The organism is Ruegeria sp. AA3 (assembly GCF_056542905.1).
The window spans coordinates 1-55,284 of sequence record NZ_JBQGAQ010000006.1; the positions used below are offsets into that span (position 1 = coordinate 1).

General features: G+C 54.6%; 58 protein-coding genes, 2 tRNA genes and 2 pseudogenes. 32 read left to right on the forward strand and 30 right to left on the reverse strand.

Annotated elements, in window-relative coordinates; genetic code table 11:
• Positions 1-233 precede the first annotated feature (233 nt).
• Positions 234-815, reverse strand: coding sequence for an N-acetyltransferase family protein (locus ACR0JR_RS11705; protein ID WP_480456281.1), 582 nt, complete (start codon positions 813-815; stop codon positions 234-236).
• A 19-nt stretch (positions 816-834) separates the two neighbouring features.
• Complete coding sequence (locus ACR0JR_RS11710; protein ID WP_480456282.1) at positions 835-1,320, reverse strand: GNAT family N-acetyltransferase; 486 nt, start codon at positions 1,318-1,320, stop codon at positions 835-837.
• A gap of 286 nt (positions 1,321-1,606) precedes the next feature.
• Here ACR0JR_RS11710 and ACR0JR_RS11715 point away from each other — a divergent pair, with 286 nt between their 5' ends.
• The gene (locus tag ACR0JR_RS11715) at positions 1,607-2,227 is read left to right on the forward strand and encodes a cysteine hydrolase family protein (protein WP_480456284.1); all 621 of its coding nucleotides are present in this window, start codon (positions 1,607-1,609) and stop codon (positions 2,225-2,227) included.
• A gap of 188 nt (positions 2,228-2,415) precedes the next feature.
• On the opposite strand, the gene ACR0JR_RS11720 is transcribed toward ACR0JR_RS11715, so the two are convergent.
• Positions 2,416-3,399: an adenylate/guanylate cyclase domain-containing protein gene (locus tag ACR0JR_RS11720; RefSeq protein ID WP_480456285.1), complete on the reverse strand. Its 984-nt coding sequence runs from the start codon at positions 3,397-3,399 to the stop codon at positions 2,416-2,418.
• 458 nt (positions 3,400-3,857) lie between these two features.
• Between ACR0JR_RS11720 and ACR0JR_RS11725 the strand changes: the two are divergent.
• From ACR0JR_RS11725 to ACR0JR_RS11735, 3 genes and pseudogenes are all read left to right on the forward strand, one after another.
• Positions 3,858-4,685: pseudogene (locus ACR0JR_RS11725) on the forward strand (sulfotransferase domain-containing protein).
• 266 nt (positions 4,686-4,951) lie between these two features.
• Positions 4,952-5,440: a RidA family protein gene (locus ACR0JR_RS11730; protein ID WP_480456286.1), complete on the forward strand. Its 489-nt coding sequence runs from the start codon at positions 4,952-4,954 to the stop codon at positions 5,438-5,440.
• A gap of 74 nt (positions 5,441-5,514) precedes the next feature.
• Complete coding sequence (locus tag ACR0JR_RS11735) at positions 5,515-6,162, forward strand: Spy/CpxP family protein refolding chaperone (RefSeq protein WP_480456287.1); 648 nt, start codon at positions 5,515-5,517, stop codon at positions 6,160-6,162.
• A 72-nt stretch (positions 6,163-6,234) separates the two neighbouring features.
• Here ACR0JR_RS11735 and ACR0JR_RS11740 read toward each other — a convergent pair whose 3' ends face one another.
• From ACR0JR_RS11740 to ACR0JR_RS11755, 4 genes are all read right to left on the reverse strand, one after another.
• Positions 6,235-6,684 carry a DUF411 domain-containing protein gene (locus ACR0JR_RS11740; RefSeq protein ID WP_480456288.1) on the reverse strand — a complete coding sequence of 150 codons (450 nt, stop codon included), beginning with the start codon at positions 6,682-6,684 and terminating at the stop codon, positions 6,235-6,237.
• A gap of 437 nt (positions 6,685-7,121) precedes the next feature.
• Entirely contained in the window at positions 7,122-7,763 is a 642-nt protein-coding gene (locus tag ACR0JR_RS11745) for an adenylate/guanylate cyclase domain-containing protein (protein WP_480456289.1), read from the reverse strand.
• Positions 7,764-8,606: 843 nt separating this feature from the next.
• Entirely contained in the window at positions 8,607-9,335 is a 729-nt protein-coding gene (locus ACR0JR_RS11750; protein WP_480456290.1) for an adenylate/guanylate cyclase domain-containing protein, read from the reverse strand.
• A 427-nt stretch (positions 9,336-9,762) separates the two neighbouring features.
• Entirely contained in the window at positions 9,763-10,785 is a 1,023-nt protein-coding gene (locus ACR0JR_RS11755) for a permease (RefSeq protein WP_170782196.1), read from the reverse strand.
• Between the two features lie 85 nt (positions 10,786-10,870).
• On the opposite strand from ACR0JR_RS11755, the gene ACR0JR_RS11760 reads away from it, so the two are divergent.
• Positions 10,871-11,728: a LysR substrate-binding domain-containing protein gene (locus tag ACR0JR_RS11760; RefSeq protein ID WP_480456291.1), complete on the forward strand. Its 858-nt coding sequence runs from the start codon at positions 10,871-10,873 to the stop codon at positions 11,726-11,728.
• 89 nt (positions 11,729-11,817) lie between these two features.
• Here the strand turns inward: ACR0JR_RS11760 and ACR0JR_RS11765 are convergent, their stop codons facing one another.
• From ACR0JR_RS11765 to ACR0JR_RS11785, 5 genes are all read right to left on the reverse strand, one after another.
• Complete coding sequence (locus tag ACR0JR_RS11765; RefSeq protein ID WP_170399888.1) at positions 11,818-12,651, reverse strand: CE1 family esterase; 834 nt, start codon at positions 12,649-12,651, stop codon at positions 11,818-11,820.
• A gap of 58 nt (positions 12,652-12,709) precedes the next feature.
• A complete protein-coding gene (locus ACR0JR_RS11770; protein WP_170399886.1) occupies positions 12,710-14,404 on the reverse strand; it encodes an adenylate/guanylate cyclase domain-containing protein in 1,695 nt (564 codons plus the stop codon).
• Positions 14,401-14,880 carry a GFA family protein gene (locus tag ACR0JR_RS11775; RefSeq protein WP_480456292.1) on the reverse strand — a complete coding sequence of 160 codons (480 nt, stop codon included), beginning with the start codon at positions 14,878-14,880 and terminating at the stop codon, positions 14,401-14,403. The genes ACR0JR_RS11770 and ACR0JR_RS11775 overlap by 4 nt, the downstream gene beginning before the upstream one ends.
• Positions 14,881-15,187: 307 nt before the next feature.
• Positions 15,188-16,333: a M24 family metallopeptidase gene (locus tag ACR0JR_RS11780; protein WP_480456293.1), complete on the reverse strand. Its 1,146-nt coding sequence runs from the start codon at positions 16,331-16,333 to the stop codon at positions 15,188-15,190.
• A gap of 229 nt (positions 16,334-16,562) precedes the next feature.
• Positions 16,563-17,480: a homocysteine S-methyltransferase family protein gene (locus tag ACR0JR_RS11785; protein ID WP_254442433.1), complete on the reverse strand. Its 918-nt coding sequence runs from the start codon at positions 17,478-17,480 to the stop codon at positions 16,563-16,565.
• Between the two features lie 379 nt (positions 17,481-17,859).
• On the opposite strand from ACR0JR_RS11785, the gene ACR0JR_RS11790 reads away from it, so the two are divergent.
• The 5 genes from ACR0JR_RS11790 to ACR0JR_RS11810 all read left to right on the forward strand — a co-directional run bounded on the left by ACR0JR_RS11790 (position 17,860) and on the right by ACR0JR_RS11810 (position 20,312).
• Positions 17,860-17,953 (forward strand) — tRNA-OTHER (locus ACR0JR_RS11790).
• A 19-nt stretch (positions 17,954-17,972) separates the two neighbouring features.
• Positions 17,973-18,479, forward strand: coding sequence for a hypothetical protein (locus ACR0JR_RS11795; protein WP_480456294.1), 507 nt, complete (start codon positions 17,973-17,975; stop codon positions 18,477-18,479).
• A 3-nt stretch (positions 18,480-18,482) separates the two neighbouring features.
• On the forward strand, positions 18,483-19,205 hold the full coding sequence (locus tag ACR0JR_RS11800) for a hypothetical protein (protein WP_480456295.1): 723 nt from the start codon (positions 18,483-18,485) through the stop codon (positions 19,203-19,205).
• Positions 19,186-19,395: a hypothetical protein gene (locus ACR0JR_RS11805; RefSeq protein ID WP_480456296.1), complete on the forward strand. Its 210-nt coding sequence runs from the start codon at positions 19,186-19,188 to the stop codon at positions 19,393-19,395. Before ACR0JR_RS11800 ends, ACR0JR_RS11805 begins: the two co-directional genes overlap by 20 nt.
• A complete protein-coding gene (locus ACR0JR_RS11810) occupies positions 19,395-20,312 on the forward strand; it encodes a hypothetical protein (RefSeq protein ID WP_480456297.1) in 918 nt (305 codons plus the stop codon). The genes ACR0JR_RS11805 and ACR0JR_RS11810 overlap by 1 nt, the downstream gene beginning before the upstream one ends.
• 1,837 nt (positions 20,313-22,149) lie before the next feature.
• On the opposite strand, the gene ACR0JR_RS11815 is transcribed toward ACR0JR_RS11810, so the two are convergent.
• Positions 22,150-22,287, reverse strand: a complete 138-nt coding sequence (locus ACR0JR_RS11815; RefSeq protein WP_010443271.1) for an entericidin A/B family lipoprotein — start codon at positions 22,285-22,287, stop codon at positions 22,150-22,152.
• Between the two features lie 188 nt (positions 22,288-22,475).
• Positions 22,476-22,817, reverse strand: a complete 342-nt coding sequence (locus ACR0JR_RS11820) for an ArsR/SmtB family transcription factor (protein WP_480456298.1) — start codon at positions 22,815-22,817, stop codon at positions 22,476-22,478.
• Positions 22,818-23,112: 295 nt separating this feature from the next.
• Here ACR0JR_RS11820 and ACR0JR_RS11825 point away from each other — a divergent pair, with 295 nt between their 5' ends.
• From ACR0JR_RS11825 to ACR0JR_RS11850, 6 genes are all read left to right on the forward strand, one after another.
• Positions 23,113-23,745, forward strand: a complete 633-nt coding sequence (locus tag ACR0JR_RS11825; RefSeq protein WP_170476663.1) for an ATP-dependent Clp protease proteolytic subunit — start codon at positions 23,113-23,115, stop codon at positions 23,743-23,745.
• Positions 23,746-23,880: 135 nt separating this feature from the next.
• Entirely contained in the window at positions 23,881-25,146 is a 1,266-nt protein-coding gene (gene clpX, locus ACR0JR_RS11830; RefSeq protein WP_170775098.1) for an ATP-dependent Clp protease ATP-binding subunit ClpX, read from the forward strand.
• 191 nt (positions 25,147-25,337) lie between these two features.
• Positions 25,338-25,700: a RidA family protein gene (locus tag ACR0JR_RS11835; RefSeq protein ID WP_480456299.1), complete on the forward strand. Its 363-nt coding sequence runs from the start codon at positions 25,338-25,340 to the stop codon at positions 25,698-25,700.
• 79 nt (positions 25,701-25,779) lie between these two features.
• Positions 25,780-26,163 (forward strand): NADH:ubiquinone oxidoreductase subunit NDUFA12, encoded by a 384-nt coding sequence (locus tag ACR0JR_RS11840; protein WP_010443266.1) that lies wholly within the window; start codon positions 25,780-25,782, stop codon positions 26,161-26,163.
• A 3-nt stretch (positions 26,164-26,166) separates the two neighbouring features.
• Positions 26,167-26,619, forward strand: a complete 453-nt coding sequence (gene mlaD / locus ACR0JR_RS11845) for an outer membrane lipid asymmetry maintenance protein MlaD (protein WP_010443265.1) — start codon at positions 26,167-26,169, stop codon at positions 26,617-26,619.
• Positions 26,616-26,975, forward strand: a complete 360-nt coding sequence (locus ACR0JR_RS11850; protein ID WP_480456300.1) for a DUF2155 domain-containing protein — start codon at positions 26,616-26,618, stop codon at positions 26,973-26,975. Before mlaD ends, ACR0JR_RS11850 begins: the two co-directional genes overlap by 4 nt.
• Here ACR0JR_RS11850 and aat read toward each other — a convergent pair.
• From aat to ACR0JR_RS11870, 4 genes are all read right to left on the reverse strand, one after another.
• Complete coding sequence (gene aat, locus ACR0JR_RS11855) at positions 26,939-27,571, reverse strand: leucyl/phenylalanyl-tRNA--protein transferase (RefSeq protein ID WP_480456301.1); 633 nt, start codon at positions 27,569-27,571, stop codon at positions 26,939-26,941. The two genes, ACR0JR_RS11850 and aat, sit on opposite strands and share 37 nt — an antisense overlap.
• 48 nt (positions 27,572-27,619) lie before the next feature.
• The gene (accC, locus tag ACR0JR_RS11860; protein ID WP_039534085.1) at positions 27,620-28,969 is read right to left on the reverse strand and encodes an acetyl-CoA carboxylase biotin carboxylase subunit; all 1,350 of its coding nucleotides are present in this window, start codon (positions 28,967-28,969) and stop codon (positions 27,620-27,622) included.
• Positions 28,970-28,978: 9 nt separating this feature from the next.
• Entirely contained in the window at positions 28,979-29,476 is a 498-nt protein-coding gene (gene accB, locus ACR0JR_RS11865) for an acetyl-CoA carboxylase biotin carboxyl carrier protein (RefSeq protein ID WP_480456302.1), read from the reverse strand.
• Between the two features lie 150 nt (positions 29,477-29,626).
• Positions 29,627-30,163 carry a helix-turn-helix domain-containing protein gene (locus ACR0JR_RS11870; protein WP_010443260.1) on the reverse strand — a complete coding sequence of 179 codons (537 nt, stop codon included), beginning with the start codon at positions 30,161-30,163 and terminating at the stop codon, positions 29,627-29,629.
• Between the two features lie 176 nt (positions 30,164-30,339).
• Here ACR0JR_RS11870 and ACR0JR_RS11875 point away from each other — a divergent pair, with 176 nt between their 5' ends.
• The 5 genes from ACR0JR_RS11875 to ACR0JR_RS11895 all read left to right on the forward strand — a co-directional run bounded on the left by ACR0JR_RS11875 (position 30,340) and on the right by ACR0JR_RS11895 (position 36,252).
• On the forward strand, positions 30,340-31,635 hold the full coding sequence (locus ACR0JR_RS11875) for a helix-turn-helix transcriptional regulator (RefSeq protein ID WP_170775086.1): 1,296 nt from the start codon (positions 30,340-30,342) through the stop codon (positions 31,633-31,635).
• A gap of 78 nt (positions 31,636-31,713) precedes the next feature.
• Positions 31,714-32,094 carry a response regulator transcription factor gene (locus ACR0JR_RS11880; RefSeq protein ID WP_010443258.1) on the forward strand — a complete coding sequence of 127 codons (381 nt, stop codon included), beginning with the start codon at positions 31,714-31,716 and terminating at the stop codon, positions 32,092-32,094.
• Positions 32,091-32,411 (forward strand): hypothetical protein, encoded by a 321-nt coding sequence (locus ACR0JR_RS11885; protein WP_170476649.1) that lies wholly within the window; start codon positions 32,091-32,093, stop codon positions 32,409-32,411. The genes ACR0JR_RS11880 and ACR0JR_RS11885 overlap by 4 nt, the downstream gene beginning before the upstream one ends.
• Positions 32,399-35,080 (forward strand): ATP-binding protein, encoded by a 2,682-nt coding sequence (locus tag ACR0JR_RS11890; protein WP_480456303.1) that lies wholly within the window; start codon positions 32,399-32,401, stop codon positions 35,078-35,080. The genes ACR0JR_RS11885 and ACR0JR_RS11890 overlap by 13 nt, the downstream gene beginning before the upstream one ends.
• A 77-nt stretch (positions 35,081-35,157) precedes the next feature.
• Positions 35,158-36,252, forward strand: a complete 1,095-nt coding sequence (locus tag ACR0JR_RS11895) for a FliM/FliN family flagellar motor C-terminal domain-containing protein (RefSeq protein WP_480456304.1) — start codon at positions 35,158-35,160, stop codon at positions 36,250-36,252.
• 5 nt (positions 36,253-36,257) lie between these two features.
• Here ACR0JR_RS11895 and ACR0JR_RS11900 read toward each other — a convergent pair whose 3' ends face one another.
• The 4 genes from ACR0JR_RS11900 to ACR0JR_RS11915 are packed head-to-tail and all read right to left on the reverse strand — an operon-like array spanning position 36,258 to position 38,446.
• Positions 36,258-36,686 (reverse strand): protein tyrosine phosphatase family protein, encoded by a 429-nt coding sequence (locus ACR0JR_RS11900; RefSeq protein WP_170780637.1) that lies wholly within the window; start codon positions 36,684-36,686, stop codon positions 36,258-36,260.
• Between the two features lie 9 nt (positions 36,687-36,695).
• On the reverse strand, positions 36,696-37,127 hold the full coding sequence (locus ACR0JR_RS11905; RefSeq protein ID WP_010443253.1) for a DUF6691 family protein: 432 nt from the start codon (positions 37,125-37,127) through the stop codon (positions 36,696-36,698).
• Entirely contained in the window at positions 37,127-37,555 is a 429-nt protein-coding gene (locus ACR0JR_RS11910; protein WP_010443252.1) for a YeeE/YedE family protein, read from the reverse strand. The genes ACR0JR_RS11905 and ACR0JR_RS11910 overlap by 1 nt, the downstream gene beginning before the upstream one ends.
• A gap of 27 nt (positions 37,556-37,582) precedes the next feature.
• A complete protein-coding gene (locus tag ACR0JR_RS11915) occupies positions 37,583-38,446 on the reverse strand; it encodes an MBL fold metallo-hydrolase (RefSeq protein WP_010443251.1) in 864 nt (287 codons plus the stop codon).
• A 242-nt stretch (positions 38,447-38,688) separates the two neighbouring features.
• Here ACR0JR_RS11915 and ACR0JR_RS11920 point away from each other — a divergent pair, with 242 nt between their 5' ends.
• Entirely contained in the window at positions 38,689-38,904 is a 216-nt protein-coding gene (locus tag ACR0JR_RS11920) for a hypothetical protein (RefSeq protein ID WP_010443250.1), read from the forward strand.
• 9 nt (positions 38,905-38,913) lie between these two features.
• Here the strand turns inward: ACR0JR_RS11920 and ACR0JR_RS11925 are convergent, their stop codons facing one another.
• On the reverse strand, positions 38,914-39,132 hold the full coding sequence (locus ACR0JR_RS11925; RefSeq protein WP_010443249.1) for a hypothetical protein: 219 nt from the start codon (positions 39,130-39,132) through the stop codon (positions 38,914-38,916).
• 147 nt (positions 39,133-39,279) lie between these two features.
• Between ACR0JR_RS11925 and ACR0JR_RS11930 the strand changes: the two genes are divergently transcribed.
• The gene (locus ACR0JR_RS11930; RefSeq protein WP_010443248.1) at positions 39,280-39,549 is read left to right on the forward strand and encodes a DUF2312 domain-containing protein; all 270 of its coding nucleotides are present in this window, start codon (positions 39,280-39,282) and stop codon (positions 39,547-39,549) included.
• A gap of 480 nt (positions 39,550-40,029) precedes the next feature.
• Here ACR0JR_RS11930 and ACR0JR_RS11935 read toward each other — a convergent pair whose 3' ends face one another.
• Positions 40,030-40,992, reverse strand: coding sequence for a MurR/RpiR family transcriptional regulator (locus ACR0JR_RS11935; protein WP_480456306.1), 963 nt, complete (start codon positions 40,990-40,992; stop codon positions 40,030-40,032).
• Positions 40,993-41,166: 174 nt separating this feature from the next.
• Between ACR0JR_RS11935 and ACR0JR_RS11940 the strand changes: the two genes are divergently transcribed.
• The 8 genes and pseudogenes from ACR0JR_RS11940 to ACR0JR_RS11975 all read left to right on the forward strand — a co-directional run.
• Positions 41,167-41,685 carry a TRAP transporter small permease gene (locus ACR0JR_RS11940; protein WP_480456308.1) on the forward strand — a complete coding sequence of 173 codons (519 nt, stop codon included), beginning with the start codon at positions 41,167-41,169 and terminating at the stop codon, positions 41,683-41,685.
• On the forward strand, positions 41,682-42,965 hold the full coding sequence (locus ACR0JR_RS11945) for a TRAP transporter large permease (protein ID WP_010443244.1): 1,284 nt from the start codon (positions 41,682-41,684) through the stop codon (positions 42,963-42,965). The genes ACR0JR_RS11940 and ACR0JR_RS11945 overlap by 4 nt, the downstream gene beginning before the upstream one ends.
• Before the next feature lie 36 nt (positions 42,966-43,001).
• Positions 43,002-44,042 carry a TRAP transporter substrate-binding protein gene (locus ACR0JR_RS11950; protein WP_480456310.1) on the forward strand — a complete coding sequence of 347 codons (1,041 nt, stop codon included), beginning with the start codon at positions 43,002-43,004 and terminating at the stop codon, positions 44,040-44,042.
• A gap of 88 nt (positions 44,043-44,130) precedes the next feature.
• Positions 44,131-45,597, forward strand: a complete 1,467-nt coding sequence (locus ACR0JR_RS11955) for a M81 family metallopeptidase (protein ID WP_480456312.1) — start codon at positions 44,131-44,133, stop codon at positions 45,595-45,597.
• Positions 45,594-46,649: a D-TA family PLP-dependent enzyme gene (locus ACR0JR_RS11960; protein ID WP_480456314.1), complete on the forward strand. Its 1,056-nt coding sequence runs from the start codon at positions 45,594-45,596 to the stop codon at positions 46,647-46,649. The genes ACR0JR_RS11955 and ACR0JR_RS11960 overlap by 4 nt, the downstream gene beginning before the upstream one ends.
• A 55-nt stretch (positions 46,650-46,704) precedes the next feature.
• Complete coding sequence (locus ACR0JR_RS11965) at positions 46,705-47,619, forward strand: sugar kinase (protein WP_480456316.1); 915 nt, start codon at positions 46,705-46,707, stop codon at positions 47,617-47,619.
• Positions 47,612-48,010, forward strand: a complete 399-nt coding sequence (locus tag ACR0JR_RS11970; RefSeq protein ID WP_480456318.1) for a RidA family protein — start codon at positions 47,612-47,614, stop codon at positions 48,008-48,010. The genes ACR0JR_RS11965 and ACR0JR_RS11970 overlap by 8 nt, the downstream gene beginning before the upstream one ends.
• A gap of 252 nt (positions 48,011-48,262) precedes the next feature.
• Positions 48,263-48,373: pseudogene (locus ACR0JR_RS11975) on the forward strand (GapR family DNA-binding domain-containing protein); the annotation flags it as partial.
• A 10-nt stretch (positions 48,374-48,383) separates the two neighbouring features.
• Here ACR0JR_RS11975 and ACR0JR_RS11980 read toward each other — a convergent pair.
• Positions 48,384-49,259 (reverse strand): hypothetical protein, encoded by an 876-nt coding sequence (locus ACR0JR_RS11980; RefSeq protein ID WP_480456320.1) that lies wholly within the window; start codon positions 49,257-49,259, stop codon positions 48,384-48,386.
• A gap of 179 nt (positions 49,260-49,438) precedes the next feature.
• Between ACR0JR_RS11980 and ACR0JR_RS11985 the strand changes: the two genes are divergently transcribed.
• Positions 49,439-49,514: transfer RNA gene (locus ACR0JR_RS11985), tRNA-Thr, on the forward strand.
• Positions 49,515-49,761: 247 nt separating this feature from the next.
• Here the strand turns inward: ACR0JR_RS11985 and ACR0JR_RS11990 are convergent.
• The 5 genes from ACR0JR_RS11990 to ACR0JR_RS12010 form a co-directional block, all read right to left on the reverse strand.
• Positions 49,762-50,307, reverse strand: coding sequence for a hypothetical protein (locus tag ACR0JR_RS11990; RefSeq protein WP_480456322.1), 546 nt, complete (start codon positions 50,305-50,307; stop codon positions 49,762-49,764).
• A 121-nt stretch (positions 50,308-50,428) separates the two neighbouring features.
• Positions 50,429-50,860 (reverse strand): DUF4177 domain-containing protein, encoded by a 432-nt coding sequence (locus ACR0JR_RS11995; RefSeq protein WP_480456324.1) that lies wholly within the window; start codon positions 50,858-50,860, stop codon positions 50,429-50,431.
• A gap of 98 nt (positions 50,861-50,958) precedes the next feature.
• Entirely contained in the window at positions 50,959-52,197 is a 1,239-nt protein-coding gene (gene pepT / locus ACR0JR_RS12000; protein WP_480456325.1) for a peptidase T, read from the reverse strand.
• A gap of 152 nt (positions 52,198-52,349) precedes the next feature.
• Positions 52,350-53,861 (reverse strand): Asp-tRNA(Asn)/Glu-tRNA(Gln) amidotransferase subunit GatB, encoded by a 1,512-nt coding sequence (gene gatB / locus ACR0JR_RS12005; protein WP_480456326.1) that lies wholly within the window; start codon positions 53,859-53,861, stop codon positions 52,350-52,352.
• A gap of 77 nt (positions 53,862-53,938) precedes the next feature.
• Entirely contained in the window at positions 53,939-55,192 is a 1,254-nt protein-coding gene (locus ACR0JR_RS12010; RefSeq protein WP_480456328.1) for a hypothetical protein, read from the reverse strand.
• Positions 55,193-55,284: the final 92 nt, after the last annotated feature.

Consider the following 55,284-nt stretch of genomic DNA (forward strand, 5'->3'; position numbering starts at 1 on the left):
TGCCTCGGTCCCATCATTGCTAAGTCCTCCACTCTCAAAACGAGTGAATCAGCGCCAGACCAACCAATCAACCGACTTTTTCAACACTATCCGGACATTCCCGACCTTCGTTGCTCTCAGACCAACGGCAGCTCTCGAGGGGCACAGCAAATATGATTGATTGTGAGCGCCAACACCCCTTCAGCCGAAAAGCGAGAGCGGCCTCCGCTTAGAAAGACCGGTTACGCCCGATATCAGGACAGCGACTTGACGAGGAGAACCCAGTTTTCTGTTTCGGTCGCCCAGCCGTCTTTTACGCATGGGGCTTTGTCCAACTCAGTGTATCCCTTTCGCTCGTATAAACGTCTGGCTCCCACGTTTTCATCGGCGACAATAACACTCATAGTGTTGTGTCCAGCGTCGCGGGCTATCTCGTCGGCGACTTCAAGTAATTTTGAACCAAGTCCCTGACCACGGGTCTCTGGGTAGCAAGCCAGAACATTGACATACCAACTGTCCAACGCTTTGTTTTCCAGCTCCTGCAAGGGACGGAACAAGGCTGGGAAGTCATCTCCAATTTCTTCTGGTTCAGGTCCGATCCCATAGCCTGTAAGACCGGCAACCGCCCCGTTGCCAAAGTCAACTACGACCACTTGCCCCTCTCGTGCCTTTTCAGCCTGTCGCGCGCGACCGACCGCCCAGGCATCCTCGCCATCTTGTGCCAACCCAGTCCAGACATGGAGCGGCAGGCCTTCGCCTGCAAAGTTCACCAAGTCCGCAAGTGCATGGGCATCAGCTTCAACGGCTAGTCGCAAAGGCTTTTCAAGTGGTATCACTTCTCTCACTCCAACGAGTTTAAAGTTTCATAGACATCTCATGCCAAGTCATTCCTCCATGGTCGGAAGTCGATGGCTGTAAATAACTGTATCCAAACCCCTCGTAGAGTGGGATGTGATGCTCTTTGCACATGAGGTGGATTGTCGACTTACCCATCCTTTTCATGCGCTCCACGAATTCGACCATCATTGACCGTGACAGACCCTTGCCCTGATGCGCGGGATCAACAACAACGGACATTATTACGACGTTTGGTGCGTCGGGGTCATGTCCGACAAGCTCCTTAAATTCCTCATCAGACATTTCAACTTCATGGGCACATCCGCAATTTATAAAGCCAACAATCTCGCCTTTTTCCTCAAGAACGAGGAAACCATCGGGATAGACCCCGATCCTCCTGAAAATCTTTTCGAAGGTTGCTGCTTCGTCGCCTTCATAGGCAGCAGTTTCGATCTCAAAGCACCGAGCTGCGTCGGAAGGTTTGGCGTTTCGGAATTCGTTCATGCATTTACACTATGAACGATAGGTCAAGTTGTATAGCCGCCGTCGGTTTTGCTCGCACCATTGTTCAATCTGCGCTCGGCGCAGACTTTCTCTGCACATACCCCTCGCGGCAGCATTGCGGACAATGTTGCCCTAGGCGCGAACACATGCTTTTCATTACACAACGACGCCGCGCACCCTTGACCGTAATCACTTGCACATTTAGTCAAGTTTGATCTGCCCGCTGGGACGACCCGGCCAAGCAAGGGCGTTTTTTCAGGACGACCTGGCAAATTAGAGGTCGAACATGACAACTAAAACCAAACAAGCCAGGAAACTGATCGAGGGTAGACCTGCCCTAATCGTAATCGACATTCAAAAGAGCACGTTTATTGATGACAGCGAAGTACGCTCCATCGACAACATGCCGGGCTACAAAGAACGCATGATCGCTGCGCGTGATTTGGTTGATGCCGCACATGATTACAATGTTCCAGTCATTTTCATCCAAGAAGTCCATCGTCCCGATAGGATAGACTTCGGCCGTGAACTGGATGGTGACGAAGACATACACTGTCTCGAAGGTGATCCAAGAACGGAAGTTGCAAAAGATGAGATGGGATATCGCGAAGGTGACTACATCGTACCGAAGCGACGGTATTCTGCATTTTTTGGCACCGATTTCGAAATCCTGCTGCGCGGTTTAAAAGTAGACACACTTTTATTGTGCGGCGGTTTGACGGATGTTTGTGTGCACTGCACATTTGTCGATGGCCACCAATCAGACTACTTCTGCCGCGTTGTAGAGGACTGCGTTGGCGGGTCATCTGTCCAAGCCCATGAAGCTGCTCTCAAAGCAATGGAATATCTACAAACTGGCGCTGTTCAGAGCCGAGAAGTAGTAATCAGTGCGATTACGTCGCTCTAAGTTGCAATCGAAACGTTTGTGCCCGTTGGGGTGCACAGTTTTTTGGGTGCGAAAACGGGCAGAGGTTTTTGTCGCTTGATCGCCTTGGACTTGCCCATTTGATGCAGAAGGTATCGACACTTTCAGTACAAACCTTTGAGTTTGCGACTAAAGCCCTTGAAAACCTCTATTGCATCGCAATCCAGCCGTCAGCGCGAATAGGCTCCAAGGGTGTCAGGGCGCTTGTGAGCAGCACGGTCTATTTCAGCTTGTCGGATACCTGGCGCAATCGAAGCAACGACAGCCTCGGTAATCTGGTCCTGAAGCTCAAAAACATCATCGAGCTTGCCATCGTATCGATCCGCCCAAACATGAGACCCGGTTTCCGCATCAATCAGCTGACCCGTGACACGCAACCGGTCACCAGCGCCGCGAACGGACCCTTCCAATATATAGCGGACACCAAGCTCTCGGCCGATACGACGCACATCAACCGAAAGCCCTTTGTAAGAAAAAGAGGAGTTTCGGGCGACCACGAATATCCAGGGCACTCTGGACAAGCTGGTGATTATATCTTCGGCTATACCTTCTGCAAAGTAATCCTGTTCAGCGTCAGGCGACAGATTGTCAAATGCCAATACGGCCACCGAAGGCTTGTCTGGGCGAGATTGAATTATCGGGGATTCAGTAGCAAATGCTGTTTGTACCGAGTAAGCAGTTACAGGGCGTGTGATATTCTTCAGATATTGCGGCCCCAATTCGGTGAACGATACATCCACCTTACCCACAAGGTCTTCGTAAACCCGACCTGAAACGATGATCCCTCCGGGAGGAGCAAGACTTTCCAGCCGGGCCGCGATGTTGACGCCGTCACCAAGAACATCACCGTCGTCATCAAAAACATCGCCCGCGTGAATTCCCATACGGAATTGCATTTCCGGACTTTGCCCGCGCGCCCCGTTCCGCTCAGCCATCTGACGTTGCATCGTTTCCGCACATGCCAGCGCATCTACAACCGAGGAAAACTCTGCAAGAAAACCGTCACCGGTTCTTTTGAATAGGCGTCCGCCATTCAGGCCGACATGCGGCTCCAGCGCCCTAAAGTGGCCCCTATATGTGTGCAATGCGGCTTCCTCGTTAGCACTGACAAGCGCGCTATAGCCAACAACATCAGCCACGAGTATGGCAGCCAAGTACCGCTCCAAACAAAATCCTCCCGCGTATCCATTGTGAAGGAGTGTCAAAGGGATATTAGGGGTTTCGCGCATAAATCGCGATCAATATTCAATGAACATCAGTGACCGAATAACGACACGCAAGCTTTTTGCTTTTGGGTAAATTAGGCAGAAGCGGACCTCGAAAAACCGAACTTTGTAATTTCGACTTTACACCGCAGCACAGGCACTGGAGCAAGGTGCCGCGTATGACTGCCTTGAGGGCAAAACGAGCTTCTAGCCGCGAATGCAAGGTTTTCGCTTGGCACTTTGAAAGGCCTTCCTACTCGGGTGCCATCAAAATTCTAGGTTCAGCGCCGCATGCTTGCTATCGTTTCATTAAGGGTCCATTGGCGGAAATCAGAATGACGATACGGGCGTCTTCAAGGAAGGCATTCGAGTACAGAACACGTCTCACCGACAATCGGATTTGGGACATGTTCGCGCTGCGCCAAGGAGATGTGATTGTTGCAACACCGCCAAAGTGCGGAACAACATGGACGCAAGCCCTTGTGCTGTCGCTCTTGTTTGAAAAGCCAGGTATGGACAAGGTCATGGATGACCTGTCGGTTTGGCTCGACCCTGCGTTTCGAGATCAACTCCCCATAGCTCGAATGTTCGAAGCTCAAAGCCACAGAAGATGCATCAAGACCCATACGCCTTTTGACGGCATTCCTTTCGATCCAGATTGCACCTACATCGCGGTGTTCAGACACCCAATCGACGCACATTTTTCGATGCGCCGACATGTGGCAAACCTGAAGTAAGACCTGATCCAAGACAGGTTCCCGGATGAGCCGACAGCTTCATTCGCCCTTTTTCTTGGTGAGACCGTTCGAGAGGAGATGGCCGATGGGATCACCCTTGAGGCCATCGTTCATCACTTCAAGTCCTTCAAGTCAAACATCCAACATCCCAACATACACATTTTCCATTACGCCGATATGCGGCGCGATTTGCTCTCTCATACTAGAAAGCTCGCTTCCGTACTTGGTTTGAAAATTGGCGATGAAATGCTGGCCGCAATTGCGGAAAGTATGCAGTTCGAGAACATGCAAGCCAATGCACGCGCGAGTGCTAAGGAAGAAACACAACGGTCCACAACCTTTAAAGACCCGTCAGCCTTCTTCGATAGCGCAAGCAGTCGCAAGTGGGAGGGCAAGCTTTCAGACGAAGACCTTCTTGCGTTTCACAAACGTCTTGCAGAGTTGCTTCCGGAAGCCGACGCGCGATGGCTTCAGTCTGGCGGAGAGCTTCCTGCTTAGGACCTCACTTTCTTAGTAAAGATTGCCGCTTCGGGACCATCTCGGCCATCTGAGACTTTTTGCCGGATGACCCGTAACCACGATGAGCGGTCATTCATACCCGCGAACGCGGCCAGGGTTTGCCCTAACCAACAACAGCCGTTCGCCGCGGTTTCGCCAGATGACTCAAATGTGGACGAAGCGGACCTTGCAAAGTTTGGTGGTCGAGACCGACTTTGGGCATGGTTTATGGTAAGATCCATGCAAGTGCTGCGAGGGAGAGTACCATGATCGACGCTGAACAGCGATTGTTAGACCACAACATCATTTTACCTGCGCCGCTAAAATTGCCTGTTGGTATGGTGTTGCCATTTCCGTGGATTAACGTTCGGGGCGACCGGGCGTTCGTATCTGGTCATGGACCACAAGAAATAGACGGTACTCCGGCCGCGCCATTTGGAGCAGTCGGAGAAAATGTGTCTGTGGAAGAGGGCTACGCCTCAGCACGCAAAGTCGGGCTTTCTATTCTCGGCAGTCTAAAGCGCGAACTTGGCAGTCTAAACCGAATAACGGGGTGGTGCCGAGTTCATGGGATGATAAATTGCAAATCTGGCTTCAGCGATACGCCTGCGGTTCTCAACGGTTTCACGGATTTGATCATTGACGTCTTTGGAGAAGAGATTGGCCGCCATTCACGTACGGCGGTCGGGGTGGCAGGCCTACCAATCAACTTCCCAATTGAAATCGAAGCTGAGGTTATTGTCTCAACGGCCTAGAATACACGTGAATCCGGAACGACGTACCGGTCAAAAAGGAGCAGGAATGTCGCTGCACCGGGCAGAAGTACTGTATGGAAGAAGGCATTTTGGTGAGCCAGAAAGGAGACTTCATGATCAAGTTTATGCCTAAGTTTCTGATTGTAACGGCGCTCTGTACGATCCAATACTCTCAAGTAGCACTCGCGCAAAGTCACACTCACGACGCTGAAGTCACGCCATACGCCGGACTGCAATCCAGGACCATCAAAAGCTTATCTGACACCGATTTAGAAGAGCTGCGGCGCGGCGGAGGTTGGGGTTTTGCTTTACCAGCGGAGCTGAATGGCAAACCAGGCCCTGCACACTTGCTCGAATTGAAAGATGAACTTGGACTCTCGAAGGATCAGCTGAGAAAAATTGAGGCGATCCATTCTGAAATGCGCGTACAGGCAGTCGTCGCAGGCGAGCGGTTTATTGAGGCCGAGGCGGCGTTAAGTGAAGCGTTTGCCGGTGACCAGCTTGAATTGGCCGAGCTAAACAAACTTGTTGAAGCGGCCGAAACTGCCAGGGCCGAGTTGCGACTGGTTCATCTGTCCCGGCACCTGCAAACAACACCACTGTTGAGCGCAGATCAAATCCAACAGTACAGCATTCTAAGAGGGTATGCGAACGACCCGTGCTCCAATGTGCCCGAAGGCCACGACCCAGCCATGTGGAAAAAACACAACGATTGCAGCTGAATCCTTTTGAAATCAGCGCAAACTAATGTTGGACATGGAGCTGAAAAATCTGATTGCCCTTCATCCATTCTCTCAGCTGTGTCGAGCAAACACACTCGTCGTCCCATCCAGACCAACGAGCAAGGTTTCATAAGGTTCTCGTTCGTCTGAAAAATCCATGCCGGGTGAACCCATCGGCATGCCTGGAACTGTTAGGCCGAGGCCTTCAGGATGTTCGGACAAAAGTCGATTTATGTCTTCTGCCGGGACATGACCTTCGACAAAATAGCCCCCAACAAATGCAGTGTGGCAACTGGAAAGCTCATCTGAGATTTTCATTTGTTCTTTAAGCGACCACAGCTGCTCCTGCCCTATGTCTAGCGTATCGGTACGAAATCCTGCGGAAATCAGGTGATCTACCCACGCGGCACAACAGCCGCAGGTTGGAGTCTTGTAGACTTTGATGAGTGGGGCTTCTTGTCCGACGGAAGGAGTAGCCAACACTGCTGCTGTGCCCGCTAATAGAAATTCGCGTCGTTTCATTGGTCTCTTCTCCGCTTCCTCATGGGACTACAAAGATATTGTGCCAAGGCCAAACTTTTCAATGTTACCGGACTGAGCATCAAACGGGCAGTTTCGATACAAGATCTGAATCTCAATCCAAATAACACTGGTTGCCAAACGTTTTGTGAGTTGCATCGCGTATGGCTCAAGTTCACTCGAGCGTTCGGCAATGGACCTCGCGATCAACGTCGTGGTGAGGTCCATAGCAACCTTCTAAGCCGTGGCCATGCCAATTGCCTTGGTGGTGCCTGCCCGTGCACCCTGACAATGCAATCACTATGACCAAGAATGCCGCTCTTCGCGGGTGCTTGATCCAACAGTTCTGTTCCATGTGCAAACCAACCTAGTAGCAATCCGGCTACCTTTGCTTTGACGCAGGTCAACACCCCAATGCGGCAGGTTCCAAATAGCGGCAGTTAGTCTATCGTGAACAGCTCCTGTCTTTCAGCAACACTGCGCAATCTGTATTGCCCCAGGGAAACAAGACTTGGAATGGAGCCCACCAAGTCGCCCGCCACCTTATCGGAAACCACAATGTTCTGATCAAGCGCGCTGCACATGCCTAAAATGCGCGAAGTTGTATTTACCGCTGGGCCGACCACTGTGAAATCCAAGCGAGACCTACCGCCAATATTGCCGTAAAGAACATCGCCTGCGTGCAACGAAAGAGTGAAGCCGGTCGTTGGCAAACCATCAGCTTGCCGTCGTTGGTTGAGCTCCTCAAAGGTATTTCGCAACTCCGCGGCCGCGTGAATTGCGACGCGGCGAGCGTCCGGAACTTGATTGATATCGAAGATGGCAAGCATTCCATCTCCCATGAATTTCAGAACGTTACCGCCATTGCGTTCGACTACGTCAACAGCTTCGGCGAAGTAGTCGTTCAGCAATTCTATGATTGAGTCCCCCGGAAGCGCCTCTGACAATTTGGTAAATCCTTGCAGGTCAAAATACCAAATCACCGCTGAAATAGTTTCCGATGAACCTCGGGTGATGTCCCCGGAAAGAACGCGCCTACTGGCGTCTTTGCTCAGATATGCGGCTGTAATATCTTCAGCCATCAATCGGTTCGCCCCACATTTCAGCGTCAGGCAAAGTGGAGATATCAGTTGACGCAAACCATCAAGTTGCTCGCTTGTGAAGCCCCCGCTCGCGTCGGTTGTCAACGAGATTATAGCACCTTCATAGGCCTGCATTGGATCGACTGGCGTAGTATTGCCCTGAATAAGGAAAAACCGTTTAACAGCGAAGTAGTCAGTTGCACCGCGCTCGCGAAGTTCGTCGAAGATCGGAAAGTTGAGCGCGGGTTCTTCGACTGTCAGATCTTGTCTGATCTCTTCAACGTTGTTTGCCAAAAGATAGTAAATTGGGCTTAGAACGTATTCCTCAGGTGCATCCGTTCTTCGGACAAAGTTCTCTCGCTCATGACCGCCATCCCTGTGCCAGCGAAAAGCGACAGTCCCAATCTCGGGATGATGAGCGCGAACAGTGATGTTTGCTCTTTGAAGCGGAATTCCTGCCGAAACAAGACGGTTGCAGAATGCTTCAAGCCAGAGCTCCACAGGCGCATTCTCTAAGCCCTGTTGAACCAGCCAATCTGCTATGTCCTGGATGGCGGCGGTCAGTTCCCAGTTTTGGACTAAAGGAGCTGCCTTGATGTCCTCTTAATGAGCTATCTGAACAGTTGGCTCGTAGTCTAATTCACTTCAAGGACACATCAAATTCAATTCTCCCACTGCACTTGCAGCCCTAAGGTATATGCTGATCTTGTGGCGTATTGCACGCGCGACACCTAGGCGATGGTTGCAATTCATCGGGAATTGCTGGCGATGTGAGGTGTGCTGCGTACCAAAATACGTTTTTTGCGACTCAGCTCTGCTGGGTCTCTGTGTGATTTGTCGGCGTTAAGGCAACCGCAATTCTCGATCTTGCCACTCCAACCGATACAAGACGTGGTGACCGCGTAGACCTTTCAGGAGTCTGGGTTCTATTTCAGAAAATGAGAAATCGGTTCGTCCTCCGACCATGGCGCGAGTCGCATCTGAAACGAGTATCTCGCCTGCCGCACCAACGGTCGTTATGCGTGACGCTTTGTTGACCACAGTACCGAAAAAATCTCCACGAGATTGCACGACATCACCAGTGTGAATTCCAATCCGGACACCGAAAGACGGCTCCTCGGAAGCCGATGCAATAGCCTTCTGAATCTTGACAGCAGCCGTTAGCGCTTCCTTCGCGGACGGAAAGACGGACAACGTTCCGTCTCCAAGGGATTTCACGAACTGGCCATGATACTTTTCAATGATCGCCGCCAAGACTTGGAAGTGGTTTTCGATCAGCACCGACCAACGCTGATCGCCCAACGCCTCCGCCAACGTTGTGCTGCCCTCCACATCAGTGAAAAGTACTGAAGCCAAACCTTCGGTTTGGATCAGCTCGGGTCCATCTTCGCGCGCAGCATCAACCAGTTTTTGGATGGCCAGCTGCTCTTTACCCACGAGTTCAATATTTGGAGTTGGCACTGAAGCGTGGCGATTGATGATCTTCCAGGCTGCTCCCTCCAGGACAAAAATCAGAACGGTGCGGTAAAAGACGGCTTCATCAAAGCCGACACTAGATGTAGGTGCGCTCATAACGCTGCATTGCTGTCATTCAATTCATTCAGGAAATTCGGCTGTGTTCGCCCATAATTATGCGCAGTATTTGCGCATAATCTTGCACGATTTGCCCATAAATTTGCGCGGTTCGAAAAACGCTCTCAACTGATGGCAGCTGTCGCGCACCCTCTTCAGCTTTTAAAGGCTATCTCTCAATCATAGGTGCATTCTGGGCAGCAAAATTCAACCCCTATCTGAAGGGCGAAGCCCGTCAGCGCTTGTGGTAAATAGCGGAACTGGAATCCAGTTTCTGAAGCCCAAATTCAGCGGAAGGCCGTGACGTGCATTCATTCGATTTAGCCGAACGAGCCAAAAGCCGTCGTTTTCCTCGACAACGATTTTATGGCCGAATTACGGATTTGAATTGTGTTTTGCCGATGCCTGCTCAAGTTCTCGTGCGCGGTCAGGCAATCCACCCAAAAGCATATCCCGCGGCGAGAGACCCCAAAATGGCAAGCAAAAGATAGAGCAAGAATGGCTTCAGTTTGAGAACCGGGGCGATGGCCATTGCGCCCCAGATACTGACCACACCACCTGAAACCAAAAAGGCCATGGCGGCACCTTCAGACATGCCGTTGTCAATCAGTCCGCGCGTTAGAGGGAGTGCAGCGTAGCCATCGATATAGGCTGGGGCGCCAACAAATACCGCAGCGGGTATGGCCCACCATTGATCCTCGCCTACGTAAGCCGCAAGCATTCCTGGGGTCAGAGCAGCATTCAACGCGTATTCGGCCGCAAAGGCAGGGATTAGGCAGATTGAGATAAGTCGTGCCGTCGCCCAGAATTGTTTGCTGAATGAATGCCGACGCGCTTGAGTTCTCCAAACCCATGGCTCGAAGGTTTGGTCATTGCCACATCGCGCAGCGCTCAATTGGCGTGACAGACCATTGTTGCGAAGCGCATTCAATGCCCAAGGTGCTTTGGCAAACAAGCTAGTAACCGCCCCTCCGAACACACCCAATCCGAATGCTGCGAACGTTTTGCCAATTGCAAAGCTCAATCCCAAAGTGGCAGCCGTCGTTGCGAGCATTGCAGGGTCTGTGATCGGGGATGACAGCCAAAACGCCATAATCGGGGCAAGCGGCACGCCAGCAGCCAACAACCCTGCCATCAATGGCAGTACGGTGACACCACAAACTGGCGTAATGGCCCCGATCAAAGATGCGGCCACAACAGTCCGAAGAGTCTTGCCTTCGAACACGCCTGCAATGTGGGTGTCTGCTCCACTGGCGATAATCCAGGCCGCCAGAACGATGCCCGGGATAACTATCGGGGCAACGACAACGAGGCCCCAGAGAACAAATCTGGTGGCGTCCGCAATGTGTTCCGGCCAGACGAAACTGATGCTGATCAGCAGCAATAGGCACACGCCCCAGACCATGTAGGCCTTACCTGATTGCCGGCGGACAATTGTCTGATCGGTCATAGGATACTCCTTTGATCTTGAAAAATAGGAGATGAAAAGACATGTGTGAAACGAATAGTTTCAATCACTGATATTGGTGTTTCGAATGGAAAATCTGGATAGCGATTTGTTGCGCACCTTTGTTGCTGTTGCCGAAGCAGGCAGCGTCACGGATGGCGCCGCACGCATCTATAGGTCCCAATCCGCCACGAGCCTTCAAATCAAACGCCTCGAATCCATCCTCGGCCAACCCGTATTTGAGCGGCACGGGCGCGGAGTTACCCTAAGTGATGCGGGTCATCGGCTATTGCCTGTTGCTCAGGACGTGACCAACCGCCTCGACGTGGCATTGCGGGACATTTCCCAAACTGCCGTGACCGGAAAACTGCGCGTGGGCATTCCCGATGATCATGGCCGAGCTAAGCTGGCGCAGATTATCGCCGCGTTTACGCGTCACCATCCACAAGTCGAACTGGAGGTAACCTGCGCTATCAGTGCGAGGTTTCCCGAAGCGCTCGACAAAGGATCTCTGGACCTCGCAATCTATGAGGTGGAACGCCTAGGGAAACATGAGGAACTGTTGTACGAAGATCCAACATGCTGGGTCTCATCCGCGCATCGGGATTTCCGCGCAGAAAAAGTTCTGCCCGTTGCCTTGTTCGATCACGCCTGCTGGTGGCGCGATGCGGCAATCGCTTCTCTGGAGCGCCGTTCGAAACCATATCGCGTCATCTATTCAAGCCAAAGTGTTTCTGGCGTAATCGCGGCAGTAGAAGCTGGGATCGCGGCTGGTCTGCTGGGGCGTTCTTCACTTCATGCCAATCTGTCGATAGTGGGCGAGACGCTTGGCTTCAGCAGAACGCCCGCCTCGAAGCTAGTGATGGCGGCATCCGGTTCAAAGGAAACCGGGCCATTGGATGCCATGAAAACAGCTATCCGCTCTGCATTTCCAACTAAAATCTAAAAGACGTGCCTTTTGGCCAGCCGAGCGACCCACAAGCTCTTCTAAGTCTCACCGTGGCAAAACCAAATTTCATTGGAATTGATGGTGCGTCAGTTTTCCAGACTTTCAAACCAATCAAGCGCTATGGAGCTCCATCCTTTTGGGTAACCGTGCCCTCCATCGTGCAGAATGATTTCGAGACTACCGTATTCACAGTTCCAGCGTTTGCGCCACAGACCCTCGGTCATTTCGTGATGTGCAGCATTGGGTGGGCATTTGTTTTCTTGCCGCCACATCGACAGGCCTTGCCAGATATCTGCTTGCGTGATGGTAACGTCAAACTCCTCGCTGTGTATTGCGCGACCTTCAAGCGGAACAACTTTGTCGGCAAACCCGTGGGTATGAAGCAAGTGTACCGGCTTTAGACAATCTTCGGTCGCCGGGAGCCAGAAACCACCGGACGCCGGCGCGTAACCAAGAGCCAAATCCGGTGCATGACAAGCAACTTCCCAGGCCATTGACCCGCCTCTGGAAAACCCTGTCAGCAACACCCGGCCCACATTCACGTTTGCATGAAGGGCAGCGTCAGCCAAAACTTCGCGGAGAAACCTTGCGTCAGAGCGGGGGTAGGTGTTCCAACCGTCTCGAACAGACCAGTCGGTGGGTTTACCATCCAACCAAGGGAGCGCGGTCGGCGCGATAAATGCATATCCTCGCTTGGTAAATTCTTCAACAAACGCCGTGTTCCCTACAATTTTCTCACCTGTACCCCCATAACCGTGCAGGTGCATCACAGCAGGTCCACCCTGCCAATCGTCCGGAAGGACGATATGATATTCTCCAGTTTCAATTTTGCACGACTTTGTTTTGTCACCACAATCAAGGGCGATTGCCTGCCCTGAACTCACGAGTAAAACAAAAACGGCCATTACTTTGTTGTGCATAATGTCCCCCTCGGGGATTCATGTTAGCACACTTCAACACAGAATTTCCCGAGAGAGCTTACTCGGGCAGCCCCACCGCGCGAAGCCCATCCAGGATTGCGTCCCACCGTGTGGGATCCTGAAAATGGAAACTGCGCACGCCGCTAATCCGGAAGTCCGGATCTGATGCCAAAAGGGCCTCCCGCGCCCTTACTCCTTGATCAGGTAAACCAGCCTGACCAGCCGCGCTGGCAAGATATAATTGTGCGACCGGCAGCCCCGGCGAATTTTGTAGCGCTCGGTTGGCGTTGGCGATGGCATTCTCGAAGTCGCCCATAACCAGATAAGTCTGGGCCAACGCTTGTGGGACACGGTGATATATCCGGTTCTTGGCAAGAGAAAACGAGCCCTTTTTGATGGACTTCAGCGCTAACTCTGGTTGGCCCATCAGGTTCTGGATCCAGCCCAGTACCATATGCCCCTGGGCAAACTGCGGACTGATTTCGAACCCGCGTTCAACACACCGCACCGCCGCATCCAAATCGCCGGTAATACCGTAGTGAAAAATTCCCCGGATCAGGTGCACGTAATCGCTTTGGTCATTCAACGAAACCGCCTTGCTCAGCCCTGCGTCGGCGGCTTCGATATCCTCCGGGCGTATCGGACGGTAACCCCATACCAATTCGCCAATCAACGTGTTCGCCTTCATCCCAACGGCCATGAAATTGCGTGGCTGGACCGTCAGGATCCTGTCCAACAGACGACCTGCCGCCTCCCATTCTTCGGGCTGCGATCCCATCATGTAGTGCCCCGCAAGATTCAGCATTGCCTCGGGGTCGTTTGTCTCTGTTTCCGCTGCGCGCTCAGCAATTCGTTGCAGAATTCCGTATCGTATCGTTGTCGCGATTTCCCCTGACAACAGATCTTCTGCCACGAAAGGGTTGGAAATGTCACCGTTCATCCGCTGGGTCAGATAGGTTGCTGACGTGCTCGTTTCGCGCAGCTTGAGGGTGGCGCGGACCTGATTGCCGGACGCCTGAAACACCGCCGTCGCTATATGATCCGGGTCCGCATCGAGAGCGATCAGATCCACCCCCGTAAGATTGGCAAGCGCCGCCTCTACCGTGTGATTGCAGGCCTCTGCCAGCATCTTGGCATCGTCATTATTGCCCAGAGCTTCGAATGCGGCGATGGCTATCGTTGGTTTCCTGGATGTACCACCGATGGGTGGTGTGCTGACACTGTTCTGCGCACCATCTTGGTCGGGGGGCCAGACAAAGGCGCGGATCGGACGCGAGATGTTTTTCAGTGTCAATTCACCGACATCCCCAAACAGCTCGTCCATTACGCCAACGATCTGGTCACGGACGGCAGCGGAGATGCAGATCCCGCCCGTCGGGGCAGCGCCTTCTAAGCGAGCCGCAAGATTCACACCATCGCCATAGATATCACCGTCATCAACAACCACATCGCCTATGTGAAGGCCCATGCGGTAACTGATCTGCCGATCCTGAGGCACGGATTCTTCCTCTGCGCGAACCGCTTCTTGCGCCGCTATTGCAAACCGTACCGCTTCCACTACGCTTGAAAACTCGGCCAGAAATCCGTCGCCCGTTGACTTGATGATCTTACCACCTGCCTGCGCAACACCGGGATCAAACACGGACACGCGCAGTTCTTTCTGACGCGCCAGCGTGGCTTCCTCGGCGGCTTCCACAAGCCGCGAAAAGCCTACAATGTCGGCAGCCAAGATCGAAGTGAGTTTGCGTTTCACCCTTGGGCTCGCGTATTCAAGGATATCCAACCGGTTTTGTCCGGTTCGGGCACAGCGACCCCATCCCCTCCAAACGATGTCGGAACCGTCTGCCATTTCGGCAGGCCATCGGCCATGTCGAAAACACGTTCGCCATAGAAGAGGTGAAAGGTCGGCTCAAAGCGCAACCCGGATTCGACCAGCGACATAGCGTAGACCGCGACGATGTCCTTTCCGGGTTTGATATTCACCAATGCACCCCCGCATTTACCGCAGGAAACACGATGGCTTTCATCATTCTTGTCCGATTGAACCGTCGGTCCTGACAGCAAGACATTGTCTGCCGACCAGAGACACCATGCATTGACCGGCGCCGAATGCCATTTTCTACAAGAGTGGCAATGACAATAAGCCATGACCATCGGCTTACCGGCCGTAGAAACACTACATGCGCCGCAATAGCAACTTCCTTGGTAGGTTTCAGAATCATCACTCATTTTCCATCTACCCCCAATCGAACAAAGGCTGTTAACGCAAGTTTTCCGCCACGCCTTCTTCTCCAATGCACTGCCAGTTATACATTCCAATTGCCGGGTCCCAAAGTGGCTTATTTACCTCTGAAACTGCGCTATCGAAGGTGCCGGAGGTGCTTCCAACTTCGCGCACCTTATCGCGTTGCGGATGCCTAAAGATGCAACGCAATCGCGAGATCGTGGAGCAAAACTTACAAAATCCTAAGACCCGGCTCGCCATTTCAGGCGCTCGCCACGCCAATGCATTCAAAAGACTGCGTTGGTCAGAAGGTCAAAGGATAACGGCATCCAAGGACTTTGGATGTTCCGTTATTGCCTCCCAACCATCTTTGGTGATTATGAAACTGTCGCCGACCTGCGCACGAAATGTATCGACTGACACTGAACCATCAACAGCGAAAACCATCCCTGGCTGCAATACTGTCGTATCACCGGTGACCAATTGTGGCTTCTCCAAAAAGCTATAACCGGTCGCGCGGCCACACCGGAACAGGTATTCAAACCCCGCCCCCTGGATAACCTCGGCATAGGCGGCATGCACACTTTCGGCGGTCACACCTGGGCGCAGCTCTGCCAGTGCGGCGGCCTGACTTGCTACAGCAACCTCATAGATATGCTCTTGTTGTTTATCCACCATCTCACCGATCCAAAAGGTGCGGTCAAAGCCAAGTTTGAAGCGGTGAAAATTGGTCATACCGCAAAAGCACAAAAACACCGGTTCGCCCCGTTTCATGATCCGGGTTGAGGCGCGATGATGGGTTTTGGTGATGGTATCGCCCGACGCCATTATTTGCAGAAAATGAGTGTTGGGCGACATATCCGCGTCATCGTAATGCGCCACTAAAAGCTCCGCGGCCTTTCGTGTTCCGGCCCGGGACGTGGCAAGCGCAACTTCGAACTCCGGCACTCCGTCTGCAATGGCGTTGCGTCCGGCGTCCATCATAGCGCTTGCAACTTGCCCGGCATGCCGGGCCAATTGAAGTTCCTGGGCGGATTTTATCATTCGCATTTCAGCCAATATCGGTGTGGCGCTGACCAGATTTTCCCCCGGGACCAACGTATCCAGATATGTCCGCACAACAGGCGGTATATGATCAGGCTCAATCCCGACGCGCTTTGCAGTCTTGACTGCTTTGGGTAACTCCAGCCGCCACTCTTCACCCATACCGTCATTCCAGGCCGCGATACGATCAACGTGCGCCGCTGAAAGTGCCGTATTCAGGTCTATTGTCGGCGTGATCAGCAGGCTTTCGCCAGACCTGTGCACAACCAGAATGGTTGGGCGTCCGAACTCCATATGGAGGTAGTCATAATAGCCTGTCAGATAATAAACGTTGTCATCATCGGTTATGAGAGCAACGTCGATTCCGGCTTCTTGCCAATGAGTGCGAAAGCTTTTCATCCTCGAGGCAAACATCGTCAGTCTCCATCCTGAAGGTATCAGTTGAGCTTCTCAAATTGAGTTGCGTGATCGAGACCGTAGAACACGTTTGGTCCACGGTCTATCAAAGCAAAATCAAGCACCTGTCTTGACGCTTCGCCTGCATTTTATCGGAATTACTTCTCTGATCACTGATTTTCCCGTTAAAGCCTATCATCAAGCTTCACGCATACGGTGATACGCCGCCGTAAGTAAAATAGCAGCGCTATCTGCGGCCTACCTCCAAAGCCATTTCCCTCAGGTGTCGCATATCCGTACCGCAGCAACCGCCAAACACCCTGATAGACGGGTTTTCCCGCAGGACATCCGCAATTTCTTGGCCGAGCTGCGCGGGATCTCCTTCATCCAAGGTATCGGCCTCATCCAGTTCTGCGTGCGAACAACTTGATGCATTGGCAACAACACCTTTGAGCCTTGGATGCGCGTTGAGCGCGTCGGCAAAGTGCGTCGGGTGTGCGCAGTTGACCATGTGGAACAGAGCTGCGCCGTCTGTTTCTGCTTCGATCTGGTCTATGGCATCAACAAGTTTTGTGCCGTCAGCCAAACAGCCATCGGTTTCGACGACCAATGACAAAATGATGGGTAAACCAATATCTCTTGCAGCCAGAACACAGCCAGCAGCCTCGCTTAGGCGGTTGAACGTGTACGCGGTCACCAGATCAACACTGGTTTCTTTCAGAACAGCGAGTTGCACACTGTGGTAACTGCGCGCCTGTTCAACTGTCATGGGTGGGATGTCAGCGTAAGGATCGTATCTTGGGCCAACGCAGGCGGAAACCAAAACGTCATCCCGGCCAGAAGCATTGCGCACCTCCTCCATCAGTGCGACACCATCCTTGTTTACCTCACGAAGACGTTCAGCATCGTAGCCCAAAGGTGCAGCACGGTCGGCATTGGCCATCCATGTCGGTGCGTCGAGAATGCACCCAACACCCATATCGCCGGCCAATTGCACGAGCGCTTGCATTTGTCCGGCCAGAACAGCCCGGGTGTCAGGCTTCTCCAGCAAGGGAAACGACGCAAAACCCGGAAGCTCGATACCGTGATTAAAAATCAGGTCCGTACCTGTACCTGCATAAACCAAAAATTTCTTGTCACCCTCGCCTAGAAGTCTCCGCGCCATTTTGCACCCCTCGAACACCGGCATTACTCCGCATCCACAATAACAATGATCAGATCTTCTGCAAAACTGAGGTGTTTACTTGTCCGTTCGGACGCTTTCTGCATTTGCGGTATCAGCTAGGCATATCTAGGCGCGAACCACCGGAGATTCTGAACAAGCGTGGCTGTACCGTTCTAACCTTGCTAGGTGGAGGGTTGCTTCCGTCATTTCGGCACACGTTTAGTTAGAAGGTTCCCGGAACTACGCGGTGAATTTCGAAGTGTAGCACACTCCGTCTTGACATGGCGATACGATCTGGTTCAGCTTCGGCTCATGACGTACACACGCATCCACTGCCATCGAATATCGGCCTGAGGTCGATAACCCACGCAAAATCCGTGGGAGGCAGCATTGGTATGCGGGCGAGGCTTATATCCTTGTAATTGCTCCAGATTAGAGTGCACGAGTCGGTTCGATTCCGACGCCTCCTACCATCCTCAGGAGGTGTCCGACATGGCGGACGAAGTTACGAACGCAATTGATTTCAACGACATCAAGCAATCGGTTGAGGAGAGCATCGGACGCACACCCGAAGGCTGGTCCGGCTTGGCCACGAAGCTCTTCAAAGAGGTTAAGGAATACTGCGATCTGATGGGTGCCACCTACCCCTTTGTCCTCCAGATCAAGGAGAAGCTGGGAGAGCTCCGCATCTTCCACAGGTGTGATGATCGACACATCCAGTCGATGATCACCGCCACGATTGCACGAGCAAATCGTACCTGTGAGCGATGCTCAAACGCTGCCGAGACCCAGCTGTTGGACGGCTGGTACACGACCCTGTGTTGTTGGTGCGCGCATGATGTCGCGAGCAAGCGCCATCCGAAACGGCACCGGCTGTTTGGCGTTCGAAAGAAGCCCATTCGAGATCAACTGACGTGCTCGATCTGTGGATATTTCGGTCAGATCGACCGATCTGTTAACCGCGGACGCTGTCCTGCATGTGTGACGAAAGGGTGGTGAGTGATGCTCAAAATCGTTGTCTACGCAAACGAAAGAGAGATCGCCCGGGCCCATGTCGGGAACCTCAGCGATGACATCGATGGTCTCTGCGACTACGAAGTGCGCGTGAACGAACGAGAGTCTGAGCAGCTCGGTATCAAAGAGAAAGCAGTAAGCTTCGATATCTCGCAGCATAATCGCCAGCAGACGGTGTGGACACTCGTTGAGAAGATCGCCGCCATATGGCTGGAGAAGACCGGTGCGCGCGAGCCCCGCACTAAGGCTGACGACGTGACACGCGCATTCCTGAAGCTGAAGAAGGCCAAATTTCTCGCCGGACAAGCATCGCTGTCTGATCCGATTGGCGCAGAGGAGTTCGACGCGCTCGCTGTTGACGTCGAGATTGATCCACTGACCAGGGCGCTTTTGGCACTGCAAGAGGCAAGGATCGCACTTGGCCGGGCAAAACTATCTGATCCGATTTCCGCAGATGAAATCAGAGCGCGCAAGGTACATGAAAGTAGTGACAACGAATTGCTGTCGCGGATTCAGACGAGCATTCGCGAATTGGATGAGTGCATCGCTAGTGAAGTGAATGGCGAGGACGAGCATACAGATCCAGCCATAGAAGCTTTCCTTGAGCTTTTGGAAAAGGACATCGCAGCAGGCAATGTTGCTGGAGACCTAGCCGGGCACATTGCAGCGCACAAACGTCGATTGGGTGAAGATGATGACCAGGACAATTGAGCCAAATTTCACAGATACCGAAGATCTTCGATTCCTGAAGACGACATTTGCGGTTCACGACAGTGAAAGTAGTGTTGTGGCCCCAATCTCAACCGCCGATTTCGAACGTATCGAAGATTTGACGGACGAAGAAAACAGGCGTGTTGTTCATGAGAAAGCTGACGCGCTGGCGCAGCTGAAGGATGAGTGATGAACCAGGTTGTAGATTGGAATGACATCCAAGCAAGCGTTCTAAAGGCACTTGGAGAGCATCGTGTAGGCTGGGGTGACCAACTCGCAATAGTGCTGGAGGATGTAAAGCGCAGTGTTTCACAACATCCCGATGTCTTTGGGGGTGAGTTGCCGGTGATCGTACAGATCAAGCAAAAACTTGGCGGATTGCGCGTCTACACACGAAAATGCAATCGAAATATCCTCGATGAGCTGGATACGCGTGTCGACGAGATTGAGAAGACGTGTGAGCGGTGCGGAAATTCTGCCGGAATCCAATGCATCCAGGGCTATCTCACGACGCTTTGTTGCTGGTGTTACAACCGCTACCTCGAAGATCGATTTGAAGGCGCTGAGATGAGATGGCCAACTGATCTTGAGCTCAACGTGGCGGATCGTTTCCCGGACCTGGTTAGCGCTGATACTGCCTCACTATGGCCAAGCATTGGGCCGGGTCGTCTCGTCCTGCTGGGAAGGTTTCTTGCGCAGGCGGAGCATCTGGTTCGAGAGAACCGTGAGACACCGATTCAAGTGCAGATCTCGGATGTGACGACGGGCTCAGACGGTTCAATCCAGATCAATTTCCGTCGGTATGATCAATGCCTGCATCTCCCGCTCAAGCGTCTCGTACTGGACAGTAAGCGCACATGTGCACGATGTGGCCATGTGGGAGATATTGTACGGAAGAAGCACAAGGCAACTGCCCTGTGCGCACACGGGTTGTTGAAACGTGGTGCGACGCTACTACCGATGCCCAAAGAATGCAGCGGCAGGATATTTTTGCGTCATGATCTGCAACGTGTCACCGATCGCCAAATACCTGATGCAAAAGCTGCGATGGAAATGTTCAGCAACTGGGCGAAGATCGAAGGGGTCGGAGATTTCAGACCCCAATGAAACGTTGCTTCCGTAGGTGTGTGCAAAACTGAAAACTTGTGTCTCCGGGCCGCGCCGCAGAAATCAGTGGCCCGGCTAGTCAATATCTCTGATCATATCCAAGATACCTTTGCGCAAACTGTCTCTCGCGTATTGAACAGTGAGAAGTGCCTGTTCAATCTCGTGATCATCGCCGCTGTCATAAGCCGCCTTAATCAGTTCGAACTGTGCGGTTTGGCTCTTAGCGAGTGCGTATTCCTCTTGTATATTATTGACTGGTTCTTTCCTTTTTTTGCTCGTTGTTGGTTGTGGAGTTTACTGCCTTGTTTGCATGCTACGCTGTCAAAAGGACACCTTTTCTGAAAATAGTGGCTACTTTAGCATGCGGCTATGTTTGATGCCCACAACAAAACAAGGGCCTTCTGCCATGAAAAAGGTCATTCCGGATGGTTCGCATCAGAACCGCGTGACCCACCAAGCGATTGAGGCTCAAATCGACTTTTCTCACCGGAGTATCAATATTCCCTCGTTTACATAGTGGCGAGAAAGCGCTTGATATTTCTACTCGAACGCTCTGCCTGTCGGGGCTAACTGATCGAAGCTATTAACGCGCTCCGTAGTAGCGCTAGTTAATACTATAACGACTTCGCAGCATATCTTTCTCACACGGTTTTTTGAGCTGCCCCTATTAGGGCAGATCTTCGGCTACTCATCTGTTTTCTTCTTTTGCGTTTGTATTGGTCGGTTCGTCTGGCTGGATAGATGAAGGAGTAGCCTTGAGGACCATCAAATTTCTACTCGTGTCGGATCCCAATGCGAAACAAGTGCCATGCGCATTAGTTCACAGAATACAAAAAGTAATTGCGCAATACAGGGCTGCCCAAAAGCGCATTAGAAATGATGAACACTTGGCCGATTTCGGAAGAGGTGATTTCACCAATGCGTTTGCGCGCAATCAGATGGGGTTACGTTAATCCGGCATGCCAACTCGTACAGAGGATCGCAAGTGAATGGAATTGTCACGTGCGCTAAGGAATCATTGGTTCTTCGATTCGAAAATCCGGGGTTAAGAATATCGATTCCTTTGGTTCAGCACCCCAAGAACAACGCTCAGAACCTTCGCAAGTGCAGAAACTGGGTAATATCTGGCTCGTAGCACGCTTTTTAATTTGTCTGCGTCCAAGCCTGTGTCATGACGCAAATTCTCGGGTTATCCACAATTATCTCCCGCCGGATATCAACAGTTTATCCCCGTCTAATTTTCATGCTGCAGTGCTATTTTCTTGCCCGAACAGGGTCCTGGTGCAAAAGTCTGGATACGGCTTCTGATCTTCGGAACAGGGGCTGGACGCAAAGGCCAAGGGGGCCACGGCGACAAAGGCAGGTTTTAGGATTTGTACTTGGTTGCAATGGTTTACCGGTAGTGGATCAGATAAACTGGGCTTCGGTTCGGATTAGGTGGTCGGCTTCTCAGATGGTCTGCGCGGGCTGCGACGCGACATAGCGCGTGTGGCAGTCGCCAATGCCTCTTCGGGGGCAGAGGCAACTGGATCGGGACGCCCCTCGGGCGGTTCGAACCGGCAAGGCGTCAGGAGTGTCCGTAAGGATGCATGCAAAGACCGCGTCTGAGCACCTGGCGCCTTTTCCTTTTTTAGAACTTAAGGTTCATACAGGCTACCACGCACAAACCTCCGGAACGGAACGGGGTTCTTTTGCTTGCGCAAAAGAACCCCGTAGAAGTGTCAGAAATGCAATGCCGCGTCTATGCACCTGTGCGGACGACACTACGCCTGTTGTTTGGGTCTGGCAACTACATATTGCGGATTAGGCGTTGCTAAACCGCAACATCCCGTCGCAATCAGATGTTTTCCTGAACGTCCTCAGCCGCGTTCTGGATAGCATCGCCTGCATTTTCGATGTCTTTGCCCGCACCCTTTGCGGTCTCGCAAGCGGTAAGTGTGAATAGGGCCAGGCCAATTAGAATTGCTCGGATCATCGATTGCTCCATAAGTGATTGTCTCGAATTGGGTAGCAGCTTTTATGTATCAGAGCCACTGATTTTAAAGGCTCCGTCGCTTACATCGCTCGTATAGCGAACGGCGCGTAAATACGAGCTCAAGACTACGGAGAAGGCCTTGGGCCCGTTTCCAGTTACACCTTGGATTTTAGCCAGATTTACAGGGATTAGCCTGCTTCCGGACTACAGAACAGCTCGTACACCACCTCAAGTATCCGCGCGGGTCTTTCGTCCGCTAATCGGTAGTAGATTGTCTTGCCCTCCCGTCTGGGAACGACAAGCCCCTCCAATCTGAGGCGTGACAATTGCTGTGAGACCGCCGCCTGCCGGGCCGACAGGAGCCGCTCTAATTCGGTCACGGATTTCTCGCCGGAAACAAGGTGGCACAGGATCATCAAACGCCCTTCGTGGCTGATCGCCTTGAGGAAATTCGACGCGCGAGTTGCGTTCTCAACCATCCGCTCAAGTTCGGTCTGTGACATATCTTCGGTCATTTGCGGCAAAGCCATGATCGTGTTCCTCGATTATATTCGCCCAAGTTCGAGATCGTCTGAAGTTACTAGGTTGAAAGTGCAATTGGTACAACTACTAGGCATGTATTACTATATGCACGGATCAAAATAACGTGATGTTATATGGTATATTCCTGTCGCTTTGCCAGACCTCTCGTGGAGGAGTTTCGGAAACCGAAGGAATTCCTCGGAACGCTCAGCCCCCCTTGCAGCCCCCCAGCAGCAGCACTAAGACTCGGGTAACTCTTCTTCGGGTAAAGTCCCGATCCATCGCAAAGCAGGCAGGTTCCGAATGTTCGATCCAGTTGAAACATATATGAACACTCTCGTCCCCATGGTCGTCGAGCAGACCAGCCGGGGCGAACGCGCGTATGATATTTTCTCGCGCCTTCTGAAAGAGCGAATTATTTTCATCAACGGACCGATCCACGATGGAATGAGCCATCTGGTCGTCGCTCAGCTGCTGCATCTCGAGGCGGAAAACCCGAACAAGGAAATCTCGATCTACATCAATTCGCCCGGTGGCGTGGTCACTAGCGGTTTGTCGATTTACGACACAATGCAGTATATCAAGCCGAAATGTTCTACATTGGTGATCGGTCAGGCGGCTTCGATGGGATCCGTTCTTTTGGCTGGTGGCGAGAAGGGAATGCGGTTTTCTCTGCCCAACAGCCGGATCATGGTGCATCAGCCCAGCGGTGGATATCAGGGTCAAGCCAGCGACATTATGATTCACGCAGCAGAGACCCAAAAGCTGAAGGATCGCCTGTATGATATCTATGTTCGCCATACGGGTCAGACAAAAAAGGCGGTCGAAAAGGCTCTGGATCGCGACAATTTCATGAGCCCGGAAGAGGCCAAGGAGTGGGGTCACATCGACGAGATCGTCGAGAGCCGCGCCAAAATGGACGGCGACGACGCCTAGGTTCAAATCCGCGCGCGTCAGGCGTGAGTATTGATTTTGAGATTGTAGCTGCCAGAGGGCTGGCCTAAGCTGCAGGCATATACGGCAAGCGCGGCCCCGAGACGGGCTGCTGAGACGGAGCCCGAGGGGTAAAGCATGGCGACGAATTCAGGCGGTGACGGCAAGAACACGCTTTATTGCAGCTTTTGCGGCAAAAGCCAGCATGAGGTGCGTAAGCTGATCGCAGGCCCGACAGTGTTCATCTGCGACGAATGTGTCGAGCTGTGCATGGACATCATCCGTGAAGAGACAAAGGCCAGCGGCCTGAAATCCTCGGACGGTGTGCCAACGCCCAAGGATATCTGCGAAGTGTTGGATGATTATGTGATCGGTCAGGCCACCGCCAAGCGGGTTCTGTCGGTTGCGGTACACAACCACTACAAGCGTCTGAATCACGCCCAGAAAGCGGGCAGTGATATCGAGCTTGCCAAATCCAACATCCTGTTGATCGGTCCCACCGGTTGCGGAAAGACCTTGCTGGCGCAAACGCTGGCACGGATTCTGGATGTGCCGTTTACGATGGCGGACGCAACCACGCTGACGGAAGCCGGCTATGTGGGTGAGGATGTCGAAAACATCATTCTTAAGCTGCTTCAAGCCAGCGAATACAATGTCGAACGCGCACAACGCGGCATCGTCTATATCGACGAAGTCGACAAGATCACTCGTAAGTCCGAGAATCCATCGATCACTCGCGATGTCTCGGGTGAGGGTGTGCAGCAGGCGCTGCTGAAGCTGATGGAAGGCACCGTGGCCAGCGTTCCGCCGCAGGGTGGCCGTAAGCATCCTCAGCAGGAATTCTTGCAGGTGGATACCACAAATATCCTGTTTATCTGTGGTGGTGCCTTTGCAGGCCTCGACAAGATCATTGCGCAGCGCGGCAAGGGCTCGGCTATGGGCTTTGGGGCTGATGTCCGCGACAATGACGAACGCGGTGTGGGCGAGATCTTCAAGGATCTTGAACCCGAGGATCTGCTGAAGTTTGGCCTGATCCCTGAATTTGTTGGCCGTCTGCCAGTTCTGGCAACGCTCGAAGATCTGGACGAAGATGCGCTGGTTACCATCCTGACCAGCCCCAAGAACGCTTTGGTCAAGCAATACCAGCGCCTGTTCGAACTGGAAGACGCCGAACTGGGCTTTACCGATGACGCGCTGAAAGCGATTGCGAAAAAAGCGATCGAGCGCAAAACCGGTGCGCGTGGTCTGCGTTCGATCCTCGAAGACATCCTGCTGGATACAATGTTCGAACTGCCGGGCATGAAGAATGTGACCGAAGTTGTGGTCAACGAAGAGGCGGTGACGTCAGAGTCGCAACCGCTGATCATCTACGCTGACACAGCTGAATCTGCTTCCGCTGGTTGAGCCGAGGCTGATTGCCCGCGGCACTGGTTAGGGGGCTCTGTCCCCGTCGCCGTTGGGCGACCCCCCGAGGTATTTATAGCCAGATGAAGCAGGGGTCCGCTCTTCATCTGGCTATAAATGCTTCGGAGCGCGAGGCAGAGCCTCGCATTGAATCGGCTTTGAGGTCATTGAGGCAATTTTAGTAGGCGACCATGGCAATCAAACGGATATCTTCTGGCGGCGAATTCGAGGCCAAGGCCGGCTATTGCCGCGCAGTTGTCACTAGAGGCTGGGTTCATGTCGCGGGGACTGTAGGTCAGGGGGACACGGTGGTTGACCAATGTCGCTCAGCTCTGTCGATTATCGAACATGCACTTATCGAGGCAGGCGCATCGCTCTCGGACATTGTGCGTGTCACTTATATGTTGCCGGATCGCACCGAGTTCGAACGTTGCTGGCCTGTTTTGGCCGAGACGTTTGGCGCGAACCCTCCTGCAGCCACGATGATTGAATGCGGGTTGATCGATCCGAAATATCGGATTGAAATTGAAGTTACCGCTATTCTGCCGGAATGACGCAGGCAAGCCCGGTGGCACTGGACCTCAGCGTGCCTTTGGTCCATATCTTCGGGGACAGAAATGCCGGAGGCAGCCGATGGGAATCCTGAACAGTCTTTTGCGGGCCGTGACCTGGTGGAACGGAGCCACCCTGAACACGCAGTTCTACACTGCGCGCAAAGGGATCAAGGTCGGCGAAGACGATGAAGGCAACGTGTTCTATCGTAACGCAGACGACAGCAAACGTTGGGTGATCTTCAATGGTGAGGCCGAGGCCAGCCGGATCGACCCTGATTGGCATGGATGGCTGCATCGCACTTGGGATGAACCGCCAACCGACAAACCTCTGGCCCACAAATCCTGGGAAAAACCGCATCAGGAAAACCTGACGGGAACCGCGCTGGCCTATGCTCCGGCAGGGTCGCTGCGCCGTGCTGATCCGGTAGAGCGCTCGGATTACGAGGCGTGGAGCCCGGAATAAGCAATGTCAGCTCATACCAAGACCGAAGTTATTGTCGGCGGTGCCGTGCTGGCCTGCGCCATTGCTTTTGGCGTCTATGCCAGCCAGTCCACTGGCCTGTCCCAGTCCAGCGCAGGATACGAGCTGGGCGCGTCTTTTCGTTCTCTTGAAGGTGTCGGCGTTGGAACTGATGTGCGCCTAGCCGGTGTGAAAATCGGTACAGTAACGGGCGTTACACTGAATTCTGACACCTACCGTGCCGATACACAATTTTCTGTGGCGGATGGCATTCTGATCCCGGATGACAGCGCAGTTGTGATTTCCTCAGAAGGGTTGCTGGGAGGCAATTTTGTTGAGGTGATGCCCGGCGGCTCTCCGTTCTATTTTGAGCCGGGTGATGAGATCGAGGACACGCAGGGCGCGGTCAGCCTGATCTCATTGTTGGTCAAGTTTGTGGCAGGGGACGGCAGCGAATGATCCGTGCGGCCCTCGCTGCGCTGCTGGCCACCGTGACTGCTGCGGCTGCACAGCAAAAGGTAGAATCCGGTCCGGGCGCCATGCTGCGCGGGCTGGATAAGGTTAGCGGGCAGACCTTGGATATCGAGGTTCAGAACGGACAGACGGCGACCGTGTTCGGGTTGGACGTTGCACTGGGCGATTGCCGCTACCCGGCTGACAACCCCACGGGCGACGCCTTTGCCTATCTGACAATTTGGGAACAGGGCAAGGCGCAGCAGCTATTTGACGGCTGGATGATAGCGACCTCACCCGCGCTGAACGCGCTGGACCATGCGCGTTACGATGTCTGGGTGATCCGCTGTATCACACCCTGAGGGGTCTGCTGCAGATCCGCGGTGAAATCTGCTTTTAGATCAATCGCTTGTTTCAACTCGCTGTGATAAACTGCACGCGGGATTTCGATCGCGCCTAATGAGGCCAGATGCGCGGTCAGAAACTGCGTATCGAATAGCGTAAACCCGGTTTGGCGCAACCGATCCACCAGATAGGTAAGTGCGATCTTCGATGCGTCCGTGCGGCGCGAAAACATGCTTTCGCCAAAAAAGGCTGCGCCCAGAACCACACCATAAACCCCGCCAATCAGCGAAGCACCCTCCCAGACTTCGAGGGAATGCGCGCGGTCGGCCTGATGTAGTTCCTGATACAGGCGGCGCAGTTCGGGATTGATCCAGGTTTCCGATCGGTCGGCGCAGCTATCCACCACGCCCGCAAAATCGCGATTGATGCTTATCGTGAACCCACACGTCCGCAAGCGACGCGCCAGACTGCGTGAAATGTGAAAGCCTTCCAGCGGGAAAACACCGCGAAACTTCGGATCGACCCAGAACAGCTCGGGGTCATCGCGGTGTTCGGCCATCGGAAAGATGCCGATGGAGTAGCCATGTAGCAGAAGTTCAGGGGAAAGGCTCATGCCGGGTGCCCCGGGACCAGAGGGCCGTAGCCCTCTGATCCCGTTTTCTTATTGGGCCATGTTCTCCGCAAGCCAGTGCTCCAGCCAGTGGATGTTATAGTCACCGCTATGCAAGTCAGGTTCCTGCAGCAGCGCGTGGAACAGCGGCACGGTGGTGTCGATGCCGTCGACGATTAGCTCTCCCAACGCGCGTTCCAGACGGGCCAATGCTTCAGCCCGGTCGCGGCCTTGCACGATCAGCTTTGCGATCAGCGAGTCGTAATACGGTGGGATCGAGTAGCCATCATAGAGTGCCGAATCCATCCGCACACCCAGACCACCCGGCGCGTGATAGGCCGTGATCTTACCGGGGCAAGGCGAGAAGTTCGGCAGTTTTTCAGCGTTGATACGAACCTCAATGGCGTGGCCGTTGATCTCCAAATCGTCCTGACCGAACGACATGTCCTCACCAGCGGCGACAAGGATCTGCTCTCGTACTAGATCGACGCCAAAGATGCCTTCGGTCACCGGATGTTCCACCTGCAGACGGGTATTCATCTCGATGAAGTAGAATTCGCCATTCTCATAGAGGAACTCGATGGTGCCAGCGCCGATATAGTTGATCTTGGCCACCGCGTCGGCGCAAACCTTACCGATCTTGGCGCGTTCTTCAGGGGTGATGCATGGGCCGGGGGCCTCTTCGAACACTTTCTGGTGGCGACGCTGCAGCGAGCAGTCGCGCTCGCCCAGATGAACCGCCTTGCCCTTGCCATCGCCAAAGACCTGAATCTCGATATGCCGCGGCGTGGTCAGGTATTTCTCGATATAGACCTCGTCATTGCCAAAGGCTGCTTTGCCTTCGGCGCGCGCGGTCATGAAGGCGCTTTCCATCTCATCTGCGGTCATCGCGACTTTCATGCCGCGACCGCCGCCACCGGCGGTGGCTTTGATTATGACGGGATAGCCGAACTCTTCGCCGATGCGCTTGGCATCTTCCAAGGTGGGAACGCCGCCATCGGAGCCGGGAACGCAAGGCACGCCCAGTTCCTTCATCGTGTCCTTGGCGGTGATCTTGTCACCCATGACGCGAATATGTTCTGCTGTGGGGCCGATGAAGGTGATGCCGTGATCTTCGACGATCTGCACGAACTCGGCATTTTCGGAGAGGAAGCCATAGCCGGGATGGATCGCCTGCGCGCCGGTGATTTCACAGGCCGAGATGATCGCGGGCACGGACAGATAGCTTTGCGGGCTGGGCGGTGGGCCAATGCAGACCGATTCGTCCGCCATGCGCACATGCATCGCGTCGCTGTCGGCGGTGGAATGCACGGCGACCGTCTTGATCCCCATCTCGCGGGCAGCACGGATCACGCGTAGGGCGATCTCGCCTCGGTTGGCAATCAGGATTTTGTCGAACATGGGCCCGCCTTACTCAACGATGACCAGAGGCGTGCCGAATTCCACGGCATCACCATCGCCGACCAGAATGCGCTTGATGGTGCCCGACTTGGGTGCGTGGATGTGGTTCATAGTCTTCATGGCTTCGACGATCAGCAGCGTGTCGCCTTCGGATACCGACGCACCAATCGAGATAAATGCAGGCGCGCCCGGTTCGGGCTGCATGTAAACGGTGCCGACCATGGGCGAAGTCACTGCGCCGGGGTGGCTGGCGGGATCGTCCATCGCAGCAGGCGCCTCTGCGGCTGGTGCGGGTACAGCAGCAGGTGCGGCTGCGGGTGCTGCCGCAGGAACCGCCACCTGAACCGGAGCGGCAACAGTCTGTGACATACGGCTGACGCGGACATTCAGGCTGTCGTCATCGCCATATTCGCGTTTGACCTGCAGTTCGGTCAGGTCGTTTTCGCGCAGCAGTTCGGCCAGTGCCTTGATAAACGCGACATCCGCTTCGTGTTTGGTATCTGTCATGAGTGTCCTCGAAGGTTCCCCTATGGCCCGTCTGTTCCCTGCGGGCTTGGTCTGATTACGCAGGGTTATAAGCTATGCAGACGCCCATGAAAAGCGTCGACTGAGCCCGTTAAATAGGGGGTTTCGCTTCAAGTTCGAGGGGCGCAGCAATTACAGCGGCGTCCCTGACAGTTTTGCCACCAGCTCGGGCAGCTTTCGAGCGCCATATTTCTCTAGAAGACGGGCGCGATAGGCCTCGATTGTGCGATAACTCAGCCCCAATTCGACGCCGATTTCTTTTGCAGACAGGCCGCGGCAGGACAGGATGGCGACTTCGCGTTCGCGGGTGGTCAATTGTACAAGTGGGCGTTCTTCCGAGATATCCGAAAAGCTCCATATCCCGTGACGAAACGGATCGTCGGGCGTAAGGGACCGCCCTCGTGCACGGCACCAAAACAGGTCCCCGTCGCGCCTCCGCATAACTCGTTCATCCGTATAGTACCCGGTGTCGCGCATCACTTGCAGGCTGCGTGCTCCAATCCGCTCCCAGTCGGCAACCGAGGGATAAAGATGTAGCAAGGGCATGTTGCGGTAATCAGCTTCATCCCCGCCAAAGGTCCGCGCAAATTGCAAATTGCACCGCCGGATGATCCGGTTCTCAAGCTCAACAAGGCCGATAGGGGCGTATTCGAAGGCGGGATCGCTCATGTACTTATCGTGACGGGTATTGCGTTGAATTAGAAGAGCAGGTGGCGGGAAAGGGTGGGTTTCTTTCTGTTGTCGCTGTCAAAGTTGTAAATCTTCTTTGATAATTCTTCGCCAAGGGTTAAAAATCATGCAGTTATTCTGCAAATCAGTTTGCAGTCGTCAAGGATACAAACAAGATGCGAGATACCCTTACCGGCAGCCGGATACGCGAAAGGCGGCAAATCTCGGGGTTGCGACAGGCGGAACTGGCGCGGCAGGTGGGGATTTCGGCATCGTATCTGAACCTGATCGAACACAATCGCCGTCGCATTGGTGGCAAGCTTCTGATTGATATTGCGGCGGCATTGTCAGTGGAACCATCGCTGCTGACGCAAGGGATAGAAGATACGCTCATCTCAGCCCTGCGCGAGGCGGCGGCAGATTCGGTTGGTCAAAAGGCCGAGGTTGACGGGCTCGAAGAATTCGCCGGGCGTTTTCCTGGCTGGTCCGGTGTTCTGGCACAGATGCATCGCCGCGTAGTGACATTGGAACGTACAGTCGAAACCCTTTCGGATCGTTTGACCCATGACCCACATCTGGCCGCTTCGATGCATGAGGTGCTGTCGACCGCTGCCGCCATCCGCTCAACTGCCGCGATTCTGGCCGAACCCGGAGAGATCGAGGCCGAATGGCGCGACCGCTTCCATCGCAATCTGCATCAGGATGCCGAGCGGCTCGCTGAAAGCTCCAAAGCGCTTGTGGCCTATCTTGATGACAGTGACGGGCAACGCGATCTGCGTGGCATCCCCCTTGATGCGGTCGAGGCCTTTTTTGCTGAACAGGGATATCATTTCCCGGAACTCGAAGCCGGAGGGGAATTAACCGATGTGCTGCTGGATGGGCTCGAGTCCTCCGCCGCCAACGCCGTAGCCTCGGGCTTGCTGAACCTTTACGCAGCCGATGCGCTGGCCATGCCGTTGGATCAGGTGCGCTCCGCGCTTGATACAACAGATCCTGACCCGCTGGCCCTGGCGGCAGCATTTTCGGTGGATTTGGTTACGGTGCTGCGACGGTTGGCCTTTCTGCCCGAAGGCACGCTGGCACGTCCTGCAGGGCTGGTGATCTGCGACGCCTCGGGCAGCGTTCTTTTCTATAAGCCTGCGCCGGGCTTTGCCCTGCCGCGCCATGGCGAGGCGTGCCCGCTCTGGCCTTTGTTCACGGCGCTGAACCGTCCTCTGGTGCCGATCCGCAAGCGCGTCGTGCAGCTTGGTCGCACCGCCGCCCAGTTTGAATGTTTCGCCATCGCCTCCCCCCAACCGGCTGAGGCGTTCGGAGCCGAGCCGGTCTACCGTTCGGTCATGTTGGTGCTGCCGGTTGAAGACACCGTGCGGCCGACGGAGAACGCGGCGCAAGTCGGGGTCAGTTGTCGGATTTGCCCCAAACGAGATTGCGGCGCACGTAGGGAACCGTCGATCTTGAGCGAAGGGTTTTGACAGTTTCGTGACGCTGCGCTTAAGCTGGTCTGGACAGGTGGCCGGACGTGCAACCGGTCCTGGGGAGGAAGTACAAATATGAGCCGTAAGGTTCTGTTGATCGAGGATGAACCCAATATCACCGAGGCGATCCGTTTTTTGCTGACCCGTGAAGGGTGGCAGGTTGAAACGCATGCCGAGGGAACGGACGCGGTGCAGGTAATCCTGTCCGCTCAGCCCGATTTGGTGATTCTGGATGTGATGTTGCCGGGTAAAAGCGGAATGGATGTGCTGCGTGATCTGCGCGAGCATGAGGAGATGAAGGCATTGCCGGTCCTGATGCTGACTGCGCGCGGGCAATCCCGTGACCGGGAGATGGCCGAACAGGCCGGGGTCAGTCGTTTCATGACCAAGCCGTTCTCGAATGCCGAGGTTTTGACGGCGGTGCGTGACCTGCATGCGCAGGCGTCACAGTCATGAATTCGCCGGACGACGGCAAAGGCCGGCCCTCGCCGGCCCGACCGTCTCTGTTTCTCGAGCGGCAGGGTTATCGTCGGCGCAGACTGGCGGATGCGGCGCGGCTGCTGCCATTTCTGGGGGCCGCCCTGCTTGCGCTACCGCTTCTGTGGCCTGATGAAAGTGAAAGTGCCGAGGCGTTGTCGCTTTCCTCAGCCATGTTCTACATCTTTGCCTGCTGGGGGGGGCTGATTCTGATCAGTGTGGTCTTTGGCATTGCTGCCAGGCGTATGGCAGCACGCGAGAACGCCGAGCCCGGGGCCGAGTCATGGCGACGCTGAATGTCCTGATCCTGGTCTGTCTGGGCTACGTAGTGCTGCTGTTCGGCGTGGCCTTTACCGCGGATCGGGTTGCGGCACGTGGAGGCGGGAAATGGCTTCGGTCCCCGCTGATCTATACGCTGTCTCTGTCGATCTATTGCACCGCCTGGACATTCTATGGCGCGGTCGGCAACGCCGCGCGTTCTGGACTGGAATTTGTGACCATCTATTTGGGTCCAACTCTGGTAATGATCAGCTGGTGGTGGGGCCTGCGCAAGTTGGTTCGTATCGGACGCAGCCAGCGCGTGACCTCCATCGCTGACTTGATCTCGTCGCGTTACGGTAAGTCCAACACCCTGGCGGTTTGCGTGACGATCTTGGCGGTGCTGGGTGGCACGCCGTATATCGCGCTGCAATTGCAGTCGATCACGCTGTCCTTTTCGATCTTTGCCGAGGCTGATCCAACCGGCCTTTACCGCGAGGGATCCAGCGTGTTCTGGGTAGCTGCCGGTCTGGCGGTCTTTGCGATCCTCTTCGGTACTCGCAATCTGGACGCAAACGAGCGCCACCACGGCGTTGTCACGGCTATTGCCTTGGAATCAGTTGTTAAACTCTTTGCTCTGCTGGCGGTTGGTATCTTTGTCGTCTGGGGCGTCGCGGGGGGGCTGGGGCCGATGATGGACCAGATCGACGCGTCTGAGATTGGTCAGTGGCATGTGGATGCCGGGCGCTGGACCACTTTCATCTTCCTCTCGGCAGCGGCATTTGTCTGCCTTCCAAGGATGTTTCAGGTCATGGTGGTCGAGAATGATGACGAAGGCCATCTGCGCACTGCAGCCTGGGCCTTTCCGCTTTATCTGCTGCTTATGAGCCTATTTGTGGTGCCGATCGCGGTGGTCGGGCTGGACCTGATGCCTGAGGGATCGAACCCGGACCTGTTTGTGCTGACCGTGCCGCTGTCGCAGGGCAATGACTGGCTGGCGATGCTGTCATTTATCGGCGGGTTCTCCTCGGCTACGTCGATGGTGATCGTCACGGCCATGGCGCTGTCGACTATGGTCTCGAACCACGTGGTCATGCCGATCTGGCTGAATACGCAGGAAGGCACCGCGTCGGTATCCGGTGATGTCCGGACCATCGTTCTGATGGCCCGCCGTGTCTCGATCGCTGTGATCATGGCACTGGGCTATTTCTACTACAGCTTGTCAGGTGGCGGGGCTGCACTGGCTTCAATCGGTCTGGTGGCCTTTGCCGGGATCTCTCAGATCCTGCCCGCTCTGGTGGGTGGTTTGTTCTGGCGCGGTGCGACCAGAACCGGGGCGTTGGTGGGGCTCAGTGTTGGGTTCTTCCTGTGGATTTATACTCTGCTGCTGCCCGGCATGGAAGGTGGTATCATCCCGGCGTCGGTGATCGAAAACGGACCTTTCGGTTGGGGCTGGCTACGCCCGCAAGCGCTCTTTGGGATCGAAGGAATTGATCCGATGGTGCATACAGTCATGTGGTCGCTGTCACTGAACACAATCGCCTTCTGCGTCGCTTCGATGCTCAGCTTTCCAAGCCCGTTGGAACGCCTGCAGGGTGCACAATTCGTCAATGTCTTCGACCATTCGGTTTCGGCGCGCGGCTGGACCGGGTCAGTCGCGCAAAGCGAAGATCTGATGATCATGACCCAGCGGATTTTGGGCACCATTCCCGCGCAGGAATTCTTTCAGGCCGAAGCGGAACGGCAGAATGGCCGGCCTGGACGTCTTCCCGAACCAACTCCGCAGTTTCTGGAACGGCTGGAACGTGAACTCAGCGGTTCGGTAGGTGCCGCAACCGCCCATGCGATGATTGGTCAGATCGTGGGTGGTGCGTCTGTTTCGGTCGAGGACCTGCTGGCCGTAGCCGACGAATCCGCTCAGATGCTGGAATATTCCAGCCAGCTCGAAGCGAAATCGGCTGAACTCAGCCGCACTGCGCGCCAGTTAAGGGAGGCCAACGCCAAGCTCACCCAAGTATCAAAGCAGAAAGACGCCTTTCTCAGTCAGGTCAGCCACGAATTGCGCACGCCGATGACCTCGATCCGCGCATTTTCCGAAATCCTGCGCGACGCCGAGGGCCTGAGCGCAGAAGAGCAGACCCGCTATGCTGCGATCATTCATGACGAGTCGCTGCGTCTGACCCGGCTGCTGGACGATCTGCTGGATTTGAGTGTCCTTGAAAGCGGGCAGGTCAGCCTGAATATGGATGACGCAACGCTGAACGAGGTATTGGATCGCGCAGTCTCAAGTGCTCTGGCAGGCAGTGATCGCAAGATTTGTGTGCGGCGGGTGCGCGCCAACGAACGCATCCCGCTCTACACTGATCTGGATCGGCTGGGGCAGGTCTTCATTAATTTGATCTCGAATGCTCAGAAATACTGCGACGCTGATGAACCGGTGCTGACGATATCGGCCCATGATGTTGGCGGGCAGATGGTGATTGATTTCATCGACAATGGCAGCGGCATCCCAACCGAGGCCCAATCGCTGGTGTTCGAGAAATTTGCCCGCGTTGGCTCGGACAAGGCAGGTGGGGCCGGGTTGGGTTTGGCGATTTGTCGCGAGATCATGCAGCGCCTAGGGGGCGAAGTCGCCTATTTGCCTGGGCAGGCAGGAGCCGCCTTCCGTGTCAGTCTGCCTCTTGCTTATCGGCAGGCCGCGCAATGAGGATGTCATAAAGATATTTGTAACGATCTGCGGGTTACACAATTCCTAGGTGTATTCTAAGACGGCAGAGCGAGGCGATGACTAAATCAGCATTGGCACGCAAACTATCGGCGAGGCAGGGTGAAGTTGATACGCCCCGTTCAATTCTACGTGCCCTGCGGCTTGGTTTGGCGCGGGCGGCAGGTGATGGCATGGGGCTAGCGCTGACAGTCATCGGGGCCAAACAGGCGTTGCGTGCGCAGGAGGACGCGACCGCGCGATTGAAACAGGGTTGGTTGATGCTGCTCTTTGGCTCGGATCAAGGTAGCATGGCGGCAGTATGTCTGGACCCGGGATGCGTGTCGGCCGTGATTCAGCAGCAGACGATCGCAATTGTCACCTCTGATCCACCGTCGGAGCGAATGTTTACGGACACTGACGCCGCCATGGTCGCCCCCTTGATCGAGGATATGCTGGGCCGGGCGCAGAAGCTGGTCGAATCCGCGGCGGATATGGCCAGCCTGTCGGGGTTTGAGTTCACATCGCGGGCTGAAGATCGGCGCAGCCTGACACTGGCGCTGGTGGATGAGGCATATCGTGTATTCGATCTGACAGTCGAGTTGGCTGGCGGTAGCCGACAGGGGGAAGTTTGCGTGTTGTTGCCTGACCGGCCTCTGTCTGATGCGGAGCAGGAGGCGGAAAACAGTCTCGCGGGTATGAACCTCGATCAGGCATCCGGCGTGATGCGCGCTGAACTGAACGCTGTAATAAGCCGTATTTCACTGCCGTTGACTGCTCTTTCAGAGTTGACAGTTGGCGACGTCCTTCCGTTGCTAGGCGCGCGTGTGGATCGGGTTGAAGTTCTGTCAATCGACCGTGCCCGTATGGCGATTGGTCGGTTGGGGCAATGCGGTGGGATGCGCGCGGTTCGGATAAATGAACACAATCCGGTCGCGACATTGCCAACGAAGGACGAACAGTCCTTTCTGGCTCGCAAGTCTGGCCCAGTTTCCAAACTGGACGATGACGAAAAGTCAGCGTTGCTGGACGAAGAAATTGTGACCAGCGAACAGGCAATGAATGATACTCTGCTTAACCCGGATGATATTTTGCCATCGAATCCTGACCAACGCGTTGCCGAGATTTCACATCTTGCTGGACTGCCAGCGCCTGAGGGCGATGGGCCGTACTAGGTGGCTTAGTCCTGTGCGCGCAACTGCTCCAGCGCTGGGCGAAGTCCGTCGAGCGCATAGCCAGCCTTACCCGTCGCGTCCAGAATTTCATCCGTGCTTAGCCGGTTGCACTGTCCCAGCGCCCAAACAACCGAGCAACGGGTACCGGATGCGCAATAGGCCAGGACAGGCCCGCGGCAGCTTTCGGCCAGATCGCGCTGCAGGGCGACATTCTCTGGCGTCATAGTCTGGTGCGTCAGTTCCAATACCTCGTATTCCATTCCGGCCTCGCGCACGGCCTGCCCGATGGCATCAGACTGCTGATCTGGCGGCACCTCGGTATTAGGACGGTTGCAAATCACCTTGACGAAACCTGCCTTGGCGATGGCTGGCACGTCCTCAACCGTGATCTGGGGTGAGACGGCATAGCGGGGGGTAATCGGTCGAATCTCCATGACAACTGATTAGGCCGCGTCAGCCATCCTGTCCAGTTGTGCGCCCAGTTTTGGCGCGGCCAACATGCCCGCAATCATTGCGATTAGGAACACAATTCCGCCAACACCACCATAACTGAGCGAGGCCATCGCCGGGCCCGGGCACAGACCTGCCAACCCCCAGCCAACCCCGAACAGAACCGAACCAACGATCAGCCGACGATCCAGCTCAACACGAGGTGGAGCAGGAAATTTGCCACCTACCAGCGGCGTTCGGTTCCGGGTCATTTGCCACGCCACCAACATGGGCAGGATCGCCCCGCCCATGACAAAGGCCAGCGTCGGGTCCCAGTTGCCGAACACATCCAGCCATCCCTGCACCTTGGTGGTGTTGGTCATGCCTGAGATCAACAGCCCGGTGCCAAACAAACCTCCGGCGAGAAAAGCAAATACTGAGCGCATCAGATCACCCCCAGAACTTGGCGAAACAGAACGACCGTTAACCCGCCAGCAAGGATATAGAAAACCGTGGCGACAATCCCGCGCAGGGAGAAGCGAGAAATCCCGCAGACGCCGTGACCCGAGGTGCACCCATTTGCAATCCGCGTGCCCACACCGACCAGTAACCCGGCCAGGATCACAATTGCTAAATCCGGGGTCAGATGAGTCTGAGTCTGTGGTGCAATCAAGGGGCGTAGCAAGAAAGGCATCCCGATCAGCCCAATAACAAAGGCTAAACGTTCCGTCATTGCACTGCGGTCGTTGCGCTCAACCAATCCGCCAAGAATGCCACTGGCTCCCATGATCCGACCATTGCACAGAAGATATACAGCGGCACCCAGCCCGATCAGCAGGCCACCCGCAAGACCCCACATCCACTCCACATTCATTTCTAGATCCTCACCCGATATTCCGTGTCAAAGCTTGTTGACCGGAATTTTCATGAAAACATCACCTTGTTCATCCGCCGGTGGCATCTGACCGGCCCGCATATTAACCTGCAGAGAGGGTAAAATCAGACGTGGCATTGCCAAGGTCGCATCCCGCGCATCGCGCATCTCGACAAATTCCTCAACGCTTCGGCCTTGTCCGATATGGACATTCAACGCCTTCTGTTCACCTACCGTCGTTTCCCAGGCAAATTCATCTCGGCCGGGTGCCTTATAGTCATGCCCTACGAACACCCGTGTTTCTTCGGGCAATGCTAAAATCCTTTGGATTGAGGCAAATAGATCCTCCGAAGATCCGCCCGGGAAATCGCAACGTGCGGTTCCAAAATCCGGCATGAACAATGTATCGCCAACGAAGGCTGCGTCGCCGATTACATAGGTCATGCAGGCCGGAGTATGACCCGGCGTATGCAGGACGTCCCCGCGCATCTGGCCGATGTGAAAGCTGGCCCCTTCCGTAAACAGAGCATCGAATTGGCTACCATCACGCTGGAACTCGGTCCCTTCGTTGAACACTTTGCCGAATGTGTCCTGCACGACTACGATATTCTCACCGATCCCGATTTTTCCCCCCAGCTTTTCCTGCAGATAGGGCGCTGCTGACAGGTGGTCGGCATGGACATGGCTTTCCAGTATCCATTCCACCTTCAACCCGTTGTCGGTCACATATTCGACAATTTGATCGGCCGAACTGGTGTCAGTGCGACCCGAGGCGTGATCAAAATCCAAAACGCTGTCGATGATGGCGCAGGCCTGTCCCTCGGGCTCCTGCACCACATATGAGACTGTGAAGGTCTGAGGGTCAAAAAAAGCTTTCACTATGGGCGTCATGGGATCCTCCGTTCGGCTCTATCTCATATATCAATACTGGAATGTGATTAAAGTGCCAAATCACGAATTGATGTCTGTCAAAGTAAATGCCGCGAATTGAGCATATGTTTTGGGCGACCAAGGTCATATTGACGGAATTTGGCCCTCACAGGCAAGATTCCGCGATGTTTTGGCCCGGTCTCGTGCTGGTCTTAATCTTGTTACCTATATCAGGCAGACTGGCACTGTATGGGAGGATGCAAATGACTGCTCAGGATCTTTATACAGAGGCGGAACGGCTGGAAGAAAGGCTACATGGTGCATGCTTGGAGACCCGACTGGCTCTTCAGCCCCGTGTCAGTCAGGTTCTGGATAAAATGCGCGCGCAGCGTGTTCAGATACCTTCGCGCTTGCGGCGGTTAGATGCGGCGCTGTGCGAAGATGCGCTGGAGGCGCGGTTCGACAATATGCCGGTGTGATCTGTTCGGTTAACTAAAAGAAATTCCGAGGATAACCATCATTAGCCCCAGAACCGACAGGAAAAGGGATGCAAGATTCCAGGGTAATACGCCCTGAACTGCAGCGCGGAGTTCCTCATCGGTCAGGTTAGCTTTGCGCGCTTTCATCACCCGCAAGATGCACCAGACCAGACCGATCAGCCCGGCCATGGACAGGGCGGCACCGCCCCAGACGATAATGTCGAACATAGTTGTTTACGCTCACCCGTTGAACCCGTCGTCGCGCTTAGCGGATCGATGCCATTCAGACAAGCCCGCCGTATTGAATGTCTGCTTGCGATCGGGTCGGTGCCGATGTATCCGGCTGCTTATTTTCAGCCCTTGGGAGAGACGCAGATGGAAGACATCACCGAAGATCAGGCCGCAGCAAATTACCGAGTGACCGCAGGCGAGCTGCGCCAGTTCATTGAGCGTTTCGAGCGTCTTGAAGCCGAAAAGAAAGATATTGCCGACCAGCAAAAAGAAGTCATGGCCGAGGCCAAAGCCCGTGGCTACGATACCAAAGTCATGCGCAAGGTCGTCGCCTTGCGCAAGCGGGACAAGGACGATATCGCCGAAGAAGAAGCGGTTCTTGAAATGTACAAAGAAGCGCTTGGTATGACCTAAAACCGAGCCAATAAACCAGTTCCGCAGCCTAAGGTTTCTTGAGTACTGCTTGGTGTCGGGAATACGAACGCCACAAAGCGGAACATAGTACCGACGTCTGGGGCTTATGGCAGGAACCAGTCTTCAGGGAACAAAAACCAGCAGGATTGAGAAGTGAATTGAGCAGGTTTGCCTCTCAAACACCTTCTTGGCCCAAAGGGTGCGGTATGTGAACGACACAGTAGAATGAGTGAGCGCGCCGGTTTCGACGCGCTCACCTGGCGGTTACGGCACTCTCCTTTCTTGAAGCGGGGAGAACGATGGTCGTAAGCACATCATTTCCAATACTGCGATCTATATCTGGGTCTACGGCGCGCACTAAGCTTCCAAACTCGCAAAAGCGTTCCAATTCAATGGCTCACAGTTGCCTGAGATTGCCGTGCAGGTCGGAACTAATATTGATCAGCGGCGCTGAGACAAACTAATCTGTTCGTTCCTTGGTTAGTCGCCCAAAGGCTGTGGACCAGTTCTTCCATGGTAAGCCGTCAAGGACGCACGAATTCGACGAAGATTCTCCTTTGTTTCATCGGTCATCTCCTGCGCCACGGTCATGGCCAATGCGTCAACAATTGCGAGGTGGGCATATCGCGAGGCTGTTGGTTTGTAGATGTCGCTGTCTTCAGGCAATTCCGTGAGCAGGGCAATTTTGGATATGTCTGATAGTCGGGTGTTGGGCTTGGTGATGGTGATTGTGGTCGCGCCGTAACCATTAGCGACTTCCGCCGCACTAACGATGGCGTCGGCTTCACCGCTCGCCGAAACAAGGAAGAGAACGTCTTCGGGCCCAAGCGCGGCCGCGCGCATTTGTAGGACATAGCTATCATTGACGAAGAACGATGGAATCCCGAGCCTGAAAAAGCGATTGGATGCTTCCTGAGCGACAAGAGAGGATCCTCCTCCTATTCCCGCAAAAAGAATCTGCCGTCGGTCCAGACAAGCATCCCTTGCTTCTTCAAGTCTCTCTGTATCGATTTGACCGCGCATGACATCCAGGGTCGCGAACAAGGCCCCCAGGACTTGGTCAATCGCTGAATTCGCGTCAGAGCTTTCTTCACCGGCATTTCTGTATAAGTACTGAGCGCTGACGGCGACGTTCTGGGCCAGGCGAAGTTTGAAGTCCCGAAAGCCTTCACAGCCGAGGCTACGGCAGAACCGCACAACCGTTGGCTTACTGACCGAACAACGTTCTGCGAGATCCCCGATGGTCATCGAGCTGATTTCGTTGAGGTGGTCCTTTACATAATCAGCGACTTTCTGCTCCTGAACTGCCAGTTTGGTCTGCGAGTTATGCAGTGCCGGGATTAGATCTACAGCGCCAATACGGCCCTTATGCGGGGGCGCGTTTTCATCTGAGGCAGGGCGCGGTTGGTTCGGCATGTGCGTGATTTTCTCCTGGTCACTCATGAAACTTAGTTACATGCATCGCTGTGAGTGAGCAAGATATTCACCGATATTCGCGAAATTTCCCTAATTTTGGTAGCTATAAAGAAACTAAGTTACATTTTTCCGTTGAAAAATCGACCCTGATCGCGCAAGGTGTAACCAAGTTACAGATTCGGGTCCTGGGGAGGAGTGCGAATGTCAGGCTGGTTTGCAACCGCAAGCGCAAAAATAAATTCAGTCGTCGAGGGTATCGTCGCCGCGTTGATGTTGTCCTTGGTGCTGGATGTCTGGCTTGGCGTAGTCGACCGCTACTATTTTCACTGGCAACTCCCGTGGCCCGAGGTGCTGGCCCGCTACCTGATGATCTGGGCCGCATTGCTTGCAGTTTCTTCCGGAATCGCGCGCAGGGACCACATCGGATTGACTGCATTCATCATGATACTTCCCGTCGGTTTGCGCCGTACTCTGTTGGTTGCGATGGACGTTTTGGCGCTGGCTTTGTTCTTATACGTCGCACTTTTTGGGATCAGCTTCGCCGAAAGCGGAGCGCCCCGCCAAGCGATGATTTTTGGCGCCAGCCTTGCTCCTTTCTACGCAGCCATTCCTGTCGCGGCGGCACTGTCATCTGTACAGCTGGTGCTAGTCCTGTTTCGGGATTTGGGGTCGCATATTGACGAACCACCCTTTGCCACTGAGGCGGAGGAAACGCTGTGATCGTCGCAATCGTTTTTGTCGCCCTTATCCTGTTCGGGATGCCGATTGGGTTTGCCATTGGCCTTGCCGGCGTCGTGGGTCTGATTGACATGGGCGGAACGCAGTTCTTGGCGATTGGTCCCAGCAAGATATTCAACGGCCTCAATATCTTTCCCTTTCTTGCCATGCCGTTCTTCATTCTGGCCGGTGAGATCATGAATGACATCGGGATCACCAGTCGTCTTGTGAAACTGGCTCAGGTTCTGGTTGGGCGGTTCCGTGGTGGGCTGGCCCATACCAATATGCTGGCTTCGGTTTTCTTCGCTGGACTAACCGGCTCGGCGACTGCGGACGCGGCGGCCTTTGGTCGGACACTTGTGCCTGCAATGGTAAAAGAAGGCTACAAACGTGATTATGCCTGCGCGGTCACGGCAGCGGGATCCATCATCGGCCCGACCATTCCGCCCTCGGGGCTAATGGTTGTCTACGGGTCGCTAATGGGTGTCTCTATTGCAGGCCTGTTCGCTGCAGGCGTTCTGCCAGGCCTAGTGATTTGTATCGTCTGCATGGCGGTCATAGCCATCGGCGGTAAGCGAGAAAACCTTCCGAAAGCATTGCGCGGCGCGAGCCCTCGCGAGGTCTGGGATACATTTGTTTCCTCACTGACCGCTTTGGCGATGCCGGTAATTATCCTGGGGGGCATTCTGGGTGGGATCGTCACCCCGACAGAGGCTGCGTCGATTGCTGTGGCCTACGCGATGTTCATCGGGATTTTTGTCTATCGGTCGCTGACGTTCAAAGGCTTCTACGCGATGCTTGTCCGTACGGCGCGTATCACTGGCGTTATCTTTGTGATTATCGCCTTCGCTGGCATTCTCGGCTGGTGGATGAGCTTTGAACGCATTCCGCAATTGATCGCGGAAACCGTTCTTGGTTTGTCAGATAACCGCTATGCCGTCATCGCGATCATAATCGGATTGCTTCTGATCGTCGGTATGGTGATGGATATCACTGCAATTCTGATCATCCTCGCTCCGGTGCTGGTTCCGCTGACGCAGCAAGTCGGACTGGAACCGATTCACGCCGGGATCATCTTTGTACTCGCGCTGAATATCTCTCTGATGACCCCGCCGGTGGGCGCATGCCTGTTTGTTCTGTCTTCCGTGACCGGCGAAAAGCTGGAGCGGATTTCCATCAAGCTGTTCCCGTTTCTGATTGCCGAAATCGCTATCTTATTTGCCTTTGCATTTTGGGAGGACGCAGCCCTTTGGCTGCCCCGGATGTTGGGCTTTGCTCAGTAAATTCCCCACGAAATCCAAACCAACAGGAGAAGAACAATGAAGACTATTCTGACAGGTGCGGCGCTTACCGCAACCATGCTTGCAACCAGTGCGCTGGCCGAAGGTGGCGTCATAAAATTCGGGCACGACAACAAAACAGATCCATTTGAGAATCCGGCGCACGCCTGTACGGCCGTGTTCTCCAACCTCGTGAATTCCGGCACCAATGGCAGCGTCACGGTCGAAGTGTTTGGATCAAACCAACTGGGCTCCGCCGCCGAGCATGTGCAGCAGGTGCGGGACGGCATCATTCAGGCAACCCTGACATCGACTGGCGCCTTGGCAAGCTACTACCCGCGGATTGATGTGCTGAATCTACCATTCGCATTTAATGGCAACGCTTCGACCTACGAAGTCTTTGACGGCGAGTTCGGCGAAGCCTTGGCCGCAGATATCGAAGCAGAACTGGGTGATGTTGTGGTGCTGGGCTTCCCTGATACCGGCGGGTTCTTTGCGGTCACCAACTCTCAGAGACCTATTGCAGACCTGAAGGACTTTGATGGCATTCGCATCCGCACGATGACTTTGCCTTCACATCAAAAGATCGTGCAAGCCTTGGGCGCCGAAGCCTATCCCCTGTCCTGGGGCGAGGTGTATTCCGGCCTTCAAACCGGCGTGATTGACGGCCAGATGAATCCGGTCCCGATCATCTCCTTCGCCAATTTTGCCGAAGTTCAGCAGTATCTGACGCTGACTAACCACCTGTTTTCGCCGTACACTTTCATGATCAACCGCGCCTTCTTTGAGGGCCTGTCCGAGGCCCAGCAGGCCACGATCCGTACGGCTGCAGAAAACTGCGTAACTGCAAGCCGCGGTCTGTCACGGATCATCGAATCCTCAGATAGAGGTCTTGCGGGCCTCATGGATCAGATTGAAGTAACGGCCCTGACTGACGAGCAACGCAGTTCCATGGCGGCTGCAACGCAGCCTGCTTTTGAAACGCATGTTCAGGAAAACCTGGATGAGAAAGCGGCCGAGCTTTTGGCAAGTTTCAAGGCTGCGGTAGAGAACGCCAACAACGCGTCTTACCTCGATTGATCCTCCCTGACTGCCGGAACCAACCGGCAGCACCTCTTGTCGGAGATCAGTTTCTGGTCTCCGACCCAAACAACGAATTGGATTAGACATGCGGGTTTTCTGTGCGTCCATTGCGACCGAAACAAATACGTTTTCCCCCCTGCGCACGGATTTTTCCGATTTCGAGCAGAGCTTTTACGCACCACCCGGCGAACATCCCATTACCCCCACGTTGTGCAGCGCTGTGTTTCCGGCACTGAGAAAACGGGCGCAGGCGAACGAGCTGGAGTTGATCGAGGGCACCGCCACATGGGCGGAACCGGGCGGGTTGCTAAACCGCGAAACATGGGGACGCCTGAAGCAAGAAGTGCTGGATCAGGTCACGGCTGCGCTTCCTCTGGACGGTGTTGTTCTAGGTCTGCATGGGGCGATGATTGCCGAAGGGTGTGTGGATTGCGAAGGTGATTTGATCGAAGCCGTTCGTGCAATTGTCGGCCCTAAAACGGTTATCGGAGCCAGTTTCGACCCGCACAGTCATCTCAGCCAGAAACGTGTATCGAATGCGGACGTAATCACTGTGTTCAAAGAATTTCCGCATACTGATTTTGTTGAAGCAGGAGAAGCCTGTGTCGATCTGACACTGCGCACGATCAAAGGAGACATTCGGCCCGTTATCTCAGTTTTTGACGTTCGTATGTTGGATGTCCTGCCAACCAGCCAAGAACCCATGCGCGGATTTGTCGATCAGTTGAACCGGATGGAGGCAAAGGAGGAAGTTCTTTCAGCTTCTGTCATTCACGGGTTTATGGCCGGCGATTCCCCAGATGTCGGCGCCAAAATCGTCGTTTTGACAGATGATGATCAGGCCAAAGCCGACAATATAGCCCGGAATTTGGGGACGGAGCTGTTTTCGTTCCGAGGACAGACAAAGCCAGACTACCTGTCTCCGGTTGAAGCATTGAGAAAGGCTCAGAAAGCCACGCATGGACCTGTAGTCGTAGCGGATGTGTGGGATAACCCGGGCGGAGGCGTAGCAGGGGATTCAACCCTGATCCTTGAAGAGGCCATTGCTCAAAACCTTAAATCTGTCGCTTTCGGCACGATATGGGATCCCATGGCTGTTCGCCTATGCCATGCGGCTGGAGAGGGCGCAGTATTCGATCTACGCTTCGGCGGCAAAACGTCGGCTCTCGCAGGTAACCCAATTGACGCCACGGTCACAGTTGTCCGCAATCAACGCAATGCAGTTCAAAGCTTTGGTGCATCCATCGTTCCCATGGGAGATTGCTCGGTCATTCGTTTGGGTGGGATAGAGGTCGTTTTGAACTCAAACCGAAGTCAGGCGTTCTCGCCAGACCTGTTCACTAACCTCGGCATCGATGTCACTGAGAAAAAGATACTGGTCGTCAAATCTACAAACCATTTCCATGGTGCCTTCTCCGACGTCGCTACCGAAATTATCTATGCAGCCGTCGAAGGGCCCTATCCGAATGATCCCACCAAAACACGCTACAATAATCTGACACGCCCAATTTGGCCTATCGTCAAAAACCCTCACGAGGAAATTGTGGAATGATTTTTCCTGATATCGACACACCGGCCGTACTAGTCGACCTGGATATCGCCGAAGCGAACATCGACCGCTTTCAGGGGCATTGTGCGAAACACGGACTCGCCGTCCGCCCGCACATCAAAACCCATAAACTACCTATGCTGGCCAAACGGCAGATAGATGCCGGTGCTATTGGTATAACCTGCCAGAAAGTGAGTGAGGCCGAGGCAATGATTGCTGAGGGTGGTATCGACGACGTGCTGATAACCTTTAATATCCTCGGTGACGCCAAGTTGGCGCGGTTGCGTGCCCTGTCAGAGAAGGTGAGATTGTCTGTTGTCGCGGACAACACCGAAACCGTTGACGGTTTGTCGAAATCTTTTGCAGATGCTGCGACACCACTGGGTGTACTAGTAGAGTGCGACACCGGCGCGGCGCGTTGTGGCGTAACCACCCCTGAGCAGGCGCGAGATCTGGCACGTTATATCGATAGCCAGCCAGGTGTTACATTCCTCGGTCTAATGACCTATCCGCCGGCGGGCCAAGAGGTTGCTGTTCAAGAATGGCTCACCAGAGCCAAACGAGAAATCGAAGAGATCGGGTTGCCGGTGCCCGTCGTGTCCCATGGCGGCTCACCAGGAATGTGGCAGGCGCAGGATGTTCCAGTTGCAACTGAATATCGGATTGGCACCTATATCTATAACGACCGCTCCCTTCAGGCACAGGGCGTCTGCACGTGGGAGGACTGTGCGCTGAGCGTCCTCGCAACGGTGATCTCAGTCCCTGCAGACAATCGGGCTGTGATTGATGCGGGATCTAAAGTGTTGACCTCAGATCTGTTGGGACTGGAAGGCCACGGATACGTGATAGGTCGCCCGGACATTCTGGTTCAAGGTCTGTCAGAGGAACATGGCGTTCTGAAGGCCGATCAGATCAATCTGAAAGTTGGCGAGCGCATCCGGATTATTCCAAACCATGCCTGTGTTGTGACCAACATGGTTGATCAGATTGAGACCATTCGCGGGGATCATTCGCTGGGGCCTGTTCCAGTCGTGGCGCGAGGCAAAGTTCAATAACGGCAAAACCGCAGCCCAAGGACGACGCCTGCGTCGGGCATCAATAAGGTGAAACATGGCTGACCTCATATGTTTAGGGGAACCCCTGTTCGAATTAAACGCGTGCCAGGATGGCCTGTTCAAAGGGGGATTCGGCGGAGATGTTTCCAACGTCGCTGTCGCTGCTGCCAGACAGGGGATTGACGTCGCCTTGATTGCGCGCGTCGGAGACGACCAATTTGGCGAGAAGCTTCGGGGTTTGTGGTCCCGAGAAGGTGTGAACCACGAGCACGTGTTATCTGCCTCAGGTGAGGACACAGGGCTCTATTTTGTCTTTCACGATGGAGACGGGCACCATTTCGTTTACCGTCGAAAGGGCTCCGCCGCCAGTCGGATGTTACCGGAACAAATTCCAGGCGATGCAATCTCGAATGCTAGGATGTTTTATACTTCCGGGATCAGTCTTGGGGTAAGTCCAGAGCTTCAATCAACAACTCAGGAAGCAATCCACACAGCGCGGCAGTCTGGCGTACCAATTGCTTTCGATCCCAATTTGCGGACAGCTCTTTGGCCGTTAGACAAGGCCCGGCAGGTTACTCACGATGCAATGCGGCGCTGCAATATCGTGCTGCCAGGGCTCGATGACGCCCGTCAATTGACGAGCCTTCACAGCCCCGAGGACATAATTGACTTCTACCACAATCTGGGTGCTGAAGTTGTAGCGCTGTCGCTTGGTGCGGACGGTGTATCCATATCCGACGGGCAAGGCATTCTCACAATTCCCGGAGTAACAGTCCCGGCGGTCGACGCTACCGGCGCGGGAGACTGTTTTAACGGAATTTTTCTGTCCGCTTACCTGAAAAACAAGGATGCCTTGAAATCTGCTGAACTCGCGAACCGCGGCGCGGCCCTTTCGACTACGGGCTTTGGTGCCGTGGACCCCATTCCTTACGGAAAAGACCTAACAGAAGGAAATCACTTCAATGACTGAGAAAAAGATCGTGCGCTTGGGCGATGACAGGACCGGTGCAGGTGGTCAACCGCTACCTTTTGCTCCAGCTGTAAGAGCCGGCGACTTTGTGTTCATATCCGGGCAGGTGGCAATGAAAGAAAATGAGGAAATAGAAGCGGGAGGCATCGAGTCACAAACCCGAAAAACGATGGAAAATCTGATAGCAGCTTTGGCGCTGGCTGATTGCACTCTGGATGATGTAGCGAAAGTGGGCGTCTGGCTGGACGATCCTCGAGATTTTTGGACGTTCAACCGGGTCTACGCGAGCTACTTCCCAAATGGCGGCCCGGCGCGCTCAACCGTCCGTTCGCAAATCATGGTGGACGCCAAGGTCGAGATTGATGCGGTCGCATACAAACCGCTGGGCTAGCTCCAAGAAACTCTTTCCAATTGAATTGAGCTGGCACTTTTTGCCAGCCTATTTTCTTGAAATATTATAGAGCACCATTTGGAAGGACGTTTTATAACGCACCGGGAGTAATACGAACATTTATTGTTGATAAGGCTAAGACCGGATGGTTGCACTTCTGGGGTTTGCAGAGTCCATTTGTGAAAATTCGCTTTGGGCTGCGAGCGGACGAGCTTGCCCGATATTTAAGACAGATTCATTTCGTAAATATGCTACGATACCAAAGTGATGTGCAACTTCGTCGCCCTGCGCAAGCGCGACAAGGACGATATCGCCGAAGAAGAAGCCGTGCTGGAAATGTACAAAGAAGCGCTGGGGATGTAACTTCAGCCGCTTACGGGTTCAAAAATCGGAGATCTGGCATGGTCCGGAGCCGTGCCAGATCCTGCTCATAAAGCTCGGTAAACGCCGCGATAATGTCTTCGCTCCAGCCGGGCAGTTCCACCTCTTCCTCGATCGCCTCTGTCAGCGCATGCTGCTGAAAAATCTGTGCTAACCTTCCTCTGAAAATGGGATCGTTGGGTGGGCGTTGTTGTTCCCTCAACCCCTTCAGCTCCTGCTTACCCAGATCCGAGATGAGCGAGGACAGCAGCGCGTATTCCTGATCAAGCTGCGTGTCCGCGGGTAGTCCGACAAGTGCGCGTGCAATGTCACCAAGGATCAGAGGAGAATCCTCGTTACTCCACAAGGTGATCTTGACGTCCGGAGCAAGATCGCGAATGTCCTCAACCATCGCAAGCCAACTCAGGCAACTCAGATCGGTCGTCGCAACTATATGTTCGCGCTCGGGGGCCGATAGCAACATCAATACCTTCGGAATAAAGCTGCCGGGATTGCGCAGCCCCACAAACAGTTCGACAGACGAATCGCTGAACAGGTGGTCCATATAGGACATCCTTTGACCCGCATTCGCATAGAACTGCCCATCCATGATGATCGATGCCCGTTCACCAAGATACAGCGCACTTGACAGGATCGCTCGATCAACCTGTTGCCCCTGAGGCATTAATTTCTGAAACCTTGCCCGCGTATCTTGGTGCGAAGGGCGGTCAGCCGCAGGCTTCAGTGCTGGCCGAAAGATCTTTCTGAACGGACGCATCCCCCAAAATGCCGCTTGGCTCTTGGCGACAAGCTGTACGTTCGCCTGAAGTAGATTGAGCAACGGGTCGTGGTCGGTAAAGTGTGCTCCGGCTTGGATGACCATCTGCATATTGGAATTGTCCTTGCCTCGGGCGAAATTATCGCTTGGGTTACAACCTGTCCCCGGCGCAGTCAAATTTGGATAAGGCCTGATTATTAGGTTATCCTAAGGCAAACCATCACAAAGTTAAGGCGACGCGAAAATTCGGGCTTGCAGTCCCTGTTCCGAGCGATTAATCGAGACCCAGTGCCCCTATAGCTCAGCTGGTAGAGCAACTGATTTGTAATCAGTAGGTCCGCGGTTCGAGTCCGTGTGGGGGCACCAGAATATCCTGAAAATGTTAAATTAATTTGTATATACAATGACACGCTGCCGCACATGCTCGACTCGTGTCAGTCTGATGTCAGTCGCGCCGCTGCAACTCAGTCCGTAGGATTCGGTCGGCCAGTTTGAACCCAGCAGCCGCGTAAACGTCTGCCTTGTGTTCCAAGGCTTCCCCTAAATCGGTGCTCTGGTCGTGCCAAGCCTTACTGTTATGCACTAGGACAACCTGCCTAAATTCGCGTTCGGTCTAATTCCCTGGTAAAAACTCGCGGCAAATGGATAGATTGCGGTTTACCTCATCGCGGCAAAAGTTAGTTAGCCGTTCGCGTTGGGTTGTCGCCTTGGTCTGAGCCTCGCGCCGCGCTTCGTTGGTCATAAATGCAAAGCAACCATCGAAGGCAAACGCGGCATCGTTGTCATAAAGGCGAATAAACTCGATGGCATCGATCATATCGCGATACTCGGTAGATATGATGTCACCCTTAACCCGGTGGATTTCCGCAACGCGATCCTCACCCACGTGCCGCGTCAAAAGGTACGTGCTCTGTTCATCGCCGTTCCCAACACTGTGGGCAAATTGACATCGGTGGCTTTCGCGGTTCTGGTTGACCGCCCCGATCACTTCCACATGCTCGATCGGGTCATATTGGACTTGTTTATTCCATTGGTAGTGGACCGGTGGATCAACATACAGTTTCGGTTGCTGTTGGGCTAAAGCGGCACCAGCAGTTGCCATTGCTATCAAAGCAGCGATGATTGCTCGATTTATTCCCATAGTTCCTTTGGGGCTCATCGCAAGAGGTTGGCGCGATGTGTCAGGGTTGATGTGGATTTATCCTGATCGCGCACAAATATCATTGGTAGAGCTGATCACATTCAACGCAAGCCAGCCAATTAGAATCCGCGAAGCCACGCTAGCGCGAAGGCTCGGTCTGGTCTTTTTCTGCCGTTTCACCCGAGGGCTTCAGCGACAATGGCGGGTCTTCCGGCTCTTCTGAGATCGGGGCAGGGGCGGCCGGCGGTTCTGTCAGTCCATCGTCAGGTCCGGGGACCGGGCGCGCGGTCGGGGTGGCGCCTTCTTCAACCGGGTTTTTCGAATCCGGCTCATCCGGAGCAAGCGCCCTGCGAAATACCAGCACATTTCGCCAGTTAGTGGCTGAACCCGTCAAACCTGTGCGTTCCTCGCTGGGCAGCAATTCTGCACGCTGATATTCCCAACCCTCTTGGCCCAGTTGGTTCAACATCTGCTCAATTGAGGTGGCGAACCGGCCCTCGGGCGTTTTCACGCCCTTCGCCTTGGTTCCCTTTTGCGGAGCGGGGACAACTTTATATTCGTAGCGCTGCATCAACTGGTCCTAATTGCGTAACCCGGGCAAATTAACATTTTGACAGGCGGGTGAAAGCCAAGATCACGCATTGGCGAAATTCGGCCCGCACTGTGGCTTTAGCTCCGCGCGGCTTTGCCCACAAGCGACAGACAGGTTTCGGTTGCGATCGCCATGTCCTGCACCGAGATCCACTCCAGCGGACCATGAATACACTGCATGCCCGTAAATATGTTGGGCGTGGGTGTGCCGAATTCGGTTAGGCGGGAGCCATCGGTGCCACCCCGGATCGGAACCGATATTGGCTCGATCCCCTGTTCGCGGCAGGCTTCGCGCGCCAGATCGACAGGGGTCATGTCCTTTTCCAGCCAATAGCGCATGTTGCGGTATTGATGGGAGATGTCGCAGGAGATGGTCGCGCGCGGTTCGGTGGCCTGAACGGCAGCACAGACCTGACGGACAATTTCGCGCTGGGCTTCCAACGCATCCATTTCGAAATCGCGCAGGATCAGCTTGATCTCCATCTCGGACGAACCGCCATTCATATCGGTGACATGTATGAACCCCTGACGCCCATCCGTTACCTCGGGTGTCATCGTCGCCTGAGGTAGTGTCTGCACGATCTTTGCCGCCAGATGCGCCGCGTTTACCATTTTGTCCTTGGCCAAACCGGGGTGGATCGACACGCCGGTGATCTTGATCACGGCTCGGTCCGCCGAGAAGCTTTCGTATTCGATCTCACCCAGTTCCTGTCCGTCCAGCGTATAGGCAAAATCCGCGCCCAGATCCTTGGGTAGCTGTTCGGTAACGCCGCGCCCGATTTCTTCATCCGGGGTAAAGGCGATGCGAATCGGACCGTGGGGGATGTCATTGTTCTCCAGCAAGTGACTCGCCATCGTCATCAGGATCGAAACGCCTGCCTTATCATCAGCCCCCAACAGGGTGGTGCCCGAGGCGGTGATCAGATCATGCCCGATCTTCTCGGCCAGATAAGGATGTTCTTCGGGTGACAGCACCAGATCGGGATCATCGGGGAAGGTAATCTCGCCACCATTATACCCTTTGATCACCCGAGGTTTGACCCCGGTTGCGTTGAACTGGGGCGCGGTGTCCACATGCGCCAGAAATCCGATCGTCGGTCCGTCGGCTGTGCCAGGGATGGTTGCCACGACAACGCTGTCACCGGTCATCTCGACATCCTGCGCACCGATCTCGGTCAGCTCTTGTCGCAGCAGGTTCAGCATGTCGAACTGGATTTCGGTGCTGGGGGTCGAGGGCGAGGTCTCATCGCTCTGGCTATCGATGGCGGCATAGCGCACCAGCCGGGTTTCCAGTTCCTGATCAAACCGATTTTTCATGTCTGCTTCCTCTCCGCGTTGCGGGAAGAAGAATGCCCATTCGGTCGAGGAGTCAAGCCGATGGCCTGCCCGATTGGAGCGGTCTGAAATTAACTTTTTGTTATGTACAAGTTGAACAAACCCCTGTCCGGGGTTTGTACAACTCGGAAGATTTACGAACCCAGCTTCTTGCTGACCAATTCGTTCACGGCCTTTGGATTGGCCTTGCCGCCGGTGGCCTTCATCACCTGACCGACGAACCAGCCCGCCAGTTTCGGGTTCACCTTGGCCTTCTCAACTTGCGCTGGATTGGCGGCGATGATCTCGTCCAGAGCGGCCTCGATCGCGCCGGTATCGGTCACCTGCTTCATACCGCGCTCTTCGACGATCTGTGCTGGGTCGCCGCCTTCGGTATAGACAATCTCAAACAGGTCCTTGGCGATCTTGCCCGAGATGGCGTCCGACGAAATCAGATCAATGATTCCCGCCAACTGAGCGGGAGACACCGGAGACTCGGTGATGTCATGGTCTTCTTTCTTCAACCGGCCAAACAGCTCGTTGATCACCCAGTTTGCAGCCAGCTTGCCGCTGCGCCCCTTGGCGACCTCTTCGAAATAGGCCGCTGATTCCACCTCAGCGGTCAAGACAGAAGCGTCGTAGTCGGTCAGGCCGAACTTGCTGATAAAACGAGATTTTTTATCGTCAGGCAGCTCCGGCAGCTTGGCGGCGATGTCGTCGACCCACGCTTGTTCGATCTCCAGCGGTAGCAAGTCAGGATCGGGGAAATAGCGATAGTCATGCGCTTCTTCCTTAGACCGCATTGAGCGTGTCTCACCCTTATCCGGATCATACAGGCGCGTTTCCTGATCAATCGTGCCGCCGCCTTCGACGATTGCGATCTGACGACGTGCTTCGACCTCAATCGCTTGCTGGATAAAGCGCATCGAGTTCATGTTCTTGATCTCGCAGCGTGTGCCTAGATGCGAAAAGTCCTGTGTTTCCTGATACTTCTCATACGCACCCGGCAAACAGATCGAGACGTTCACGTCCGCCCGCAAGTTGCCGTTCTGCATGTTACCGTCGCAGGTGCCGAGATAACGCATGATCTGACGTAACTTGGCGATGTAGGCGGCAGCCTCTTCCGGTCCGCGAATATCGGGGCGCGAAACGATCTCCATCAGGCAGACACCGGTTCGGTTCAGGTCGACAAAGGACATATGCGGATCCATGTCGTGGATCGATTTGCCCGCGTCCTGCTCCATGTGGATGCGTTCGATCCGTACCATACGCGCAGTGCCGTCACCCATCTCGACCAGAACTTCCCCTTCACCCACAATAGGCTGATAAAGCTGGGAAATTTGATACCCTTGCGGCAGGTCAGGATAGAAATAGTTCTTACGGTCAAAGGCCGATTTCAGGTTGATATCCGCTTTCAATCCCAGCCCGGTGCGCACGGCCTGTTCAACGCAATACTCGTTGATCACCGGCAGCATCCCCGGCATCGCGGCGTCCACAAACGCCACGTTCGAATTCGGCTCGGCCCCGAATTGGGTCGACGCGCCCGAGAACAGCTTGGCATTGGATGAGACCTGAGCGTGCACCTCCATCCCGATCACCAGTTCCCAATCGTGCTTGGCCCCGGCAATGGTTTTGGGTTTGGGCATTTCGTATGTCAGGTCGAGCATGGCGCGCCTCATTTCCGCAGAAGTCTAAGCCTGCGTATTAGGCCCGGCGCGCCAAAGGGGCAAGGGGCAATGGCGGTTTAGTTCCCCGAGAACTGCAGCCCTGACGGAGTGAACGTCACACTTTGCCCGCTGCGCAGTTCTTCGCGTAACAGGTTGGCGATGGCCTTTAACGCATCGCGGCGACCGCGTGCAGCAAATCGCTCGGATGAGTTGACGCGAAGGCTATTGTTGAACCCGTTTGCTGCATGGGCCCAAATCAGAGGGTGCAGTTCGGTCAGGTGGTCGCGGATCAGCCAATTGGCAGCCTCACAAATCTGTTTGCGGGCGATATCCGCCTGAGGGTTTTGCCCCATTCGGTTCTGCTGGGTGATCGCGCAATAGGCCGCGAGTAAGTTGATAGTTTGCTGATCCGGGCGACGCGCTACGATATCCCGCAGACCCTCAAGGAAATATTCCACATCCACCCGTGCGCAGGCCTCGTCATCCAATGCGATGGCGTCGAACTGTACCCAGGTGTATCCGCCTGCGCCCCATGTTTTCTGGGTCCGCGCCGCGTTGCGCAATGCTTGAACTTCAAGCTCTTCATAGCTCCCGAACCAGCGCGGCAGCAGGTGGCTGCCCATCGCGCGCATATGGCGATGATTCTGAATGTCTAGAGTGATCAAGTGTTCATACTTATCTGCCACACGGGTGCGCGGATCGACGTGACCTGCCAGCAAAGCGCAATCAGCTGCGGCAATCGCAGGGCTGTCTGGCATTGCAGAACGGCAAAGTGGCAGCAATGCTGCCGCACGGTCGAAATGCGCCGCACAGCGAGATTGATGCAATGAAGGCAGCGCCTCTGGATGCGCATCGCCGCGCCATGCCCAGGCAAGATCAATATGGGCCAGTGCAACGACCAGCGTGATCATCGGATCGTTGGGATGGTTTTGGATCTCGCCTTCCAGCTCGAAAATTCCACCCAGCAGATCGTAGTCTGACATCGCCTTGCCATCTGACAGCGCGTGCTCGACAGCCAGCACGACATCTGAACGGGCGCCAAAGGCCAAGAGGTCTGCTATGGGCTGTCCGCAGGGCGTGGATTTGCGTGCTTGATCCGCAGCGCGCATCTCTTGCGAAAGTTCGGCCCACATATCCTGCCGCGCCAGATAGCGACCGCGTTCAATCACCTGATGTCCGTTTGCATCCTGTTCGTCCGTTTCGACGATAGGGACATTCAATTGGCCCGATGCGACAAGCCAAGCGGAGGCATCAGCGACTGACGCAGGCAGGGGCGTTGAAGTGGAGGAACCGAAAAAACGGGCGGCAAAAGGCTTGATAGACCAAAACATGGCAGAACTCGAACTGGAACAAACTAGTAACGCGTTCAGTTTGCCAAAAATTGTGCTCAATTCAAAGAGACACTACCTCAAACCAGTATTTC

Bases quoted from the DNA above. Each gene is read 5' to 3' on its own strand.
- ACR0JR_RS11710 (WP_480456282.1), bottom strand. From the start codon at position 1,320: ATGAACGAATTCCGAAACGCCAAACCTTCCGACGCAGCTCGGTGCTTT.
- ACR0JR_RS11715 (WP_480456284.1), top strand. From the start codon at position 1,607: ATGACAACTAAAACCAAACAAGCCAGGAAACTGATCGAGGGTAGACCT.
- ACR0JR_RS11730 (WP_480456286.1), top strand. From the start codon at position 4,952: ATGATCGACGCTGAACAGCGATTGTTAGACCACAACATCATTTTACCT.
- ACR0JR_RS11735 (WP_480456287.1), top strand. From the start codon at position 5,515: ATGGAAGAAGGCATTTTGGTGAGCCAGAAAGGAGACTTCATGATCAAG.
- ACR0JR_RS11740 (WP_480456288.1), bottom strand. From the start codon at position 6,684: ATGAAACGACGCGAATTTCTATTAGCGGGCACAGCAGCAGTGTTGGCT.
- ACR0JR_RS11745 (WP_480456289.1), bottom strand. From the start codon at position 7,763: ATGGCTGAAGATATTACAGCCGCATATCTGAGCAAAGACGCCAGTAGG.
- ACR0JR_RS11750 (WP_480456290.1), bottom strand. From the start codon at position 9,335: ATGAGCGCACCTACATCTAGTGTCGGCTTTGATGAAGCCGTCTTTTAC.
- ACR0JR_RS11755 (WP_170782196.1), bottom strand. From the start codon at position 10,785: ATGACCGATCAGACAATTGTCCGCCGGCAATCAGGTAAGGCCTACATG.
- ACR0JR_RS11760 (WP_480456291.1), top strand. From the start codon at position 10,871: ATGGAAAATCTGGATAGCGATTTGTTGCGCACCTTTGTTGCTGTTGCC.
- ACR0JR_RS11765 (WP_170399888.1), bottom strand. From the start codon at position 12,651: ATGCACAACAAAGTAATGGCCGTTTTTGTTTTACTCGTGAGTTCAGGG.
- ACR0JR_RS11775 (WP_480456292.1), bottom strand. From the start codon at position 14,880: ATGAGTGATGATTCTGAAACCTACCAAGGAAGTTGCTATTGCGGCGCA.
- ACR0JR_RS11780 (WP_480456293.1), bottom strand. From the start codon at position 16,333: ATGTTTGCCTCGAGGATGAAAAGCTTTCGCACTCATTGGCAAGAAGCC.
- ACR0JR_RS11785 (WP_254442433.1), bottom strand. From the start codon at position 17,480: ATGGCGCGGAGACTTCTAGGCGAGGGTGACAAGAAATTTTTGGTTTAT.
- ACR0JR_RS11795 (WP_480456294.1), top strand. From the start codon at position 17,973: ATGGCGGACGAAGTTACGAACGCAATTGATTTCAACGACATCAAGCAA.
- ACR0JR_RS11800 (WP_480456295.1), top strand. From the start codon at position 18,483: ATGCTCAAAATCGTTGTCTACGCAAACGAAAGAGAGATCGCCCGGGCC.
- ACR0JR_RS11805 (WP_480456296.1), top strand. From the start codon at position 19,186: ATGATGACCAGGACAATTGAGCCAAATTTCACAGATACCGAAGATCTT.
- ACR0JR_RS11810 (WP_480456297.1), top strand. From the start codon at position 19,395: ATGAACCAGGTTGTAGATTGGAATGACATCCAAGCAAGCGTTCTAAAG.
- ACR0JR_RS11815 (WP_010443271.1), bottom strand. From the start codon at position 22,287: ATGATCCGAGCAATTCTAATTGGCCTGGCCCTATTCACACTTACCGCT.
- ACR0JR_RS11820 (WP_480456298.1), bottom strand. From the start codon at position 22,817: ATGGCTTTGCCGCAAATGACCGAAGATATGTCACAGACCGAACTTGAG.
- ACR0JR_RS11825 (WP_170476663.1), top strand. From the start codon at position 23,113: ATGTTCGATCCAGTTGAAACATATATGAACACTCTCGTCCCCATGGTC.
- clpX (WP_170775098.1), top strand. From the start codon at position 23,881: ATGGCGACGAATTCAGGCGGTGACGGCAAGAACACGCTTTATTGCAGC.
- ACR0JR_RS11835 (WP_480456299.1), top strand. From the start codon at position 25,338: ATGGCAATCAAACGGATATCTTCTGGCGGCGAATTCGAGGCCAAGGCC.
- ACR0JR_RS11840 (WP_010443266.1), top strand. From the start codon at position 25,780: ATGGGAATCCTGAACAGTCTTTTGCGGGCCGTGACCTGGTGGAACGGA.
- mlaD (WP_010443265.1), top strand. From the start codon at position 26,167: ATGTCAGCTCATACCAAGACCGAAGTTATTGTCGGCGGTGCCGTGCTG.
- ACR0JR_RS11850 (WP_480456300.1), top strand. From the start codon at position 26,616: ATGATCCGTGCGGCCCTCGCTGCGCTGCTGGCCACCGTGACTGCTGCG.
- aat (WP_480456301.1), bottom strand. From the start codon at position 27,571: ATGAGCCTTTCCCCTGAACTTCTGCTACATGGCTACTCCATCGGCATC.
- accC (WP_039534085.1), bottom strand. From the start codon at position 28,969: ATGTTCGACAAAATCCTGATTGCCAACCGAGGCGAGATCGCCCTACGC.
- accB (WP_480456302.1), bottom strand. From the start codon at position 29,476: ATGACAGATACCAAACACGAAGCGGATGTCGCGTTTATCAAGGCACTG.
- ACR0JR_RS11870 (WP_010443260.1), bottom strand. From the start codon at position 30,163: ATGAGCGATCCCGCCTTCGAATACGCCCCTATCGGCCTTGTTGAGCTT.
- ACR0JR_RS11875 (WP_170775086.1), top strand. From the start codon at position 30,340: ATGCGAGATACCCTTACCGGCAGCCGGATACGCGAAAGGCGGCAAATC.
- ACR0JR_RS11880 (WP_010443258.1), top strand. From the start codon at position 31,714: ATGAGCCGTAAGGTTCTGTTGATCGAGGATGAACCCAATATCACCGAG.
- ACR0JR_RS11885 (WP_170476649.1), top strand. From the start codon at position 32,091: ATGAATTCGCCGGACGACGGCAAAGGCCGGCCCTCGCCGGCCCGACCG.
- ACR0JR_RS11890 (WP_480456303.1), top strand. From the start codon at position 32,399: ATGGCGACGCTGAATGTCCTGATCCTGGTCTGTCTGGGCTACGTAGTG.
- ACR0JR_RS11895 (WP_480456304.1), top strand. From the start codon at position 35,158: ATGACTAAATCAGCATTGGCACGCAAACTATCGGCGAGGCAGGGTGAA.
- ACR0JR_RS11900 (WP_170780637.1), bottom strand. From the start codon at position 36,686: ATGGAGATTCGACCGATTACCCCCCGCTATGCCGTCTCACCCCAGATC.
- ACR0JR_RS11905 (WP_010443253.1), bottom strand. From the start codon at position 37,127: ATGCGCTCAGTATTTGCTTTTCTCGCCGGAGGTTTGTTTGGCACCGGG.
- ACR0JR_RS11910 (WP_010443252.1), bottom strand. From the start codon at position 37,555: ATGAATGTGGAGTGGATGTGGGGTCTTGCGGGTGGCCTGCTGATCGGG.
- ACR0JR_RS11915 (WP_010443251.1), bottom strand. From the start codon at position 38,446: ATGACGCCCATAGTGAAAGCTTTTTTTGACCCTCAGACCTTCACAGTC.
- ACR0JR_RS11920 (WP_010443250.1), top strand. From the start codon at position 38,689: ATGACTGCTCAGGATCTTTATACAGAGGCGGAACGGCTGGAAGAAAGG.
- ACR0JR_RS11925 (WP_010443249.1), bottom strand. From the start codon at position 39,132: ATGTTCGACATTATCGTCTGGGGCGGTGCCGCCCTGTCCATGGCCGGG.
- ACR0JR_RS11930 (WP_010443248.1), top strand. From the start codon at position 39,280: ATGGAAGACATCACCGAAGATCAGGCCGCAGCAAATTACCGAGTGACC.
- ACR0JR_RS11935 (WP_480456306.1), bottom strand. From the start codon at position 40,992: ATGAGTGACCAGGAGAAAATCACGCACATGCCGAACCAACCGCGCCCT.
- ACR0JR_RS11940 (WP_480456308.1), top strand. From the start codon at position 41,167: ATGTCAGGCTGGTTTGCAACCGCAAGCGCAAAAATAAATTCAGTCGTC.
- ACR0JR_RS11950 (WP_480456310.1), top strand. From the start codon at position 43,002: ATGAAGACTATTCTGACAGGTGCGGCGCTTACCGCAACCATGCTTGCA.
- ACR0JR_RS11955 (WP_480456312.1), top strand. From the start codon at position 44,131: ATGCGGGTTTTCTGTGCGTCCATTGCGACCGAAACAAATACGTTTTCC.
- ACR0JR_RS11960 (WP_480456314.1), top strand. From the start codon at position 45,594: ATGATTTTTCCTGATATCGACACACCGGCCGTACTAGTCGACCTGGAT.
- ACR0JR_RS11965 (WP_480456316.1), top strand. From the start codon at position 46,705: ATGGCTGACCTCATATGTTTAGGGGAACCCCTGTTCGAATTAAACGCG.
- ACR0JR_RS11970 (WP_480456318.1), top strand. From the start codon at position 47,612: ATGACTGAGAAAAAGATCGTGCGCTTGGGCGATGACAGGACCGGTGCA.
- ACR0JR_RS11980 (WP_480456320.1), bottom strand. From the start codon at position 49,259: ATGCAGATGGTCATCCAAGCCGGAGCACACTTTACCGACCACGACCCG.
- ACR0JR_RS11990 (WP_480456322.1), bottom strand. From the start codon at position 50,307: ATGAGCCCCAAAGGAACTATGGGAATAAATCGAGCAATCATCGCTGCT.
- ACR0JR_RS11995 (WP_480456324.1), bottom strand. From the start codon at position 50,860: ATGCAGCGCTACGAATATAAAGTTGTCCCCGCTCCGCAAAAGGGAACC.
- pepT (WP_480456325.1), bottom strand. From the start codon at position 52,197: ATGAAAAATCGGTTTGATCAGGAACTGGAAACCCGGCTGGTGCGCTAT.
- gatB (WP_480456326.1), bottom strand. From the start codon at position 53,861: ATGCTCGACCTGACATACGAAATGCCCAAACCCAAAACCATTGCCGGG.
- ACR0JR_RS12010 (WP_480456328.1), bottom strand. From the start codon at position 55,192: ATGTTTTGGTCTATCAAGCCTTTTGCCGCCCGTTTTTTCGGTTCCTCC.